This window comes from Salipiger sp. 1_MG-2023, assembly GCF_030547555.1.
Classification (GTDB): domain Bacteria; phylum Pseudomonadota; class Alphaproteobacteria; order Rhodobacterales; family Rhodobacteraceae; genus Salipiger.
The window spans coordinates 1-57,671 of record NZ_JAUOQN010000016.1; the positions used below are offsets into that span (position 1 = coordinate 1).

Below are 57,671 nucleotides of genomic sequence, written 5' to 3' on the forward strand. Positions count from 1 at the left end.
GGGGGGGGCCCCCCCCCCCTCGCCCACTTTCCTTGGGGCCTTTAAAAAAACCTTCCCCCCCCGCGTTGTTTTGGGGGGTGGGGGGGGGGGCGGGGCCCCCCCCCCCCCCCCCCCCCCCACCGCCCTAAGTCAAGGTTTCCCCCGCTGGGCGGTTGTTCCAAGTGATGCGCGCCCCTCCTCCGGGCGGCATCCGAAGCGCCGCGAGGATCTTTTCCGGTGTCGCGGGCAAAGATTTCATCCGGACACCGATGGCGTCATAGATGGCGTTCATGATCGCCGGACAGGTCGGCACCAGCGCCGGCTCTCCGATGCCCTTGGCGCGCAAGGGGCTGGTCGGGTCCTCGTCTTCGACGATGATGCAATTGATCTGCGGCACATCCAGCGCCGTCGGCAGGATGTACTTGGCAAAGCCATGGGTGGTCGGGTGGCCGCCCTCGCAGATGTGCTCCTCCATCAGCGCCTGCCCCAGCCCCTGCACCACGCCGCCCTCGATCTGGCCTTCGACACCGCGCGGGTTGATGCAGCGGCCCACGTCATGCGCGGCCCAGATGCCCAGCACCTGCACCTCGCCCGTCCATGTGTCGACCTCGACCTCGGCGACCTGCGTGCCGAAGACATAGGTCTGCCACGGGCTGCCCTTGCCATCCACCGGGTGCAGCCCGGTGCCATGGGCGGTAAAGCTCGCCGCCCCCACCGGCACCACGCCGCGCCCCTTGCAGATCGCCACCGCCTCGGACAGCGTCATGCGCAGGTTGCTGCCCTCGACCCAGATCTCGCCGTTGAAGGCGCGCAGGCTGTCTTCGGGGGTGTCCCAATGCTCGGCGATCTGTTCGAACAGCATCTTGCGCGCCTCGCGCGAAGCCAGCGCCACCGAATTGCCGATCATGTAGGTCTGCCGGGTGGCGCCCGCATGGGCCGCCTCGGGAGAGCGGGCGGTGTCGTTGTCGCCGATGGTGACATCCTCGGGGCGCGCGCCGGTTTCCTCGGCGGCGACCTGCGCCAGCACCGTCAGGATGCCCTCGCCAATCTCGGTAACGCCGGTGACCACCTTGATGGTGCCGCCGTCGTCGATCTCGGCCCAGGCCCCGGCCCGGTCGATGGTCGCGGTGCGGGCGATGCCGTACCAGCTTGCCGCCATGCCCCGCCCGCGCTTGCGCCGGGTGTCGGCGCTGGTCTGAGTGATCGCGTTCATTCTGCCGCCTCCGTCGATGCCTTGGTTGGATGATCGCCCTGCGACAGGTCCGCTGCCTCGGCGACGATGCGCGCGCCCAGCGTGCAGGGCTTGCGGGTATCCGCGCCGCCCAAGTCGCGCCGCGCCGCACCGCGCACGTTCGGCGCGCCGCTCTCCCAGCGGCTGGCGGTTTCGGCCGCATCCAGCACCATGTCGAGCGATGCGCGGTCAAGCCGATGCTGGGTGTGGGTGATCGAGCCCTTGCGGTACATGTTGATGCGCCGCAATTCGAACGGGTCCATGCCCAGCGCCTCGGCGGCCATGTCCATCATGCTTTCGGTGGCGAATTGCGCCTGCATGCCGCCAAAGGTGCGGAACGCGCCCGACGGCGTGTTGTTGGTATAGACCGCGCGGGTATCGACCTGAAGGTTGTGCACCTCGTAAGGCCCGCAGGACAGGATCGCCGCCTTGCGCATCACCCCTTCGGAGCTCATGCCATAGGCGCCCCCGTCCGAGAGCATGTCAAAGGTGATGGCAGTGATCTTGCCGGTCCGCTTCAGGCCCATCTTGTAGCTGACCTTGGACGGATGCCGCTTGGCCGAGGCGATCAGGCTTTCCTCGCGGGTGAAATTCAGCTGCACCGAGCGGCGGGTCCTGATCGCCGCAAGCGCCAGCATGCCCTGATAGATCATGTCTTCCTTGCCGCCAAAGCCGCCGCCCACCGCAGACATCACCATGCGCACCTTGTTGATCGGCAGGCCAAGGATATCGGCCAGCATGTGACGGTGATGGGTGATGTTCTGGCTGGGCGAATGCACCGTCACCACGTCGTCGTGATCGACAAAGGCCACCCCGGCCTCGGGTTCAAGATAGGCATGCTCCACCGATTGCGTGCTGAAGCTGTCCTCGATGATCAGGTCGGCCTCGGCAAAGCCCGCCTCGGGGTTGCCCTTGCGCAGCGGGATATGCTTGACGACATTGTCCGGCGCGTAGTCGTGGATCACTGGGGCGCCGGGGGCGATCGCGTCTTCGGGGGTGCCGATCACCGGCAGCGGCTCATATTCGACCTTGATCGCAGCGATGGCCCGGCGGGCGGTCAGCAGATCCTCGGCGGCAACGGCGGCAACCGCCTCGCCGACGTGGCGCACCTTGCCGCGCGCCATGATCGGCTGGTCATGCACAAACACGCCAAACCCATCCTTGCCAGGCACATCGGCGGCGGTGATGACGCATTCCACCCCCTCCATCGCCTCGGCGGCGGAGGTGTCGATCGACAGGATGCGGGCATGCGGATGCGGGCTGCGCAGCACCTGCATCTGCAGCATGTCGACCAGTTTCATGTCGGCGGCGTAGCGCAGGCGCCCCGTAACCTTGGCCGGGGCGTCGATGCGGCGCACGTTGTGGCCGATGAAGCTGTCGCCAAGCGGCTCGTCGGTATCAAGATCGCCCTCGGGGCGGCGCCCGGCGATCACGTCACGGGCGATTTCCACCGCTTCGAGGATCTTGGTGTAGCCGGTGCAGCGGCAGATGTTGCCACCCATGCGCTCCTTGATCTCGTCAATATCGGCCTCGGGGTTCAGCCGCAGGCAGTTGGTCGCCGCCATCACCATGCCGGGAATGCAATAGCCGCACTGGCTGGCGCCGGTCTTGTGAAACGCCTTTTGCACCGGGGTCAGCGGGCCCATCCCCGCCAGCCCTTCGATGGTTTCGATGCGCGCGCCCTCGGCACGGGCCGCCGGCACGAGGCAGGATTTCACCAGCTTGCCATCGACAAACACCGAACAGGTGCCGCATTCCCCGGCGCCGCAGCCTTCCTTGGTGCCGGTCAGGTTGAGATCGTCGCGCAGCAGATCAAGCAGGCGTTTATGGGTTGCGACGGTGCGGGCGACCTTGCGGCCGTTGACCTCGCAGGTGATCCTGGTCTCAGACATTGGCCATGTCCTCCATGGTTTGCAGCGGAGCCTTGGCCCCGGCATTGCTCAGCGCTTCCGACAGGGCGGCGCGCACGAAACTGACCACCACGTCGCGGCGGTAATCGCGGCGCGAGCGCGAGGCGACCTTTTCCGCCGCCAACCCGGCAGCGGCTTGCATCAGTTCTTCGGACAGCGGCTCGCCGCGCAGCATCCGTTCGGAATCGTCCAGCCGGATCGGCCCCGGACCGACGCCGCCAAGGGCAAGGCGCACGTCCTCGAACACCCGGCCGCTTTCATCGAGCTTGACCAGCGCCGCGCAGCAGGCGACCGAGATCACCAGCGAGCGCCGCTGGCCGACCTTCTGGAACGCCCCGCCATAGCCGTAGCAGGTATCAAGAAAGACCCGTGTCATGATTTCGCCCGGCGCGATCACGGTGCGGCCCGGCCCGGTGATGAAATCACGCACCGCCACCCGGCGCGACGTGATGGCATCGCCGTCAAGCTTGGAAAGCTCGACAAGCCCGTTCAGCGCCACCACCGGGGGCGTGCCATCGGCCACCGGCGAGGCGTTGACCAGATTGCCCGCAAGCGTGGCGGTTTCGCGGATCTGGTCATCGGCGAACCAGATCGACACATAGGGCATGCAGGGCAGCGCCCGGCGCAGCACCGGATCGGTCAGGAAATCCTGATAGACCGTCCCGGCGCCCAGCGCGACATGACCGTTGGCGAAGTCATAGCCGCGCAGCTCGGTGACCCCGGTCAGGTCGATAAGCGCGGGCAGATGGACATCTCCAAGGCGGCCATCCCGGGCGGCAGGCAAAAGGTCGGTCGCGCCGGAAACCAGCCGGCTTCCCTCGGGCGCATCCCGCCAGAGGCGCAGCGCCTCGGGCAGAGAGGTCGGACGGTGATAGGCATCGTAGGTCAGCATGGGACTGCACCTCTTCGATCAGTCGGCATCAGCGGCCCCGCGCGCCAAAGCCGTGGCGTCGGCTGCGGGTCGAAACAGGGGATCAGAGGCGCGGATGTCCCGCGCCCCCTGCGCGGTTACTCGGCGGCGACGCGCTGCGCCTCGGCGTGCTTGTTCTTGACCACCACCTTGATGGCGTCTTCGACACGGTCCTTGGCGTAGCGCAGCGCCTCGGGCAGATCTTCCATCTGGAAGGTATGGGTGTGGATCAGCGTGGCATCGAAGCGCTTCTGGCGCATGAAGGCCTCGGCGCGGTGGGTCGCGGTCTTGCCCTCGCCCCGGATGCCGTAGAGGTAGATGTTGTTGCGCACCAGATAGGCGATATCCACCTCGGGCGAGCTGCCCGGAAACGCCGCAAGACAGATGCGCCCGCCCCGGTTGACCATCTGCGCCGCCTCGTTCAGCGCCTGCGGCGCGCCCGAGCATTCAACCACGTAATCGACACCCTTGCCGCCGTTCAGCTCGCGGATCTTCTCGACAACGTTTTCTTCCTTGCGCACGTTCACCACGTGATCGGCGCCCAGCTGCTTGCCGATCTCAAGCCGATTGTCGCGGGTGCCGGTCAGGATCACCGGCTGCGCGCCCAGCGCCTTGGCCACCGCCGCCCCCAAAAGGCCGATCGGCCCCGGCCCGGTCACCACAACGCTTTCCCCGGCCACCAGCCCGCCAAGTTCGGTCAGACCGTACATCGCCGTGCCCGCGGTCACGACCAGCGTCGCCTCTTCGTCACTCATGCTGTCGTCGACATGCACCAGCGTGTTGACGCTGTTGATTGCGTATTCGGCAAAGCCGCCATCGGTGGTGAAGCCATTGGCGCGGTGGCCCTTGTCGACATCGCCGTAATTCTTGCCGTAATTGTGGCACGAGGTGTACATGCCCTCACGGCAACGCTTGCACTGGCCGCAACCGGCGTGGATTTCGACGGTGACGCGCTCGCCGATGGCATATTCATCGACGCCCGGCCCAAGGGCGACGACGGTGCCCATGTATTCGTGACCGGGGGTGAAATTCTTGTTGAACGGATCGCCGCCGTGGATCTGCGCGGGCGGGCCGTGGTGGATGATCTCAAGATCCGTGGCGCAGATCGCCACGGCGTCGATGCGCACCAGCACCTCGGCCTTGCCCGGGCTGGGCACCGGCTTGTCCGCCAGCGTCAGCTCGCCGGGATCGCCCAGCACCCAGGCCTTCATCGTCTCGGGGATCGGGTAATCCTTGTGGGTCGTCACCTTGCCCTGCATTGCCATGATAGTCTCCTCCTCTTTCTTCAGGTCCCGAACCGCGTCGCGGTTTCGATCTTGCGTGAAAAGTCGTTGCCAGCGGCGACCATCGCGCCGATGAGCATCTTGCGATACGGCTCGCTCGCCATCGCGGCGGGAATGGTGACCGAGATCGCCCCCACCACCGCGCCGGTGCCATCGCGCACGCTGGCGCCAATGCAGCAGATGCCGAGGCGGAATTCCTCGTCATCGACCGCGTATTTGTGACGCCGCACCAGCCGCAATTCCTCGATCAGCCCCGACAGGCTGGTCACCGTGCGCGGGGTGTAGCGCGTCAGCCCATGCGCCGAGATCACCCGCACCAGTTCGGTGTCGGGGATCCATGCAAGGATCGACTTGCCGGTCGCCGTGGCATGGGCGGCGGACATCTTTTCGATCTCGTCGGCCTCTTCGACCTCGCCGGTGGGGTCGGGAAAGCGCAGCTTGGTGATCAACGCGTTTTCCGACATCACCGCCATTTGCACCCCGTGCCCAAGGCGCTGCCCAAGCTCTTGCAACGGGCCTGCCAGCAGCACCGAGGGGTCGCGTTCGCCCTGTTCCAGCTCGTGCAGCTCGCGGATGCGCGCGCCGAGCACATAGCCCCGACTGCGCTTGTCGTTGCGCAGATAGCCCCGCGCCACCAGCGTCGCCGCAAGATGATGACAGGTCGAGCTGTTCAGCCCTGCCGCGCTCGCCAATTCCGAAAGGGTCAGCCCCGCCGGTTCCCGCGCCACCAGTTCCAGCAGCGTCAGCGCCCGTTCGACGGACTGGATTGTCCGCTGCGACGACTTTTCAGGCATGGCTTTCGCGTCTCCGGTCACGACAAAGTCGGCCGGATAGCGGCGGTCCGCTCGGGGTTTCATGTATGTGGCTCCTCTTGCGGGCACTGTCTCAGGCGGTCGTAAATTCGGCAAGAAAAACCGTCATCGTCGACTGCGTCCCGACATTGTGAAATTCGAGGGGAATTTTCTCAATGAATTCAGTTCTGCATCTGCAAAGGGCACTGGGCCGCATCGCTGCGTGCCAAGGCCACAGAGCCCGGGCGATGCACCGCGCGCGGCGGCGCTGCGGTCTCTGCCGGGCCGTGCCAAAGATCATCGGCAAAGAGCGTCGGCGAAACCCGCAGGACTCACCGGGTCAGATGGAGAGGAATTCCGTCTCGCCCGTGGCGGGGTGTGCCCTGATCGAGCGTGCCGGACGCGGTATTCAGCGGGCGAGCCGTGCGCGGCGCCCCCGCGCATAAAAACAAAAAACCCCGCCGCGGGGCGTGCCCGGGCGGGGTCTGAAGACGTGGCTCAGAGGCGTTACTCTGCCGCGACCGCCTGCTTGAGATGGGCCAGCAGGTTCTCGGGCGAGGATTCGCCGTAAGGATCGTCGGGGCAGTTGTCCATCAGGCCGGGCTCTTCGAACCATGCCTCGATCACGCCGTTGTCGACGATCGCCGCATAGCGCCACGAGCGCGGCCCAAAGCCGAGATTGTCCTTGTTGACCAGCATTCCCATCCGGCGGCTGAATTCGCCCGACCCGTCGGGGATCACCTTGACGTTTTTGATTCCCTGCGCCTTGGCCCACTGGTTCATCACAAAGCTGTCGTTCACCGACAGGCAATAGATCTCGTCGATGCCCTGCGCCTTGAACTCTTCGAAATTGTTCTCGAAGCCCGGCAGCTGGTAGGTCGAGCAGGTCGGAGTGAAGGCCCCCGGCAGCGAAAACAGGATGACGCGCTTGCCGGCGAAATAATCGGCGGTGGTCATGTCCTGCCAGCGGAACGGGTTCGGCCCTTCGATGCTGTCGTCGCGCACACGGGTGCGGAAGGTCACGTCGGGCAGCTTGACGTTCGTTTTCATGGTTTTCTCCTATTCGTGATGGCGCAAAACTAACGAAATTCTGCGGTGCAGCGGACAAACCTTTATGCATATCCGCTACCCGCCCGGCGCAAACCTGACGCGCGGGGCAGCGCGGGGCGATCCGTCGCTGTTGCCCGGCGCCTCATCCAGACCGGATCGGGTCTGAAGATCCTCGTCACGCGCATACCCGGTGCGGACGCGGCCCGCGCCGGGCAACCCGCTGGATGCAGGCCACGCACCGCTTTGCGATGCGGCAAATGGCTTGTGCGCTGCCCTCTGGCGCGCTATGCGGGCTCTGCTTTGGTTCCGGGTCAGTGATCCGGTGAAAAGGGAACGCGGTGACATTCCGCGACTGCCCCCGCAACTGTGAGCGGCGAGCGTCTCCGGACACATGCCACTGGGCCGACATGGCCCGGGAAGGCCCGGACAGCGCGACGACCCGCAAGTCAGGAGACCTGCCAGGGTGTTCACCCTCCCCACGCGCGGGGCGCGCCTGAGGGAACGGTCCTTCGTCCGTTCGTGGTGACGTGCAACCGTCGCGGAAACACTTCCACCGACACGACCAGATCAGGCCCCGCAGGACCGGTGCCGCAAAGGACAGGACCGATTGGATGAAACACGCCCTCGCCACCGTCTCGGCGCTTGCGCTGAGCGCCGCCGCCGCTCAGGCTCAAGACGACGCTGCCTATGAGCTGCCCAGCCTGACGCTTTACGCCAGCGAAACCCCGACCGAGCTGTCGCGCACCGGCAGCAGCGTCACCGTGCTGACGCAAGAGCAGATCGAGACCAGCCCCGAGACCAGCCTTGCCGACACGCTCGACCGGGTGCCCGGCGTCAACGTGGTGCGCAACGGCGCGCCCGGGGCAACCACGTCGCTGTCGATCCGCGGCCTGCCCAATCAATACGCGCCGGTGTTCATCAATGGCATCCGGGTCAGCGACGCCTCGTCGACGCAGGCGGCCTTCAACTTTGGCGGTATCCTGCCCGGCGGCGTCAGCCGCGCCGAGGTGGTGCGCGGGGCGCAATCGGCGCTGTACGGATCGGACGCCATTGCCGGCATCGTTGCCATCGATCTTGCCAAGGCCCCCGAAGAGGCCGGCGAGACCGGCGCGCTGTCGATGGAATACGGCGCCTTTGGCACCACCAACGCCGCCGCCTCTTATGGCGTTGCGGGCGAGAACTGGGGCCTTGCGGTGACGGCCTCGCGGCTGGCGACCGACGGCTTCAGCTCGATCGATCTTGACGCCGCCGATGACGAGGATGGTTACACCGCCAACCAATACGGCTTTGACGGCTATTTTCAGGCCACCCCCGATCTGCGCATTGGGCTGAGCGGCTTTGCCTATGACGGCGCGGGCGATTACGACAGTAACGACTGGACCGATCCGGGCAGCGGCAGCTTCGAGACCGACAGCTGGGCGCTGCGCGCCTATGCGCAGCTGCAGACCGGCACGGTGGCACATGAGCTGTCTTTCTCGCGCTATGACATCGAGCGCAGCTTCGACGCGGTGGGCTGGAGCGACGAATTCGGCTCGACTCGCGATGTCGCCGCCTACAGCGGCACGTGGGAGGCCAGCGCCGCAGCGACCCTGTCTTTCGGCCTTGAGCGTAGCATCGAGACGGCCGATTTCAGCGCCGCCACCTACGATGCGTTCTGGTCGCGCAACGGCACCGGCTACAGCGACGAAGAAACAGGCAACACCGCCGCCTATGCGGAACTGGCCTATGCCATCACCCCTGATGTCGATGCCACCGTGTCGGTGCGCCATGACGAGCAGTCCGAATTCGGCGGCGAATGGTCGGGCCGCGCCACCCTGTCGTGGCGTGCCACCAACGCGCTGACCCTGCGCGGCGCATGGGCCAAAGGCTATCGCGCACCGTCGATGTACGAGCTGTTCTCGCCTTCCTATGGCAACGAGGATCTGACGCCGGAAACCTCGCAGTCGGTCGAGCTTGGCGCGGATTACGCCTTTGCGGGCGGGGCGAGCATTGGCGCGACGGTGTTCCACACCAGCATCGACGATTTGATCGAATATGATTACGCCACCAGCCGCTATGGCCAGCTGTCGGGCACGTCCGTCTCGCGCGGGCTGGAACTGTCGGGCGCGGTGCCGTTGTCGGACCGTTTGTCGCTCACCGGCGGCTATACCTACACCGATGCGCGAGACGATGACGATGCGCCGCTGCAACGGGTGCCGCGCTACGATCTGACCATGGGGCTGGATGCGCAGATCACCGATGCGCTGAGCGCCGGGGTGAGCCTGACGCACAAGGCCGATTTCCCCGACACTTACGGCGCCGCAGACCCCGACAGCGTCGATGATTTCACCGTGGTCAATGCCCGCTTCGGCTATCAGATTGCCGACAACTGGGAAGCCTGGGCACGGGTGGAAAACCTGTTCGACGCGGATTACGAGGTCATTCCTGACTATCAGACCTCGGGCCGGGCATGGTATTTCGGCGTTCGTGCGTCGTTCTGATCTGATACCCCTCGCCGCCGCGCTGTTTTGCGCGGTGGCTGCCGCGGCAGATGTCGGGGCAGCACCCGCGCGCGTCGTCTCGCTGAACGTGTGTACCGACCAGCTGGCTTGGCTGATCGGCGCGCCGGGGCAGCTGGTCTCGGTCTCGCCGCTGGCGCATGATCCGCGCAGCGCCGCGCTGGCCGCAGAGATGGCCGATGTGCCGCGCAACGATGCCAGCGCCGAACAGGTGGCGCTGATGCAGCCCGATCTGGTGCTGGCGGGCAGCTATACCGCCCGCGCCACGGTGCAGATGCTGACCGGCCTCGGGTATCGGGTCGAAACCTTTCAGCCCACCCGCTCGCTGAGCGACATCCGCGAGAACATCACCCGCATGGGCGCGCTGCTGGGCCGCCCGGCCCGCGCCGCCGCGCTGGTCGGGGACTTCGATGCGCGGCTTGCGGCCCTGTCAGATGCGCCCGAAACCCGCGCGGTGGTCGCCTATTACCTGCCCTTCAACGAGACCGCCTCGGGCGAGGGGCTGACCGGAGACATCCTGCACGCCGCTGGCATGACCACCATCGCCGAGGCGCTGGATCTTGTCCCCGGCGAGACGCTGCCGCTGGAACGGCTGGTTCTGGCGCAGCCCGACATGATCCTTGTGGGCGCGCCCTATGACAGCCCGGCGCAGGCCACGGCGCTGCTGCAACACCCGGCGCTGAGAGCCACCGGCAAGCTGCACGAGATCGGCCCCAGCGCCGGCTGGATCTGCGGGCTGCCCTCGACGCTGGACACGGTGGCCGAGATGCGCGCGCTGCGCCGGTCCGCCCAATGAGGCCGCTGCCGCTTGCCGGAGCGCTGTGCGCGCTGGTGCTGGCGCTGCTGGCGGCGTCGCTGTCGCTGGGCTATGCGCCGATCCCGCTGCGCGCGCTGCTGGGCGCGGGCGATCCGCTGCATGTCATGGTGATGCAGCAGATCCGCCTGCCGCGCGCGGCGCTGGCGGCGCTGGTCGGCGCGGCGCTTGGGCTGTCGGGCGCGGCGATGCAGGGCTATCTGCGCAACCCGCTGGCCGAACCGGGGCTGATCGGTGTGTCCGGCTCGGCGGCGCTGGGGGCGGTGATCGCGCTGCAGACCGGGCTGGCGGCGGCGTTTTCGCTGGCGCTGCCGCTGATGGCACTGGTGTTCGCGGGCGGCGCGGTGGGGCTAATCCTGCTGCTGGCCGGGCCGCGCGGCGGCTCGCTGACGCTGATCCTTGCGGGCATCGCGGTGTCGGCGCTGGCGGGCGCATTGGTGTCGCTGGCGCTGAACCTGTCGTCCAACCCTTACGCCACCTTCGAGATCGTGTTCTGGATGATGGGCTCGGTCGCCGATCGGTCACTGGAACATCTGGCGCTGGCGGCGCCGCTGATCGCGCTTGGCGCCGCGTTGCTGCTGACCACCGGGCGCGGCCTTGATGCGCTGACCCTCGGCGAGGATGCGGCGCAGGCGCTTGGCATCTCGCTAGGGCGGCTGCGGCTGACGCTGCTGCTTGGCACGGCGGCGGCGGTGGGCGCGGCAACGGCGGTGGCCGGGGCGGTGGGCTTTGTCGGTCTGGTGGTGCCGCATCTGCTGCGCCCGCTGTGCAAGGCACGCCCCGCGCGGCTGCTCTGGGCCTCGGGGCTGGGCGGCGCGGCGATGGTGCTGGCCGCCGACCTTGCGGTGCGGCTGGTGTTGCCAGACCGCGATCTGAAGCTGGGCGTGGTGATGGCGATCCTTGGCGCGCCGCTGTTCCTGCATCTGATCTATCGCACCCGGAGGGGCGTCTGAGATGGCTTACCCGAAGGGGCGTTTGACATGACACACCCGGAGCCGCGCATGAGCGGCCCCCTGCTCGACCTCGCAAACCTCACCGTCCGGCGCGGCCAGCGCCCGGTGGTCGATGATGTGTCCCTGACCATATCCCCCGGCGAATGCGTCGGCCTGATCGGCCCCAACGGTGCGGGCAAGACCACGCTGATGCGCGCCGCGCTGGGGCTGATCGCGCATCAGGGCCGATCGAACCTTGCCGATATGCCCGCACGGACCCGTGCCCGCGCTGCCGCATGGCTGCCGCAGGCGCGGGAAATCGCATGGGGGCTTGATGTCGAAACCCTCGTGACCCTTGGCCGCCTGCCCCATGACAGCCGCGCCGGAAGCGCCTCGGCCCGCGCCGTCAGCGCCGCCTTGTCCCGCATGGGGCTGGGCAGCTTTCGCCAGCGCCGCGCCACCGAGCTGTCGGGCGGCGAGCAGGCCCGCGCGCTGATCGCCCGCGCGCTGGCGCAAGAAGCCCCGCTGTTGATCGCCGACGAGCCGACCGCCGGGCTCGACCCCGCCGCGCAGCTGTCCACCATGCAGGTGTTTGAGGATCTTACGGCGGATGGCCATGCCGTGCTGGTGTCGCTGCACGATCTGACGCTGGCGGCGCGCCATTGCACCCGGTTGCTGCTGCTCGATCAGGGCCGCCTTGTCGCCGACGGCCTGCCGACCGAGGTGCTGTGCCCGGAAAACCTTGCCCGCAGCTTTCATCTGAAGGCCGAGATCCTGCACACACCGCATGGCCCGCTGCTGCATCCGCTGGGCGTTCTGCCCTAAGCCCTGACCGCATCGGCCCGGATTTCAGGCGCATCCAAGCAAGCTGTCGCCCCGAGGCCGCGCCCCCGCTTGACCCTGCCCGCGCCTTCCCCGATACCAAGGCTGCAAAGGACAGCCCGCATGACCCATCCCCGTATCACCGACAGCCACTGTCACCTCGACTTCGCCGATTTCGACGAGGATCTCCCCGCGACAATCGCCCGCGCACGTGACGCTGGCGTGCATCGCATGGTGACGATCTGCACCAAGCTGGGCAACGAACCCAAGGTGCGCGCCATCGCCGAGGCCAATGAACCGGTGTTCTACGCCGCTGGCATCCACCCGATGAGCGCCGCCGAAGAGCCGCTGGTCACCGTCGATCAGCTGGTGGCCCTGTCGCAGCACCCCAAGTTTGTTGCCCTTGGCGAGACCGGACTGGATTACCACTACACCGCCGACAGCGCCGAGATCCAGAAGACCTCGCTGGGCGTTCACATCGAAGCGGCGCAGGAAACCGGCTTGCCGCTGATCATCCACGCCCGCGCCGCCGACGATGACATGGCGCGCATCCTGTCCGAAGCGTACCGGCAAAAGCCGTATGGCTGCGTGATGCACTGCTTTTCGTCCTCGGCCGAACTGGCGCGCGCGGCGCTGGACTGCGGCTTTTACCTGTCGATGTCCGGCATCGCCGCCTTTCCCAGATCGAAAGATCTGCGCGACATCTTCGCTGCCGCGCCGCTGGATCGCATCCTTGTGGAAACCGACAGCCCCTACCTCGCGCCGCCCCCGCACCGCGGCCGACGCAACGAGCCCGCCTATACCGCGCTGACCGCGCGTGTCGGGGCCGAGGCCTTTGGGTTGCCCTACGAGGAATTCGCCAAGGCCACCGAAGCCAATTTCGAACGGCTCTTCGCCAAGGCGGCGGCATGGCGGCCATGAGCAATCTGCGCATCACCATCCTTGGCTGCGGCTCGTCGGGCGGCGTGCCGCGCCTTGGCGGGCATTGGGGCGATTGCGACCCCGCCAACCCGAAAAACGCCCGCCGCCGCTGTTCGATCCTGATCGAACGGCTGGGGCCGGATGGCATCACCCGCGTTCTGATCGACACTTCGCCCGATCTTCGCAGCCAGCTGCTGGGCGCCGGGATTGGCGAGCTTGACGCCGTGGCCTTTACCCATGCCCATGCCGATCACACCCACGGGCTGGATGATCTGCGCCAGATCGTGTTCAACACCGGCACCCGCCTGCCGGTCTGGGCCGATGGCGACACCACGGATGCGCTGATCTCGCGCTTTGGCTATGCCTTCGTGCAGCCCTCGGGCAGCCCCTATCCGCCGATCCTCGAGCTGAACAGCATCGACGGGCCGTTCACCATCGACGGCAAGGGCGGCCCGCTGACGCTGCAGCCGTTCCGGGTCAATCATGGCAGCATCGACGCGCTAGGCTTTCGCATTGGCGGCGTGGCCTATCTGCCCGATGTCTACCGCATTCCCGATGAGGTCTGGCCGCTGCTGGAAAACCTCGATTGCTGGATCCTCGACGCGCTGCGCCGCAAGCCGCATCCGAGCCACGCCCATCTGGCGCTGTCGCTGGAATGGATCGCCCGCGTCGCCCCGCGCGAGGCGGTGCTGACCAATATGCACATCGACCTCGATCACGACGAGGTGGCGCGCGAAACCCCCGACCATATCCGCCCGGCTTATGACGGCATGGTCCTGAACCACACGATCTGAGTGGCCGGCGCTGGCCAACAGCGGCGCCCACACCACCCCTCAAGACCCTATCCCATCCACTCTTCCCGCCGGAGGCAGCGGCGTTTTACGCCGGGCGGGTCCATTCCGCAGGACGAGACCCATGCAAGCCCTCTTTGACATCATCCTCCCGGTCTTTCTGGTGATTGGCGCGGGCTATCTGGCCAGTTGGCGCGGATTGCTGACCGACAGCGCCGTCGATGGGCTGATGGGGTTTTCCCAGACCATCGCCATCCCCTGCCTGCTGTTCACCGCCATCTGGAAGCTTGACCTTGGCGCGCATTTCGAACCGTTGCTGCTGATCTCGTTCTACAGCGGCGCGCTGACCTGCTTTGCCCTCGGGGTTGCAGGCGCGCGGTTGTTCTTCGGGCGCGACTGGGAAGACGCGGTGGTCATCGGCTTTTGCTGCCTGTTCTCGAATTCGCTGCTGCTGGGCCTGCCGATCACCGAGCGCGCCTATGGCCCCGAGGCGCTGTCGGGCAATTATGCCATCATCGCGCTGCACTCGCCGATGCTTTACGCGCTGGGAATCACCGCGATGGAGATCGCCCGCGCCAGATCCAGCGGCACCGCGCTGCACCGCCTGCCGCTGACCATCGCCCGCGCCATGTTCCGCAATGCGCTGGTGATCGGCATTGCCATCGGCGTGGTGTTCAACCTTGGCGGCATCTCGCTGCCCGGCCCGGCGGTCGAGGCGCTGGACATGGTGATCCGCACCGCGCTGCCCTCGGCGCTGTTCGCGCTGGGGGGCGTGCTGTTCCGCTACCGTCCCGAAGGCGACATGCTGACGGTGCTGTTCGTCTGCGCGCTGTCGCTTGGCGTGCATCCGGCCATTGCCTTCGGCCTTGGCCATGCGTTCGATCTGTCGAGCGACAGCCTGCGCTCGGCAACCATCACCGCCGCCGCAGCCCCCGGGGTCAATGCCTATGTCTTTGCCAACCTCTACGGGCGGGCAAAGCGGGTTGCGGCGACTTCGGTTCTGATGGCGACGGGGCTGTGCATCGTCACCAGCTGGGTCTGGCTTCAGCTGCTGCCCTGAGCCGCCAAAATCGCGGGCTTTCCCCCGCGCCCTCGCTTCGCTATACGAAGCGCGTTTGACACGCCGAAAGGACAAGATGTTATGGCGAACGTGGTTGTCGTGGGCGCCCAATGGGGCGACGAAGGCAAAGGCAAGATCGTGGACTGGCTGTCGAGCCGGGCCGATGTAATCGCCCGCTTTCAGGGGGGCCACAACGCGGGCCATACGCTTGTCATCGACGGCAAGGTCTTCAAGCTGAACGCGCTGCCTTCGGGCGTGGTGCGCGGTGGCAAAATGTCGGTGATCGGCAATGGCGTGGTGCTAGACCCTTGGCACCTGATCAAGGAAATCGCGTCGATCCGCGAACAGGGCGTAGAGATCACCCCCGAGACGCTGATGGTCGCGGAAAACACCCCGCTGATCCTGCCGATCCACGGCGAGCTTGACCGCGCCCGCGAAGAGGCCGCCGCCAAGGGATCGAAGATCGGCACCACCGGTCGTGGCATCGGCCCGGCCTATGAGGACAAGGTCGGGCGCCGCTCGGTGCGGGTTGCCGATCTTGCCGACCGCGCCACGCTGGAATCGCGCGTCGACCGGGCGCTGACCCATCACGACGCCCTGCGCCGCGGCCTTGGCATGGAGCCGGTCGACCGCGAGGCGCTGATCGAGTCGCTGCTGGCCATCGCCCCCGAGGTGCTGCAATACGCCGGCCCGGTCTGGAAGGTGCTCAATGAAAAGCGCCGCGCCGGCAAGCGCATCCTGTTCGAAGGTGCGCAGGGCGCGCTGCTGGACATCGATTTTGGCACCTACCCGTTTGTCACCTCGTCGAACGTGATCGCGGGGCAAGCCGCCACCGGCACCGGCATCGGGCCGACCGCCATCGACTTCGTGCTTGGCATCGTCAAGGCCTACACCACCCGCGTCGGCGAAGGCCCCTTCCCGACCGAACTGGATGACGAGGACGGCAACCGCCTTGGCACCCGCGGACGCGAATTCGGCACCGTCACCGGGCGCAAGCGCCGCTGCGGCTGGTTCGACGCGGTGCTGGTGCGCCAGACCTGCGCGACCAGCGGCGTCAACGGCATCTCGCTGACCAAGCTCGACGTGCTCGACGGGTTCGAGACCATCCGCATCTGCACCGGCTACGAGATGGATGGCACCGTGCTCGATCACCTGCCCATCGCCACCGAACAGCAGTCCCGCTGCGTGCCGATCTACGAAGAGATGGAAGGCTGGTCGGAATCCACCGAAGGGGCGCGCTCGTGGAACGATCTGCCGGGCGCCGCGGTGAAATACGTGCGCCGCATCGAAGAGCTGATCGGCTGCCCGGTGGCGCTGCTGTCCACCTCGCCCGAGCGGGACGACACCATCCTCGTCACCGACCCGTTCGAAGACTGATGGCGCGGTTCTGATGGCCCTTAGCCACAAGACCCGCAAGCGCCTGTCGATCCTGCTGCTGGTGGTGTGGCTGCCGCTGTATATCGCGGTGGCCATCCGGGTCGTGGCACTGTTCGACCGCCCGCCGATCTGGGCCGAACTGCTGGTCTATGTCGGCCTTGGTTTTCTGTGGGCGATCCCCTTCAAGGTCATCTTCAAGGGGGTCGGCCGCGAAGACCCCGATGCTGCCAGCGACGACGATCGCCCCTGAGGGGCGCGGCGTGCTGACCTGAGGGTGAAACCCGGCTCAGGTCAGCGCGTCGGCCAGCCGCCCCTCGCGATCCGGGGCTCGCCGCGCTGCCGCACCCCTGTGCGACAGCCGCGCCAATCCGGCAACGACCGGGCCGGGCTGCCCCGGATCTCCTCCCAGCCCACTGCAAAACATCCATTCCAATGCGCAGCGGCAACCGGCGGCGTGACATGTCCTGCCTCTGGCTGGTCGGCAGACCTGCGGCGCAAAAGCCCGCTTCCTGCGCCGATAGACACAATTTGTGTCAGATTGACCGTTTCCCGGTCGACGCTCTGTTGACAGATCGCCCAAGACAGAGAAGCGTGGCGCAGGATGTCACCCTGTGATGGCACCCCAAGCAATTATTATCTCAAGGGATTTCCCAAATGTCTTATGCCAAGGCAGCAGACTTGCTGCGCGTTGCCGAACTGGCGATGTCGCGTTTCAATGGCATCGCGCTTCAGGATCTGACCGAGGAATTTGGCTGCGATCACCGCACCGCGCAGCGCATGATGCGCTCGTTCGAGGCGCTCTTCCCGCAGGTCGAGATCACCGAAGACGAGACCCGTCGCCGTCGCTGGCAGATGCCCCGCCACGATCCACGCTGGTTGCAGGCGCAAAGCATGGGCGACAGCGAACTGGTCGCGCTTAACATGGCGGTCAAGCGCGCCGAGCGCGACGGAGCCCCTGACGAAGCCCGCCGCCTGCGGGTCCTGCGCGACCGGCTGCTGGCGGCCATGCCCCCCAGCCATGCCCGCCGTACCGAGGCCGACGCCGAGGCGCTGCTCGAGGCGCAGGGCTTTGCCTCGCGCCCCGGCCCCCGCGTCAGCCCCGGCCTCGAGACGCTGGGGGTGCTGACCGAGGCGCTGCGCGCGCCGTTCACATTGGCGATCACCTATCTTGCGGCAGATGGCACCCCAAGCGAGCGCCTGTTGGAACCGCATGGCCTGCTGCTCGGCATCCGGCGCTATCTGGTGGCGCGGCCCGTGGCGGGGGACGGCAAGATGCGGCGGTTTCGGCTGGATCGCATCGCCTCGGCAAAGATCACCGGGCAAGGCTTTTCTCGCGACCCCGATTTTGATCTGGCGCGGTTTTCGGCGCAGGCGTTCGGCTCGTACCATTCCGAATCCGAATACGGCCCGGTCGAGTGGCGGTTCACCGCTGCTGCCGCGCCGGTGGCCCGGCAATTCATCTTTCACCCCGATCAGACCATGAGCGAAGACGACAGCGGCGCCCTGACCGTGCGCTTTGCTGCCTCCGGCCATGTCGAGATGGCGTGGCACCTGTATCAATGGGGCGATCAGGTCGAGGTCATATCCCCGCCCGCGCTGCGCGACATGGTCGCCGCCCATCGCCGGGGCGATTTCCCGACATTGCCGTAACATCCATGTGCTGTGTGAAGCGATTCGATGCGGCGCGCCTGCTGCGGTTCAGGCCTCAAGCGCCTTGCCCAGACGCGGCAGGCGTGCCTTTTTCAGCAGGGCGCGCATCGTCCAGTCTTCGCCAGACAGCCGCCGGGCTTCGGCCAGAACCGCATCGCAGGCGCTGCGCACCGCTTCGGGGCTGGCCTCATAGCAGCCGCGCAGGAAGCCATCGGCATCGACGCGGCTCACGCCCTCTTCTGCCAGAACGCCGCGCGGGAAATCCTTGGCGTTCTCGGTGACGATGATGTCGGCGCTGCCGTCGATCGCCGCCGCCAGCACATGCACATCCGACGGGTCGGGCAGCCACAGCCGCTGTTCCAGCGAGGGCTTGTAGCGCACCTCGGCGCGCGGCCATGCGCTGCGCAGCTGCGCGATCTCGCCGCGCGCCTGCACCTCGCCCAGCGGGCCGAGCTTGCGCGCGGCCAGCGCCCATTCTTCGAGAATGCGCGCCGACCAGAGCGGCTCGAACACGCCCTGCGCCGCAACCCCAAGGAGCACCTCGCGCATCACCGTGGGGTAGATGACGCAGGTGTCCAGCAGCACCTTCACAGGCGGAAGACCAGCGCCTTGAGATAGCCCGATTCCGCCAACTGCGGCATCAGCGGATGGTCCGGCCCGGCAAAACCGGTGTGCAGCAGTTGCGCATGCCGACCCGCGCGGCCGATGCCGCGCAGGCAGGCACCCGTAAAACTGCTGAGATCGGCGGCATGGCTGCACGAGCACAGCACCAGATAGCCGTCTTCCTCGACCAGCGGCGCGGCCAGTTTGGCCACCCGCTCATAAGCGCGCAGGCCGGCCTCGAGCGCCGGCTTTGCGGGCGCAAAGGCGGGCGGATCGCAAACCACAAGGCCGAAGCGGGCGTTTTCCTCGTTCAGCGCCGCCAGCGCGTCAAAGGCATCGCCCTGCCGCGTCTCGAAGCGATCAGTCGCGCCCATGCGGGCTGCGCCCTCGCTGGCCAGCGCCAGCGCCGGGGCCGAACCATCCACCGCCAGCGCGTGGGTTGCGCCATTGGCCAGCGCCGCCAGCGCAAAGCCGCCGACATGGCTGAACACGTCCAGCACCGTCTGCCCCTGCGCCAGCGAGGCGGCAAAGGCCTGATTGGCGCGCTGGTCAAAGAACAGCCCGGTCTTTTGCCCGCCGGTCAGATCGGCGAGATAAGTCGCCCCGTTCATCTCTACCGGCAGCGGCGCATCGGGCGCATCACCCAGCAGCACCGCGTTCACATCATCCAGCCCTTCGAGCTGACGCCCCCGCGATCCGGCGTTCTTGAGGATGGTGGTCACGCCGCTGACCTCGGCCAGCGCGGCGACAAGATCGTTCAGCAGCAATTCCGACCACGCGGCGTTGGGCTGCACCACGGCAACATCGCCGAAGCGGTCGATGATCACGCCCGGCAGGCCATCGGCCTCGGCATGGACCAGCCGGTAGAACGGCGCATCATACAGGCGGGCGCGCAGCGACAGCGCTTTTTGCAGCTTGGCGGTCAGCCAGGCGCGGTCGATGACCGCCTCGGTGTTGCGGTCCAGCATCCGCCCGGCGATCTTCGATCCGGGGGTGACCCCGACGAGGCCAAGCGGCGTGCGCTCGGCATCCTCGAGCAGCGCAACCGTGCCGGGGGCAAGCCCCTTGGTGCGCCGGTCGAGCACCAGCTCGTTGGAATAGACCCAAGGGAAGCCTCGGCGCAGGGCGCGGGCATTGGCTTTCGGCGTCAAGCGCACGGTGGGGAGCGATGTGTTCATCCCGCCCCTATATCGCGCTGCCCCCATCAAGGGAAAGCGCGATTTCACGACGCCAAAAACGGCAGGCCCTTGCTGCGCATCCAGCGGGCGTTGTGCAGATCTTTACTGTTACCGCTAACTGATATAGATCGTTTCCCATGCCAGTGCCCCCGTGAAGGGCCGACCAGCAAGGAGAGGACTCATGCCGCTCGACAGCACGATTGCCAAGGTCACCGACGCCATCGAGGCCCGGTCTGAAACCCGCCGCGCCACCTATCTCGACCGGATGCGCCGCGCCGCCGAGGAAGGCCCGCGCCGCGCCCACCTGACCTGCGGCAACCAAGCCCATGCCTATGCGGCGATGGGCGACGATCAAGGCCGTCTGGCCGAAGGGCTGTCGGCGAATCTCGGGATCGTCACCGCCTATAACGACATGCTGTCGGCGCATCAGCCGTTTGAGCGCTTTCCGCAGATCATCCGCGATGCCGCCCGCGCGGCGGGCAGCACGGCGCAGGTCGCGGGCGGCGTACCCGCCATGTGCGACGGGGTCACGCAAGGCCAGGTCGGCATGGAACTGTCGCTGTTTTCACGCGATGTGATCGCGCTGGCCACCGGCGTGTCGCTGTCGCACAACGTCTTCGATGCGGCGGTCTATCTTGGCGTGTGCGACAAGATCGTGCCCGGCCTCGTGATCGGTGCGGCGACCTTTGGCTATATCCCCGGCATCTTCCTGCCCGCCGGGCCGATGACCTCGGGCCTGCCCAATGACGAAAAGTCGAAGGTGCGTCAGCAATTCGCCACCGGCGAGGTCGGCCGCGACAAGCTGATGGAAGCCGAGATGAAAAGCTATCACGGCCCCGGCACCTGCACGTTCTATGGCACGGCCAACAGCAACCAGATGCTGATGGAGATCATGGGCCTGCACCTGCCCGGCGCCAGCTTCGTCAACCCCAATACCCCCCTGCGCGATGCGCTGACCGTGGCCGGCGCCAAGCGCGCGCTGGAGATCACCCGGCTGGGCAATGATTACCGCCCGGTCTGCGATATTCTGGATGCCAAGGCCTTCGTGAACGGCATCGTCGGGCTGATGGCCACGGGCGGGTCGACCAACCTTGTGCTGCACCTGCCCGCCATGGCCCGCGCCGCCGGGCTGGAGATCACGCTCGACGATTTCGATGCGATTTCCTCGGTGGTGCCGCTGATGGCCAAGGTCTATCCCAACGGGCTGGCCGACGTGAACCATTTCCACGCCGCCGGTGGCCTGCAATACCTGATTGCCGAGCTGCTGGATGCGGGCCTCGTGCACGAGGACGTCAAGACCGTGGCGGGCGACGGGCTGTCGCTTTACACGCAGGAACCCAAGCTGAAAGACGGCGTGGTGACGTTTGAACCGGCCTCGCGCGAGACGCAGAACGACAAGATCCTGCGCCCTGCCTCGGCCCCGTTCCAGAAGACCGGCGGGCTCAGCCAGATGCACGGCAACCTTGGCCATGGCATGATGAAGGTCTCTGCCGTCGCGCCCGAGCGCCACGTGGTCGAGGCCCCCTGCCGCATCTTCCACGACCAGGACGATGTGAAAACTGCGTTCAAGGCCGGGGAATTCACCACCGACACCATCGTCGTCGTGCGCTTTCAGGGCCCCAAGGCCAATGGCATGCCCGAGCTGCATTCGCTGACCCCGACGCTGGCGGTGCTTCAGGATCGCGGACTGAAGGTGGCGCTGGTGACGGATGGACGCATGTCGGGCGCATCGGGCAAGGTGCCAAGCGCCATCCATGTCTCGCCCGAAGCAGCCAGCGGCGGCCCGCTGGCGAAACTGCGCGATGGTGACATCGTGCGCGTCGATGCAACCGCGGGCACCCTGTCCTGCCTGACCGAAGGCTTTGAAGACCGCGACCCGGTGGTTGTTGACCTCACTGGCAATGGCCATGGCGTCGGGCGCGAATTGTTCGCCGCCTTCCGCGAAAACGTCGGCCTTGCGTCGAATGGTGCGGCGGTGGTCGTCTGAGCTTGCGCCAGCCCTGATTTCCGGCTCTGCTTCTCCGCAAGGAGAGCCGGAATGTCGTTTACCCTCAGACAATTGCAATATTTCGTGGCGGTTGCCGAGCGCGGCTCGGTCATTGGCGCGGCGCGGGCGTTGTCTGTGTCGCAGTCGGCGATCACCGAATCGCTCAAGAACCTCGAGGCGGATCTGGCCGTCACGCTGTTCGACCGCCACGCGCGCGGGCTGGACATCACCCAGAGCGGCCACCAGTTCCTGCGCCACGCCACCCGTATCCTGACCGAAGTACAAGGCGCGCGCCGCGCCTTTGAAACGACACAAGGCACCACCGGCAGGCTGAACATCGGGGTGACAAGCCTGATGGCCGGCTACGTCATGTCGGATTTGCTGGCGCGCTACCGGCGGATGAACCCGGCGGTGCAGGTGTCGGCGCAGGAAGACAGCGGCGAATACCTTGAACATCTGCTGATCGGCGGCGAGCTCGACGTGGCGGTGATGGTGATCTCCAACCTGCGCGACCGCATGGCGCTGCAATCGGAAATCCTTGATGTGTCGGCGTTCCGGCTGTGGTTGCCGCTGGAACATCCGCTTCTGGATCGCGAAGGCATCGGACTTGATGACGTGGCGCAGGAACCGCTGATCATGCTGTCGGTCGATGAGATGGAGGACGAGGCGGTCAAGCTGCTCAGCGCCTTTGGCCGCCGCCCGCAGATCGCCTTTCGCACCAGATCGGTCGAGGCGGTGCGCAGCCTTGTCGCCACCGGCGCTGGCGTGGCGCTGCTGCCCGATCTGGTCTATCGCCCGTGGTCGCTCGACGGCGACCGGATCGAGGCGCGCGACGTGTCGGGCTCGCTGCCCATCGTGCAGGTCGGTATGGTCTGGCGGCGCGGCCTGCCGCTGACACCGCCGGTGCAGGATTTCATCTCGCTGGCGCGTCTGGGGCAAGGCGCGCATCTGCGCAGTTAAGCTATCGGAATTTCCGAATACATCATTCGCAAGATTGAATTTGCGAACGCAGCGAGACCGGCACATGCTGCGATTAAGGAGACGGCGACACGCGCCCGCCAGAGGCGCGGCGCCGCCTCCCGGGCCGCATGGCCCTTACCAACAGCGCCATTTCCGGGCCACGCCGCCCCTGCCCTTTGCCCCCTTGGCAAAGCTGGCACCTTGCGGCCCGCCCCTGCGGGAGTATGAAGATGAACAGATTGCTCAGGACTCTGATGGGCACCACGGCGGCGATCTCGCTCGCCACCGCGTCGCTGGCCCAGATGAGCGAGATCGGGACAGGCGAAGGCGCCCTGTCGATCGTCGCATGGGCCGGTTACATCGAACGCGGCGAAACCGACGCCGCCTTCGACTGGGTCACCAAATTCGAAGAGGCGACCGGCTGCATGGTGTCGGTCAAGACCGCCAACACCTCGGATGAAATGGTCGCGCTGATGAACGAGGGCGGCTTCGACCTCGTGACGGCTTCGGGCGATGCGTCGCTGCGGATGATCGCGGGCAAACGTGTGCAGCCGATCAACACCGACCTGATTCCATCGTGGAGCAAGGTCGACGACCGGCTCAAGGACGCGCCATGGCACACCGTCGATGGCACCCATTACGGCACCCCCTACATGTGGGGGCCCAATGTGCTGATGTACAACACCGAGGTCTTCCCCGAGGCACCAACATCATGGTCGGTGGTGTTCGAGCCGATGGACCTGCCCGATGGCGCGCCTAACGAGGGCCGCGTGCAGGCCTATGACGGGCCGATCCACATTGCCGATGCGGCGCTTTACCTGATGACCCACCAGCCCGATCTGGGCATCAAAGATCCTTACGAGCTGACACAGGCGCAATATGACGCGGCGCTGGATCTGCTGCGTACCCAGCGCACGCTGGTGTCGCGCTACTGGCACGACGCGTTCATCCAGATCGACGATTTCAAGAACGAAGGCATGGCGGCGTCCGGGTCTTGGCCGTTTCAGGTGAACCTGTTGCAGGCCGATGGCGTGCCGGTGGCCTCGGTCATCCCGACCGAGGGCGCGACCGGCTGGGCCGACACCACCATGCTGCACGCCGAGGCCGAGCACCCGAACTGCGCCTATAAATGGATGGAACACACGCTGTCATCGAACCTGCAATCGGACCTGTCGGTCTGGTTCGGCGCGGTGCCCTCGGTGCCCTCGGCCTGTTCGGATGGCTCGGGAATGCAGACGCAAGAAGGCTGCGACGCCAACGGCCTGCCTGAATTCGAACGCATCAAGTTCTGGAAAACCCCGGTCGCGGCCTGCGCCTCGCAAGAGGAATGCGTGCCCTATTACCGCTGGGTGTCGGATTATATCGGCGTGATCGGCGGGCGCTAAGCCCCTTGCCCCCGTGCCACGCGCGGGGGCCTTGCACAGGGAACAGCCATGTCAGCGGTGTCGTTTGCATCGGTCTCGCGCCATTACGGCGCGGTGCGGGCCGTGGACCGGGTGGACCTTGCCATCCCCGAAGGTGAATTCTTTGCCATGCTCGGGCCTTCGGGGTCGGGCAAGACCACCTCCTTGCGCCTGATCGCCGGGTTTGAACGCCCGACCTCGGGCAGCATCCGCATCTTCGGCGAAGACGTCGGGGCGCTGCCGCCCTACAAGCGCGCGGTCAACACGGTGTTTCAGGATTACGCGCTGTTTCCGCATCTGAACGTGCTGGACAATGTCGCCTATGGGCTGATGATCAAGGGGCTGTCGCGGCGCGCCCGCCACGCGCAGGCCGAGGCGGCGCTGGAAATGGTGCGCCTTGGCGGTTACGGCGCGCGCAAGCCGTCCGAGTTGTCCGGCGGGCAGCGGCAGCGGGTCGCGCTGGCGAGGGCGCTGGTGATGAAACCCCAAGTGCTGCTGCTGGACGAGCCGCTGGGCGCGCTGGATCTGAAGCTGCGCGAGCAGATGCAGGACGAGCTGAAAAGCCTGCAACGCGAGCTGGGCATCACCTTTGTCTTTGTCACCCATGATCAGGGCGAGGCGCTGTCGATGGCCGATCGCGTCGCGGTGTTCAACGACGGGCGCATCATGCAGCTTGGCACCCCCGAAGACGTGTATTTCCGCCCTAAAACCCCGTTTGTAGCGGATTTTGTCGGCTCGAGCAACGTGCTGCCCGCCGAAATGGCGCACCCCTTCACCGGCGAGGCCCACCCCGCCGCGCTGCGCCCCGAACATCTTCAGCTTGGCGCGGGCCCGCTGCAGGGCAACGTCACCGGGATCAGCTTTCTTGGGCAATCGACCCGAGTCACGCTTGAAACCGGGGGCACGCGCCTCACCGCGCTGGTGCCGCAGCATCAGCCGCTGCCCGCTCAGGGCGAGACCGTCGCGCTTGGCTGGGCGCCGGGCGCATTGCACGTGATGAGGAGCGCATGAGCGCGCTGTCCGACAGGCTGTGGCGCCACCCGCGCCTGCTGTTGGCGCTGCTGCTGGGCCCGCCACTGCTGTGGCTTGGCATCATCTACGTCGGCTCGCTGGTGGCGCTGCTGCTGCAGAGCTTTTTCTCCATCGATCATTTCAGCGGCATGGTCACGCGCGAGCTGACGCTGGCCACCTATGCCGAGCTGCTGCGCCCCGCCAATATCGACATCATGATCCGCACCGCGGTGATGGCCGCCTGCGTCACGCTGGCGGCGGCGATCATCGCCTTTCCCATCGCGCTTTACGCCGCGCGCTATGCAAAAGGCCCGTGGCGGGCGCTGTTCTACCTCGGCATCATGATGCCGCTGTGGTCGAGCTATCTGGTCAAGGTCTATGCGTGGAAGCTGATCCTTGCCAAGGAAGGCATCCTGACGTGGATCTTTTCGGGGCTGCATCTTGGCTGGCTGCTGGACGGGTTTCTTGCCCTGCCGGTGGTGGGCGGCAATTCGCTGTCGGTCAGCCCGACCGGCACCTTTCTTGTCTTTGTCTATGTCTGGCTGCCCTACATGGTGCTGCCGATGCAGGCGGCGCTGGAGCGGGTGCCGACCTCGATGCTTGACGCATCGGGCGATCTGGGCGCGCATCCGGCGCAGACCTTTGCCCATGTGCTGCTGCCGCTGGCGCTGCCGGGGGTGGTGGCCGGGTCGATATTCACCTTCTCGCTGACGCTGGGCGATTACATCATCCCGCAGATCATCGGCAATTCGCGGCTGTTCATCGGTCAGGCCGTCTATCAGTTTCAGGGGGTTGCGGGGAACATCCCGCTGGCGGCGGCCTTTGCGGTGGTGCCCATCGTCATCATGGGGATCTACCTGACATTGGCCAAACGCATGGGAGCCTTCGATGCGCTCTGAATCCGCTCCCCGCTCGCTGAAACTGGCCGCCGGGCTTGGGCTGGCCTTCCTGCACCTGCCGATCCTGCTGATCTTCGTCTATGCCTTTACCAGCGAGGAAAAGAGCTTTGCCTGGCCGCCCCCCGGCCTGACGCTGAAATGGTTCGCGGTGACATGGGGGCGCGCCGATGTCTGGGCGGCGCTGGGGCTGTCGCTGAAGGTCGCCGCCATCAGCACGCTGCTCGCCATGCTGCTGGGAAGCCTCTGCGCGGCGGCGGTGGCGCGCACGCGGTTCTTCGGGCGCGAGACGATCTCCCTGCTGGTGATCCTGCCCATCGCCCTGCCCGGCGTCGTCACCGGCATCGCGCTGCGATCCGCCTTCAGCCTTGCCGACATCCCCTTCAGCACATGGACCATCGTTCTGGGCCACGCCACGTTCTGCGTGGTCATCGTGTATAACAACGCCGTGGCGCGGTTTCGCCGCATGCACGGCAGCCTGACCGAGGCGTCGATGGATCTTGGCGCCGACCTGTTCCAGACGCTGCGCTTTGTCATCCTGCCCAACATCGCCACGGCGCTGGTGGTGGGCGGCATGCTGGCCTTTGCGCTCAGCTTTGACGAGGTGATCGTGACCACCTTTACCGCAGGCCAGCAGCAGACATTGCCGATCTGGATGCTCGAAGAACTTGTCCGCCCGCGCGAACGCCCCGTCACCAACGTGGTCGCCATGGTGGTCTTTGTCGTGACGCTGCCGCCGATCCTTGGCGCGTGGTTGTTGACCCGCGGCACCGATACGGTTGCGGGTCACGGAAAATAAACAGGGAGCCAGAACAATGCTGACCAAACTGCTGATCGCAGGCGCGCAGGAAAACGGGCTTGGCGCACCGGAACAGGTGCTCAACCCGCGCACCGGGGAATTGCTCGTGCAGGTGCCCGAGGCAGATGAATCGCAGGTGATGCGCGCCGTCGCCGCCGCGCGCGCCGCGTTTCCGGGCTGGGCGCGGACTTCGCCCGCCGAGCGATCCGCCAAGCTGCTGGCCATCGCCGATGCGGTGGATGCCAGAGCCGAACAGCTTGCGAAGCTGGAGGCGCTCAACACCGGCAAGCCCTACCACGCGGCGCTTGGCGATGAATTGCCCGCCGTGGCCGATGTCTTCCGTTTCTTCGCCGGGGCGGTGCGCAACATGACCGGGCCGGTGGCGGGGGAATACATGCCCGGCCATACCTCGATGATCCGGCGCGATCCGATCGGCGTGGTGGCGTCGATCGCGCCGTGGAACTACCCGCTGATGATGATGGCGTGGAAACTGGCCCCGGCGCTGGCGGGTGGCAACACCGTGGTGATGAAGCCATCAGAGCAAACCCCGCTCACTGCGCTGCTGATGGCCGAGGTGCTGGCGGGCATCCTGCCCACCGGCGTGGTCAATGTCATCACCGGACAGGGCGGCAGCGTCGGCAACACGCTGATCAACCACCCCGATATCGACATGGTGTCGATCACCGGCGATGTGGCGACCGGCAAGAAGGTGCTGCAGGCGGCATCGAAAACCGTCAAGCGCACCCATCTGGAACTGGGCGGCAAGGCCCCCGTCATCGTGTTCGACGACGCCGATCTGGCCCGCGTGGTCGAGGGCATCCGCACCTTTGGCTATTACAACGCCGGGCAGGATTGCACCGCCGCCTGCCGGATCTATGCTGCCTCGGGGATTTATGAAAAGCTGGTGGCGGATCTGTCCTCGGCGGTCTCGAGCATCGTGTTCGACGATGCGGACGATTCGAAAAACGAGATCCCGCCGCTGATCTCGCAGCGCCAGCAGGGCCGCGTTGCCAGCTTCGTACAGCGCGCCACCGATCTGAGCCATATCGAGGTCACCGCTGGCGGCAGCGCCGGGGCCGGAAGCGGCTTCTATTACCAGCCCACGGTTATCGCGGGCGCGCTGCAAACCGACGAGATCGTGCAGCGCGAAGTGTTCGGCCCAGTGGTGTCGATCACGCGCTTTGATGCGCCCGAACAGGCGGTGCAATGGGCCAATGACAGCCAGTACGGGCTGGCCTCTTCGGTTTGGACCGGCAACATCGGGCGGGCGCTGGAAACGGCGGCGGCGCTGCAATACGGCTGCACATGGGTGAACACGCATTTCATGCTGGTCAACGAGATGCCGCATGGCGGGCTGAAACAATCGGGCTATGGCAAGGACATGTCGATGTACGCGCTGGAAGATTACAGTGTGCCGCGCCATGTGATGATCGCCCACTGAGGCCCCGTCTTTGAACACGACACAGCCTTCAGACACAACAAAGGCCCGCCAGACTGGCGGGCCATTTCGTTTGCAAAGCGGATGCCGTTACTTCGGCAGGCCGCGCCCTGTAAGGCGTTTGTCGAGACGATGATAGGGTGCGTTCTGCACAAACCGATCCAGACGGTCCTTGGACACGCGCACCGGCTGGACGCTTGCGCGCAGCAGATGGGCCATGTAACCGATGGACAGTGCGGCCGCAGCCACCGATCCGACGCTCAGGGCGATTTCGAATGAGGTCATTCAGGTCCTCCTTGTTGAGCTATATATAGCATCCCGCACACCGGATTACCAGATCAACGCCGCTCGGGGGCATGAGTTCCCTTCTCTGCGGCACAAATCGCCGCAAGGCGGCGGATCGCCTCGGCATCGGCGCGGGCGCTATCCTCGGCGCGCGACAGGCGCATCCGCGACAAGCTTGCCGCCACCCCCGAGCACAGCGCCGCCGTGCACATGATCCCGGCCGGCACCACGCCCACCGTACCCGCCAGCGCCAGCGCCGCCCCCGTGACGCAGGCGCCAAGGCTGATCGACTGGATCGGCGCAACGATCTTTTCCGCCGGGCGGGCGGCAGCGCGGGCTGCGGCCTCGCGGGTGGCGACCTCGCTTAGCAGCCAGTCATGCAGGGTCTCCGCCGTTTCAGCGTCGTTGAGCGCGCGCAGTGCCTGCCGCAGCGCCCGCGGCGCCATCGGGTCATGGGCAAGCGCGCCGATGGCGGCCTCGATCTCGGGCCATGGCACGGCTTCGCCCATGCCGTCCTGCGCGGCATGGCTCAGAAGCGCGGTGACAAGCGTGCGTTCGGCGCTCACAGGTCGATCAGCACCGATTTGGTGCGGCGGTTGCCGTGATAGGCCTCGCGGCCCAGATCCTTGCCAAGCCCCGAGGCTTTCCAACCGCCCGTCGGCAGGATGTGATCGCGGGTACGCCCATATCGATTGACCCAGACGGTGCCCGCCTCCAGCTTGCGGGTGATCCGCAGCGCCCGGCTGAGATCGCGGGTAAACAGCCCCGCGCACAGCCCGTACGTTGGATGAGAAGCAAGCTGCAACGCCTCGTCTTCGCTGGAAAATCTTTGGAATGTGGCAACCGGCCCAAAGATTTCCTCGGTGACGGCGGGATTGGCTTCGGTGACCTCGGAAATCAGCGTCGGGCGATAGAAAGAGCCCTCGCGGTCGAACGCGCTGCCACCGCAGAGCAGTTCGGCCCCCTGCGCCACAGCCGCCTGCACGATGCCGTCGATGCGGCGCAGCTGCTTGCCCGAGATGATCGGCGAGAACCCCGCCGTGTCGGCAAGCGTATCGGTGGGCACCACCGCCGCGAAACGCTCCAGCAGCTTGGCCGCCAGCGCATCGGCGATGCTGTCCTCGACAAGAATGCGCGAGCCGGCGACGCAGAACTGCCCGGCATTGGGCAGGATGCCGCGCACAAGGCAATCGGCGGTGTGATCGAGATCGCAATCAGCGAACACCACCTGCGGGCTCTTGCCACCAAGCTCGAGCGTCATCGGCTTGATGCCTGTTTTTGCGATGTTTTCCATGATTGCCGCCCCGGCGCGGGTCGAGCCGGTAAAGCTGACCTTGTCGATGCCCGGATGCCCGGTGATCGCCGCGCCGGTCACTGGCCCGTCGCCCATCACCACGTTGATCAACCCTTCGGGCAAACCCGCCTGCACCGACAGTTCTGCCACATACAACGTTGTCCAAGGCGTCATTTCCGATGGTTTGATCACCACCGCATTGCCTGCCGCCAGCGCCGCGCCCAGCTTCCACGCCGCCATGTTCAGCGGGAAATTCCAAGGCGTGATCGCCCCGATCACCCCATAGGGCGCATCGTCGATAAACCCGAAAGCGGCGTCCGAGGTTGGCACCAGTGTGCCTGCCTCCTTGTCGGCGAATTCGGCGAAAAAGCGGATCTGCTCGGCGCTGGTCATCACATCGCCGACGCGCGCTTCGGCTTGTGGGCGCGACGAACAGACCGCCTCCATCCGGGCGATGGTCTCGGCTTCAGCTTCGATCAGGTCGGCCCAGGCGTGCATGGCGCGCACCCGCGCCCGCGGCGCAAGCCCTGCCCAGCCCGAGGAGGTCAGCGCCGTGCGCGCCGCGCTGACGGCCTCATCGACCACCGAGGCATCGGCCAGCGGGATCGCCCCAAGTGCCGCCCCGGTCGACGGCGAGGTGACCTCGATCGCCTCGTTGCCTGAAACGTGGCGCCCCCCGATGTAGTGACCGGACGGCAGGGGAATATCGAAACTCATGGCGGCGCTCCTTCTGTTGCGCCGGACCCTAGCGCCGCCCTTCGAGCGATCCTAGCCCCCGGCTGCGGAAATTGCCTCGGCCATGATCTTCAGCCCAAGGTCGATCTCGGCGTCGGTCGCGGTCAGGGGCGGCGCGATGCGGAACACCGCGCCCATGGCGGGAAGTTTGACGATGTTCATGCTAAGCCCGCGCGCCATCGCCTCGGCGGCGATACGATCGCCCATGTCCAAATCCGGCACGCGGCTGGCCCGGTCGGTGACGATTTCGAGCCCCAGCAAAAGCCCGCGGCCGCGCACATCGCCGATGCAGTCGAATCGCTGCTGCAGCGACAACAGCCCGTCGCGAAGCCGGGCGCCCGCAACCGTGGCGCGCGCCGCCAGCCCGTCCCGTTCGATCACATCGAGCACCGTACACCCCACGGCGGCAGGCAGCGGATCGTTCACATGGGTGGTGAGGAAGATATAGCCCTTGTCATGCGCCGCCTGCTCCAGCGCGGTGCTGGTCAGCACGGCGGCCAGCGGCAGCCCCGCCCCCAGCGTTTTCGACAGCGTCAGGATATCGGGCACCACGCCATCGCGTTGAAAAGCGAACATATCGCCGGTGCGCGCCATGCCGGTCTGCGCCTCATCAAGGATCAGCAACATGCCGCGTTCCTCGCATTTGCGCTTGAGCGCGGCGAGATAGCCCAGCGGAAGCTCGATGATGCCACCGGACGACAGGATCGGCTCGGCGATGAAGGCCGCAAGGCTGCCGGTCGATTGCGCATCGACCATGGCGAAGCCGTCGTCAAGTTCGCTCTGCCAGTCGAGCGTGCCATCCGCATGGGTAAAGCGCGGGTGATAGGCATGCGGCGCGGGAATGGCGAAATTGCCAACGCTCGCCGGCCCGGCACCTTGCCGCGCGGCGCTGTAGGTCGCCCCGGCGGCGGCCCCGGTCATGCCATGCCAGCTGCGCGAAAAAGCGACGATCTCGTGTTTGCCGGTCACCACCTTGGCCAGCCGGATCGCGGCCTCGTTGGATTCACCGCCCGTCGACAGCAGCATCACCTTCTCCAACCCCGGAACCATGCTGCCCAGTCGCGTGCACAGATCGATCACCGGGCGCGACAGCATCCCCGAAAACAGATGATCCAGACGCCCCACCTGATCGCGCACACAGGCGACGATATCAGGGTGGGAATGGCCCAGCACCGCGCTCATCTGGCCCGAGGTGAAATCGAGGATGCGCGTGCCGTCTTCGGCCACCACGAAGGCGCCCTCGGCAGAGGCGATCACCTTGCTCTCGAACACCGGTCCATAGCGCATCACATGGGCTAGCGTGTCTTCGGTAATGGTTCTGTCGGCTTTGGTCATGTCTGCCTCCTGCTGGCGTTTGAGCGAAGTCTATGCCTTGCTGCGCAATAAGGATAATTCATACTTCAAAGCCCGGACTTGAGGATTTCTGATATGGCAACGCTGGATATCGCGCTGTTGAAAAGTTTCGTCGCCGTGGCGCGGGCCGGGTCGATCCGGGCGGCGGCAGACCGCGTGGGGCGCACGCAATCGGCGCTGAGCCTTCAGATGAAAAAGCTCGAAGACATCGCCGGTGCGCCTTTGCTGCATCGCACCGGGTCGGGGGTAACGCTGACCGTGGCGGGCGAGCGGCTGATCGGCGGGGCCGAGCGCATCCTTGCCGCCCATGACGAGACGCTGGCGCTGATGCGCCCGCGCGGGCTGCGCGGGGCGCTGTCCTTCGGCTGCCCCGAGGATTACCTGACCGCCTTTTTCCCCGCGCTGCTGCGCCGCTACGGCCAAGATCACCCCGATGTCGAGATCGAGATCGTCTGCGCCCCCACGGTCGAGCTGCGCCCGATGCTGGCGCGCCGCCGCATCGACCTTGCGCTGATATCAGTGCCGGGCGCGACCACAGGCGTGGACATCCTGCGCCACGAGCCGCTGGTCTGGATTGGCGCGCCGGCGCTGCTGGAGGCACAGCCGCTGCCGCTGGCGCTGGCCGGTCCCGAAACGGTGGATCACCGCATGGCGCGCGCGGTGCTTGATGCGGCGGGCCGGGCCTATCGCGTCACCCATGCCAGCAACGGTCTGGCCGGCCTGCTGGCCATTGCGCGCTCCGGCCTTGCGATCAGCGTGGTCACCGGCGCGGCAGTGCCTGCCGATCTGTGCGTGCTGAGCGACGGCCTGCCGCCGCTGCCACGCATCGGCATGACTTTGACCTGCGCCTCGCCCCGGCCCACGCCGGTGGTCCGGGCCTTTGGCGATTTCGTCGCGGCGGCGCTGCGCAGCAACTGAGGCCCGGCGGCGGCGATCCGCCTTCGCCAAGATTTCTCCCAAAGAGGATTGAACCGATTATGGTTTTCCGCAACCTGCAACCAAGGATTGCGCAGATCGGGGACTGCCGCACAAGCCCAAAGCCCGCACCAATGACCGGTCTGGCGCATGTCGTGCAGGCAGGTTTGTCGACCCAAAAAACAATTTATTCCCGATGGCGACACGACTTTAGAAAGGAAATCCAATGCCCGATTTTATCGGCACCGACGCCTCTGAAACCCTGAATGGCATCGACGGCACCGACCGCCTCACCGGGCTTGGCGGTGACGACACCATCGACGGACGCCCGCAAGAGGATATCTCGGTCTACCGCGGCAATTTCGCCGACTATACCGTCGAATTCCTCGACACCGGCGCGGTTCGCATCACCGACAGCGTCGCGAATCGCGACGGCACCGATCTGCTGACCTCGGTCGAATATGCCGAATTCACCGACATGCAGGTCGGGCTTCGCAGCGGGCAGGACATTGCCATCGTGGTCGACACCACTGGCAGCATGTACGATGATATTGCCGCGGTGAAGTCGAGTGCGCTCAATCTGCTCGATGCCATCTTCGCTCCTGAGAATGGGCTCTACGACAGCCGCATCGCCATCGTGGGCTTCAACGATCCCGGCACCAACGTGGTTCTGGAGTTCACTGACGACGCAGATCCCGAAGACCGCAAGATTGCGGCCATCGCCGCCATCAATTCCCTGCGCGCCAACGGCGGCGGCGATTTTCCCGAACTGACCTTCAAGGGGCTTCAACTGGCGCTTGATGGAAGCGCCGGTGACTGGCGGCCCGACGCAACCGCGTCGCGCATCTTTATCTTCGGTGACGCCAGCGCCAAAGACGAATCGCTGGAAGACGCGGTCTATGCATTGGCCGCCGATGTTCCGGCGCTGACCGGAGAATCGAATACGCCCCTACGCGTACAGATCAGCACCATTACTCTTGGCGGTAGCCGTGCGGCACTCGATGATTTCGCGCGCATCGCCAACGCCACGGGCGGCGAAGCGCTGACCGCCGCCAACGCCAGCGATCTGGTCGATGTTCTGCTGACCGCGATCGTTTCGGCGAGCGATGCCGATGATTTTCTGACCGGCACGGCGCGGCCGAACCTGCTGGATGGTCTGGGCGGCAACGACACCATTGATGGCCGCGAGGGCAACGACACCCTGCTTGGCCGTGATGGCGACGATCTGCTGATTTCCGGGCAAGACAACGATCGCATCTGGGGCGGCACTGGCAACGACACCATCGAGGCAGGCGCGGGCGGCGACACCGCCTCGGGCGGGCCTGGCGACGATCTAATCGACGGGCATCGCGACAACGATCTGCTGCGGGGCAACGACGGCAACGATACCGTGCGCGGCGGCATCGGCGACGACACCGTCCTTGGGGGGCGCGGCGACGATCTACTCTCTGGCAATCAGGGCAATGACACGGCCTATGGCGGCGACGGCAACGATGACATCCGCGGCTGGGGCGGCGACGATTCCCTGCTTGGCGGCGGCGGCGCCGACCTGATCGCGGCGAACGAGGGCGACGATACGGCCTATGGCGGCGCGGGCAGCGATACGATCAGCGGCGGCGATGGCAACGACCAGCTTGCGGGCAATCGCGATGCCGATGTCCTTTACGGCGAATTCGGCGCAGACCTTCTGCGTGGTGGAATCGGCGACGATCTGATCTTCGGCGGGCGACAGAACGACACCCTGCGCGGCAACGAGGGTGCCGATCTGCTGCGCGGCGGCAACGGCGATGACATGCTATACGGCGGCGATGGCAACGACGTGCTGATCGGCGGCACGGGCGCCGACAGCTTCTTCGGCGGCGATGGGGCCGATGCCGTATCCTACGCCGGGGTGGCGGTCTCGACAGGCGCCATGCACCTTGGCGTGCGGGCGAGCCTGCAAGATCCGTCGATGAACGCGGGGGGCGCAAGCGGTGACAGCTACGCCTCTGTCGAGATCTTGATCGGCTCGGGATTTGATGACCACCTGATCGGCAACGCCTTCGACAACCACCTGTTTGGCGGCGACTGGAACGACACCCTCGAAGGCGGTGACGGCGATGATCTGCTTCAGGGCGGCGATCAATACGACACCCTGCTCGGCGGCACGGGCGATGATACGCTGCAGGGCGGCTACGGCAGAGACACCCTGACCGGCGGCGCTGGGGCCGACGTTTTCTTCTTCGACAGGCTGGAAGCCGTAGACGTCATCACGGATTTCGAGCTCGGCACCGACCTGCTGCGAATCAGGGCATCGAGCTGGACAGGCGGCACACTGGATGAGGCCTCGCTTGCGGCGATGACCTCGACAGACGGCGACAGCCTGACCATCGGACTGTACGACGGCTCGATCGTGCTCGAGGGCATCACCTCGACCGATGCCCTGCTCGCCGACATCGAGCTGTTCTGATCAAAGCCCCGCCCGATGTGCAGCGGGACGGTGGGCGGGGCGATGTTCCGCAGGAACGAGCGCCGGTCCCGGCCGGGTACAGCACAAAAAAAGGCGGCGCCCCGCTGGGGCGCCGCCTTGGAAATCCGGTCGGTCCGAAAGACTCTTACGAGGCTTCCTTGATGAACTTGACCGCGTCACCGAAGGTCTGGATGGTTTCGGCGGCGTCGTCGGGGATCTCGATCCCGAACTCTTCCTCGAAGGCCATGACCAGCTCGACCGTGTCAAGGCTGTCCGCGCCCAGATCGTCGATGAACGAGGCGCTCTCGGTCACCTTGTCTTCTTCCACACCAAGGTGCTCGACAACGATCTTGCGAACGCGATCAGGAATATCGCTCATTTTCCGTCCTCACAATTTTCCGGGCTCTTGCCCATCTCTGCCCTCGCCCCACCGGGGTGGCGGCTCATGTCGCCCGTTGCCCGGGCGGCTCTTCCCGGTCGGTCCGGGTCAAACCTCGGGGGCGCGAGTCTTCGCACCCCCGAGGCCCTAATCCATGCGGGCCTATATCACACGCTTGTCAGATGGCAAATGCTTTCCGGCAGCATGAAGAAGGCCGTTCTCACAGCATTGCCATGCCGCCGTTTACGTGCAGCGTGCTGCCCGTGACATAAGCGGATTCAGGGCTGGAAAGGTACAGAACCGCTGCCGCGATCTCATCGGCAGAGCCCATGCGGCCGGCCGGAATCTGCCCCAGAATGCCGGCCTTCTGGTCATCGGACAGCTTGTCCGTCATCGCGGTTTCGATGAATCCGGGCGCGACGGCATTCACCGTGATTCCGCGCGATGCAACCTCGTAGGCCAGCGATTTCGACATGCCCACCATGCCCGCCTTGGAGGCGGCATAGTTGCCCTGCCCCGGATTCCCCGTGGCCCCGACGACCGACGAGATATTGACGATCCGGCCCCAGCGCGCCTTCATCATGCCCCGCAGCACACCCTTGCAGAGCTTGAAGGTCGCGGTCAGGTTCACATCGATGACCGACTGCCATTCGTCGTCCGACATCCGCATGAACAGGTTGTCGCGGGTGATCCCGGCGTTGTTCACGAGAATATCAACCGCGCCCATCGCCTCGGCCGCCTGTTTGGGCAGCGCCGCGACCGCCTCGGGGTCGGAAAGATTGCACGGCAGCACAAAGACCCGCTCGCCCAGCTCATCCGCCAGCGCCTGAAGCGGCGCCTCGCGGGTGCCAGACAGCGCCACCGTGGCCCCGGCCCCGTGCAGCGCCTTGGCGATTGCGCCGCCGATGCCGCCCGATGCGCCGGTGATCAGCGCGCATTTTCCTGTCAGATCGAACATTGCCCGTCCTCTTTATAGTGTCTCACTCAGCCGCGGTGTCCGCCGCGATGACCTTGGCGACCTCCTCGGGCGTGCCGATGTTCTGCACGGCAGCAGAGCGCTCGATGCGCCGCACCATGCCCGACAGCGCCTTGCCCGCGCCAATTTCCCAGAATTCGGTGACGCCCTGCCCAAGCATGTACTGGACCGACTCGCGCCAGCGCACCGATCCGGTGACCTGCTCGACCAGCAGCGCCCGGATTTCGTCCGGATCGCTGAGCGCCGCCGCGCGCACGTTGGCAACCAGCGGCACCGAGGGCGCCTTGATCTGCACAGCGGCCAGCGCCTCGGCCATGACCTCGGCTGCGGGCGCCATCAGGGCGCAATGGAACGGGGCGCTGACCGGCAGCATCACGGCCCGCTTGGCCCCCTTGGCCTTGGCGATCTCGACAGCGCGCTCGACCGCGTCCTTGCTGCCGGAAATCACCACCTGCCCCGGATCATTGTCATTGGCCGCGGCGCAGACACCGCCATCGGCGGCGGCCTCGGCGGCCACCTCGCGCGCGGTGGCAAGATCAAGCCCGAGCAGCGCCGCCATCGCGCCCATTCCGACCGGCACCGCGCTTTGCATGGCGCGGCCACGAATGCGCAACAGACGCGCCGCATCGGCAACGCTCAGCGCGCCGGCAGCGGTCAGCGCCGAATACTCGCCCAGCGAATGCCCGGCGACAAAGGCGGCAGAGTCGACCTGCACGCCCTCGGCCTCTAGCGCACGCAGCGCCGCCAGCGAGGTCGCCATCAGCGCGGGCTGGGCGTTTTCGGTCAGCGTCAGAGTTTCCGCGTCGCCCTCCCAGATCAGCGAGGACAGGCTCTGGTCAAGTGCCGCATCGACCTCGTCAAAGATCGCCTTGGCCGCCGGATAGGCCTCGGCCAGCGCGCGGCCCATGCCGATGGTCTGGGCGCCTTGGCCGGGAAAGATGAACGCTCGCGACATGGGGTCCTCCGTCTGCATCTGCGGTGCGGGCGCGCTGCGCCCCGTGTTGGACGCCTCCATTAACGGGGTTGCCATGGTTTCGCAACGCTCGCGCGATGCGCACGTCCGCTGTGCGCCGGGCCGCAATTGCCCATGCGCCGCCAAACGGGCACCTATCCTGTCACCTAGATGCCCCGCCCGCAGGAGCCAGACATGCCCCTTTCCAACACCGCCACCGCCTATGGCGGCATAGCCCGCTTGTTCCACTGGCTGATCGCCCTTGGGATCGCGCTCATGATCCCGCTTGGATGGGCCGCGCACCTGTGGCCGATGCAGGATGCCGCGGCGATCACCACCAAGACCACGCTGTTCTCGGCCCACAAGACGCTGGGTGTCGCCATCTTCTTCATTGCGTTGGCGCGCATCGGCTTTGCCCTGAGCCAACCGCGCCCGGTGCCCCTGCACCCGGAGCGGCGCGCTGAAACCCTGTTGGCCGAAGCCGTGCACTGGGCCCTCTACAGTGCGCTGGTGCTGGTGCCGCTGTCCGGCTGGATCGAACATGCGGCGACCGATGGCTTCGCGCCAATCTGGTGGCCGCTGGGCCAAGACCTGCCGCTGGTGCCCAATTCCCCCGCGCTGGCGGGAAGCTTTGCCGAGGTGCATTTCCTCGCGCAATGGCTGCTCGTCGCCGCACTTGCGCTGCACATCGCCGGGGCGCTGAAACACGCAGTGATCGACCGTGACGCCACCCTTGCACGCATGGCCAAGGGCATCCGCGCAGGCACCCCCCACCCCCACAAAGGCCACGCAACGCCCGCCCTTCTTGCCAGCGCAGCATGGCTCGCCCTGCTGAGCGGCGGCGCCGCGGCGGGCCTGTACGGCACCGCCCCCACCGCCGAGACGCCCAAGCTCGAAGCCGCCGTGTCAGACTGGCAGGTGCAGGCTGGATCGCTCTCGATCAGCGTGATGCAGATGGGCACTGAAATCACCGGCAGCTTTGCCGACTGGACCGCCGCCATCGCCTGGGCCGAAGCGGCCGCGCCCGGCCCCGAAGGGCACGTAACGGTGCAGATCGCTATCCCCTCGCTTGCCTTAGGCTCGGTCACGAAACAAGCGCTCGGGCCCGACTTCTTTGCCGCGACCGAGCATCCCACGGCCACATTCCAAGCCGACCTCATCCGCACGGATGATGGCCGCGAGGCAAAGGGAATGCTCGCGCTCAAAGGCGCTTCGATACCGCTGACCCTGCCCTTCGATCTGACCGTCGAGGGCGACACTGCAACGATGACCGGCCACGCCATGCTCGACCGTCGCGACTTTGCCATTGGCGACGGCATGAGTGACCCGTCGCAACTTGGATACGAGGTGCAGCTGCGCGTGACTTTGACCGCAACCCGCAGCGAGAACTGACCCGCGCCGCGCCAGACCGCGATGTCCGGCCAGCCTCCGGCGGGGATATTTGCAGCCAGAAGAAATCAGAGCGCCGCGCCCCTGTTTCTTCTGGCCCAAAATATCCCGGGGGGAGCGCAACGCGCGGAGGGCAGCGCCCCCTTCCGCCCTCAGCATCCCATCGACACGTCTGGTCCAGCGCGCGCGGCCATGATATCGCGCCCTCATGACCGAGATCACCCTGCGTCGTCCAGACGACTGGCACCTGCATCTGCGCGATGGCGAGATGCTCAGCGCCGTTGCCCCCGAAAGCGCCCGCCATTTTGGCCGTGCGATCATCATGCCCAATCTGGTGCCTCCCGTGGTCACCGGCGCCGAAGCGGCCGCGTACCGCGAGCGCATCCTTGCCGCGGTACCGGATGGCGTGGATTTCACGCCGCTGATGACGCTTTACCTGACCGAGGCGACCGACCCTGCGGATGTCGTTAAATCCAAGCAGGACGGTATCGTCACCGCGGTCAAGCTTTACCCGGCGGGTGCGACCACCAATTCGGCCTCCGGGGTGCGCGATTTCGACAAGGTGCGCCCGGTGCTCGAGGCGATGGCCGAAGCCGGCATTCCGCTCTGTGTCCATGGCGAGGTCGTGGATGCCGAGATCGACATCTTCGACCGCGAGGCGGTGTTCATCGACCGCGTGCTCGATCCGATCCGCCGCGCCACCCCCGGCCTCAAGGTGGTGATGGAGCACATCACCACCAAGGACGGTGTCGATTACGCACGCTCGGGAGGCGACACGCTTGGCGCGACGATCACCACGCATCACCTTGTGATCAACCGCAACCACATCCTCGTCGGTGGCATCAAGCCGCATTACTACTGCCTGCCCGTCGCCAAGCGCGAAAGCCATCGACTGGCGCTGCTCGAGGCCGCGACCTCGGGCGATGCGACCTTCTTCCTGGGCACCGACAGCGCTCCGCATAGTGACCCGGCCAAGGAAAGCGGCTGCGGCTGCGCTGGCTGCTTCACCGCGACCAACACCATGTCGATCCTCGCCGAGGTCTTCGAGGCCGCCGGCGCGCTAGACCGGCTTGAGGCGTTCACCTCTTTGAACGGACCCGCCTTCTACGGGCTGGCCCCGAACGACGCCCTCACGACCCTGCGCAAGGGCGCGCCGGTGAGCTATCCGGCAAAGATCGAGACCGGCGCCGGGCCGCTCACGGTCTTCGATCCGGGCTTCCCGCTGCATTGGCAGGTGCTCTGAGCGCCCCGGCCCTTCACCGACATCAGGCAAGACGCGCCCATCTGCCCGCAGGTGAGGCGCGTTTTCATGAGCGGCGTGCGCGCTCCCATCCGTTTCCTGCGCATCTGGTCGCGGCAGCGGCATTCCGGTCAGGGCAGGAATCGACGGCGCGGCCGAGTATGACGCCGCCCATGACACCCCGCTCTGGCGCCTGCGCCTGCGGCACAAGCTGGTGCATCACACACAGGCACAATCCGGCGCGGTGCAAAAGTGGGCGAGCCGACGCAGCGGCGGGCTGGAGGCCTATACCCGTGGCGGGCGCCATCTGCCGCAGCGCCGGCTCAGCGAGCCGATGCCGAACCGGATGGTCTAGGCGCAGACCAATTCGTACGGCTGAGCGCCCCGCGCGCCGGTTTTTTCCGATCAACGCCATGGTCCATGACCCGGCGCTCTTTCGCTTGGGCGTGGATATGGGCTAGAGGGGGCGAAACCTGCCGCTGGAGTTGTGCCCATGATCCCCTCGTCCTACCCCTCGCCCGAAGAGATGGCCCGCCTGACCGCACGGATGCTGTGGGAAATCGGCGCCGTGCATTTCATGGAGGGCGGAGAGCCGTTCAAGCTGGCCTCGGGCCTGCCCTCGCCGGTCTATATCGACTGCCGCAAGCCCAATTCGTTCCCCCGCGTGCGTTCGACCCTGATGGATTTCCTCACGGCGACCGTGATGCGCAATGCCGGCTTCGAAGCCTTCGACAACATCGCTGGCGGCGAAACGGCGGGCATTCCCTTTGCCGCCATGGTGGCCGAACGCATGGCCCTGCCGATGACCTATGTGCGCAAGAAGCCCAAGGGCTATGGCCGCAACGCCCGCATCGAAGGCGTGATGAGCGAAGGCCAGCGCGTGCTGCTGGTCGAGGATCTGACCACCGATGGCGGCTCCAAGCTGTCCTTTGTCGATGCCATCCGCGAAACCGGTGCCACCTGCGCTCATACCGCGGTGATCTTTTACTACGGCATCTTCCCCGAAACCACCAAGACCCTTGGCGATCACGGCGTCACGCTGCACCACCTGTGCACATGGCACGACGTTCTGGCCGAGGCCAAGGAGCGCGGCGGCTTCGACGCGGGCACGCTGGCGGCGGTCGAAGCCTTCCTTGCCGACCCGCGCAAGTGGCAGGCGGAAAACGGCGCATCCTAAACGGGCGGCGCGGGGCAACCCCCCGCGTCGAATCGCTGAACACCGCCCCAGATGTTGCGGGAATCGTGCAATCTGCTACGATATCCGGCGAGAGCTGCGCCACGATCCGGGCAATACCGGGCTTATGCGCCAGTTCTCCACAGAGATATACAGATTGGTCCCGCCCCGCGCTTCGGCTTATAGCAGCCGAACCGCTGGGGAGCGTACGGGGTACAATCGGGAACAGGCACAAGGCAGGGCAGAGCAATGAACGATCATAGCGTATTCAATGCGACCGGTGTCGAGATCGATCAGGCCGACACGATGCCGCATTCGATCGAGGCCGAGCAGCAGCTGCTGGGCGCGATCCTGACCAACAACGACGTCTACGACCGCGTCGCGGCGATTCTGACTGCGGCGCATTTCTACGAGCCGGTGCACGCGCGCATCTTTGAGATCGCCGCCGCGCGCATCGCCAAGAACAACCTCGCCTCGCCGGTGACGCTCAAGGCGTTCATGGAAAGCGACGAGGGGCTCAAGGAACTGGGCGGGCCGGCCTATCTGGTGCGCCTTGCCGGTGCGGCGGTGTCTAGCTTTGCGGTGCGCGATTACGCGCAGATGATCTATGATATGGCGGTGCGCCGCGACCTGATCCGGCTGGGGCGCGACATCGCCGACAAGGCCGCCAAGGTCGATGTCAAATCCGAGCCGCGCGAGCAGATCGTCGAGGCCGAACAGGCGCTCTACAAGATGGCCGAGCAGGGCAGCTCCGAGGGCGGCTTTCAATCCTTCCTGCGCGCGGTCACCGATGCCGTGCATGTCGCCAACGCCGCCTACCAGCGCGAGGGCGGGCTTGCGGGCATTTCCACCGGCCTTGCCGATATGGACAAAAAGCTGGGCGGCCTGCACCCGTCCGACCTGTTGATCCTTGCCGGGCGCCCGTCGATGGGCAAGACCTCGCTGGCCACCAACATCGCCTTCAACATCGCCAAGGCCTATCGGCGCGGGATCAAGACCGATGGTACCGAAGGCGCGCTCGACGGCGGCGTTGTCGGGTTCTTCAGCCTCGAAATGAGCGCCGAGCAGCTGGCGAGCCGGATCTTGGCCGAAGCGTCCGAGATCAGCTCGCACAAGATTCGTCAGGGCGACATGGACGAGCGCGAATTCCGCCGTTTCGTCGATGCCGCCAAGGAGCTCGAGGCCTGCCCGCTGTTCATCGACGACACCCCCGCCCTGCCGATTTCGCAGGTCGCGGCGCGGGCGCGGCGGCTGAAGCGGACGCATGGGCTTGACGTGGTGATCGTCGACTATCTGCAGCTTCTGCGCGGCACCGCCGACAACCGGGTGCAGGAGATCGGCGAGATCTCGATGGGCCTGAAAGCCATCGCCAAAGAGCTGAACATCCCGGTGATCGCCCTGTCGCAGCTGTCGCGTCAGGTCGAAAACCGCGAGGACAAGCGCCCGCAGCTGTCCGACCTGCGGGAATCGGGCTCGATCGAACAGGATGCCGACGTGGTGATGTTCGTGTTCCGCGAGGAATATTACACCGAACGCGAAAAGCCGTCGGATGACCGGCTCGACGAAATGGCGGCATGGCAGGAAAAGATGTCACGCCTGCACGGCAAGGCCGAGGTGATCATCGGCAAGCAGCGTCACGGCCCCATCGGCACGGTCGAGCTGTCCTTCGAAAGCCAGTTCACCCGGTTCGGCAACCTCGTGAAGCCGTGGCAGCAAAACGGCGACGACGCCGGGTACTGATCCGCCGATTCGAGGCAGGAGAGACCATAAGAAAAGGGTGGCCTATTCAGGGTAATCCCCCCCGATGTTAAGAGGATGCGGAAGTAGAATTTTCTCGGCGGGATGAACGAGGAAATTCCGATGAAGCAGACACGCTTCACAGAAGCCCAGATCATGCACTTCCCGGCAGGGCATTGCGCAGCAATGGCCCGAGAGGGGGCGTGCTGCGCCAGATGGAAGGCGGGGTTCCTGCTTCAGAGTTGTGCCGCGAGCACGCGATGAGCAGTGCCACGCTGTACAAATGGCGGGCGAAGTATGGCGGCATGCACTGCCCGGCAACACATGCAAAGCATGTGTGAGAGGGACGCCAGTCTCATCAGCGAGATGAAGGCGACGGCCGAGGAGAACCGCCGCCTGAAGCGCATGTACGCTGACGTCAGCATGCAGAACGACCTGCTGAAGGAGGCGCTCGGAAAAAAATAATCCGGCCACCCACTGCCCGGCAGGGCATTGCGCCGCAATGGCCCGAGAGGGGCAACGCCGAGAGTTGGCCGTGAAAGCGGGGGCGATGAAGGGCGTCAGCATTGCGCTGGCGTGCCGGGCATTTGATGTCAGTGAGACGTGCTATCGGTACAGCCCGAAGATGGACGGGGAGAACGAGCAAATCGCCGACCTGCTCCTCGGCTTGACGGCTGCAAGGAAGACTTGGGGCTTTGGCTTGTGTTTCCTGTATCTGCGCAACGTGCAGGGTCATAGGTGGAACCACAAGCGGGTCTACCGGATCTACCGCGAGCTGGAGCTGAACCTGCGCCCCTCTCGGGACATTGCGATGCAATGCCCTGCCGGGTGACCATCAAGCCGCGCAAGCGTCTGAAGCGGCAAAAGCCGGACGAACTGGCTGTGCCTGAGGCCCCGAATGAGGTCTGGTCGATGGACTTCATGGCCGACAGGCTGGGGGATGGACGGCAATTCCGGTTGCTGAACGTTTTGGATGACTTCAACCGCGAAGGACTGGGCATTGAGATCGACTTTTCACTGCCTGCGGAACGGGTCCTGCGCGCACTGAACCAGATCATCGAATGGCGCGGCGCACCCAGGACAATTCGAGTCGACAACGGCCCGGAATATATCAGCGGCACCCTCCCTCTCGGGATATTCCTGCGGAATACCCTGCCGGGCAGTGCATGGAATGGGCCGAGAACCGGGGCATTGCCTTGGCATACATCCAGCCCGGAAATCCTCAGCAGAACGCTTATGTCGAGCGCTACAACCGAACGGTCCGGCACGAATGGCTGGACTTATACATTTTCGAAAGCATTGAAGAGGTCCAGAAGATTGGCACCGAGTGGCTCTGGTCCTACAACCATGAACGCCCCAACATGGGCAACGGCGGGATGACACCTGCACAGAAACTGAAGATGGCCGCGTAAATTCTACGACCAAGCCCCCGCAAAAACGGGGGGATTATCGCTTCGCGGACAGCCCTTTCACACGATAGATCCGGTAGAGCTTCTGTGGGTCATGCTCATGCCCTTGCGTTACAGCAGCACGCCGATCCGGCCTCTCTCGGGACATTGCTGCGCGCAATACCGTGCCGGGCAGTGGGAGAGCCAAACCTGCGCCGCTTGGCGGCGATTTCCTGCATCTCCTTGGGGATCGCGGCACTGTCCCCCTCTCACACAGACTTCGCATGTGTTGTCGGGCAGCGGGACGGGCGTTCACGCCGAACTGTCTTGGGATCGACACCAACCAGCCGACACGCCCGGCGCTGCGAGATGTCATGATCCCACAGTGCCCGGAGCTCCGCATCTCGCCGCTTGGTCAATGTCGTCAGGGTCGGCCTTGTTCTCGAACAGATGGCAGGCTGGCGGCCACTATTCCCAGAAAGTCCTTCAGGACGATATTGTCGGGCATGGCGTCTGCCAGCAGGCGTTTGAGTTTGGTGTTCTCATCCTCAGACGCCTTCAGCATGGCCGCCTCGGAAACTTCCATCCCGCCATACTTGGCCTCCAGCATGAGAGCATCAACGTCGAGAGGCATCGCGAGCACATCAAGGAAGACACCAAGAAGCAGCTCACTTCGTGGGCCCGCCTCTTTATCAAGCCAACCGGTATCACCGACTTTCTCGAAATTACACAGGTGGAGGTCATGGCCAGATCGACGCGCCCGCCGGGCTTCTGCAAGACTGAAACCAGCGTCGGCCAGATGGATCTTGCCGTCGCCCTTGAGGTTGAGGAGGTTGGTCTTGACGCCGTCTTGCGCCTACCTCCGCCGGAATTCCTGCGCCACATGTTCGATCGAGGCAAAGATCAGCGGTCCCTCGATGCGGATGAAACGGATCTGGGGGCAATGCGGCAGGCGGTAGAGCTCGGCATTCATGAAGACACGGCGGCCATTGATATCAATTGGGGCCCCGACCGCCACAAGCGCACGGGCGCTTTTGTGCAGACAGGCCGAGAGCGTCGCGATGACCCCGACGAGAATGGCGAAATTCTCGGAAAACGCGACTGTCAGAAAGGTCGCGGCAAGGATGAAGGTCTCGGACCGACTTGTGCTGACGATGTGGCGAATTTCAGCGAAGTTGATCAGTTTGCCCGCGACATACAGGGTGATGGCGACCACCGCGGGCACCGGCACATGGCGTACGAAAGGTGCGAACAAAACCAGCAGGACCATCAGGAACAGGGCGGCGAAGATTGCCGACAGCGGCGATGTCGCCCCGCTTTGCGCATTCGGCCCGGAACCGGTGAAAGAGCCGGAGTCGGCATGGCATTGGAAAAAAGCTGACCGTCAGGTTCGACACCCCCTGCCCCACCATCTCCTGAGCTGAATCGTATACCTCCTCGCGCCGGATGGCGAAGAATTTGCCGATCGAGATCGCTTCGAGCAGGCCTCAGCCCCAGCGGCGGGCAAGAGCGCGGCTGCCGCCGTGAGCCCTACGACAACCCAATGCGAGATGACGGCGATCAGGTCGCCAAGCCCGGTAAGACCGGCCAAAAGCTGCAACAGTCTCACCAGAGCAGCGCAAGTGCCATAGCGATGTACTCGGCACTGCCGGGTACGGCGAGCCCGCTCAATGCGGCGAAAAGCACCGCGGAAATGGCTATGGTCGGCCCCGAGACCATGACGCGGGAGGCCCCCAGATCGCCGACACGATGGTGACGATGATCGCGGCGAACGGCCCGTATTCCGTCGGCAGCCCGGCGATGATCGCAAAAGCGACCCCCGGAGGCAGGACGATGGTCGCGTTGGTCAATCCGGCCAGCGCATCGGCCTTGAGCGATGCGGCGGTATTGTTGCGAAACCATGGCCGGATCGGCGACAGACGCTTCAGCAGCATGTTTGCCCGGTACATGGCCTTAGGACAGCTTGCCAGACCGCTTGTCCTGCGCTTCGGCGCGCTCCAGAACCTCTCGCAATTCGCTCTCGTTGCGATAGCCGATCAGGATGCCCACCTTGGCCTCGCCGATACTGGCGTCGCGCGACGCGATCTGCGCGTCCGAGATGGTGGTGCGCTGCGAGGTGCGCCGGGTCCAGTCGAAGAACAGCTGCCTGAGCCGGGCCAGTTCCTGCGCATGGTCCGGGTCGGCGCCCAGATCTGTCAGCTCGTCCGGGTCGGTTTGCAGATCGAACAGCATGGGCCGGAACCCTTCGGCAAAGATGTATTTCCACCGCCCGTCGAACAGCATGGTCAGCTTGGCATCCTTGACCTCGACCCCGAGCCGGCTGCGCACGTCGCGCATCGAATAGTCGTATTCCGACACCGCAACATCCCGCAAGCGGTCCACCTCGCCATGCAGAATTGGCAGCAGCGAGCGGCCTTCGATGATATGGGGCACCTGAACGCCGCCGAAATAATCAAGGATGGTGGGCACGACGTCGATGGCTTCGACCAGCGCCAGCGATTTCAGTCCTCGCGTCGCGTCGGCCTTTGGGCTGGGATCGACGATGATCAGGGGGATGCGGGCCGAGGGGTCGTGAAACAGCTCTTTCTCGCCCATCCAGTGATCGCCAAGATAATCGCCATGATCCGAGGTGAAGACGATCATCGTTTCATCCGCCAACCCCTGCTCTTCCACAAAGGCCATCAACCGCCCGATCTGATCATCAAGCTGTTTGATCAGCCCCATGTAGGCGGTCAGCACACGGGTGCGCGCGGTGTCATCGGTGAAGGCGCGCGAGACGCGCTCTTGCATGAAGGCGCCGTAGACCGGATGCGGATCTGCCTTTTCCGCCTCGCTGCGCACCGGATCAAGATGGGTCTCGGGGCCGTACATGTCGTGATAGGGCGGCGAGACGATATAGGGCCAGTGCGGCTTGATGTAGCTCAGGTGCAGGCACCAAGGCGTGTCGCCGGCCTCGCGGATGAAATCCATTGCGCGCCCGGTGATATAGGGGGTTTCGCTTTCCTCGTCAGGAGCGCGGGCAGGCTTGTCGGCGTTATCAAGGAACCAGCCGCTAAGAAGGTTGCCATCCTCGTCTTCGGCGCTGTTGGCAACGCTGTTCCACGGGTTTTCGTCCTGCCAGCCGCGCTGCTTCATGAAGCTGTCATAAGCCGGGTTGCGGGCGTATCGGGTGCCGTCGGGATGCAACCCGTCATCGCGTTCGAACGGTTCGAACCCGCATTCCGCGACCCGCACGCCGATCTCGCTGTCCGGCGCCAGACCAAGGCGGCGCATGCCCTCGACGTCGGCCGTCATGTGGGTCTTGCCGCACAGAGCGGTGCGCACGCCCAGCGGGCGCAGATGATCGCCCAGCGTCATCTCTCCGACCTTGAGCGGGATACCGTTCCAGGTCGAGCCATGCGAGCTGGCATAGCGCCCGGTGTAGAACGACATCCGCGACGGGCCGCAGATCGGCGACTGCACATAGGCCCGATCGAACAGCACGCCGCGTTCGGCCAGCCGGTCGATATGCGGCGTGTGCAGATGCGGGTGCCCGGTACAGGACAGGTAATCCCACCGAAGCTGGTCGCACATGATGAAGAGAACGTTCTTGGTCATAAGTCCGGGCACCTGAAGTCTGGGCGGGGACGCTATCGCCCCCGCCGGTTTTATTTACATACGTCCAACGTCGGGAATGGAAACGCCCAACTCTTCGAGCGCGCGCAAAGCCCCCGGATGCAACGGCATGTTAAGATCGACCACGGCCGCTTGCGGCGTGATCGCCCTGAGCCAAGGCGCGCTTTCGCCCATTTCCGCGACCCCGGCAAAGAAGGTTCTGGTCATCTCGTAGATCATCTGTTCGTCGGCGTTTTCGTTGGCGACGATGCCGACGGTGACGCGCAGGGTGGTCACATCGGTTTCGTTCTGCTGGTTGTCGCCATAGACCCCGGCAGGCAGGGTTCCAAGGCCGAACCCCGGACGGTTGGCCAGCGCCTTGACTCCCTCGCTGTCAAGCCGATCCTCGGGGATCCCCAGAAAGCGGATCGGGTTGGTCACGGCGATCTGCGTCAGAACCGGGCTCGGCGCGTTGGTCGGGTTGCAATAGACGTCGAGATTGCCATCCTGAAACGAGGCTGCGGCGGCATCCCAGCCCAGCTTGACCGCCTCGTAATCGGTGCCAGCCTCAAGCCCGGTCAGCTCATCAAAGAGCAGCTGCATCGTGGCGTAGGCCGCGCTCCCCGGCGGGCCAAGAAAGACCCGCTTGCCACGCACGTCCTCCAGCGTCTTGATGCCAGAATTCTCGTAGACTGCAATGTGATAGACCCCCATCGGGAAATTCAGCACCGTGCGCAGCTTTTTCGCCAGTTCGGGCGCTTTATCCATCTTTTCGAACATCGCGCGCTGGCTTGCCATCAGCGCATGCAAGGCGGGCGAGGACATGCAGAGCGCGGTCTTGCCCATCGCCACTTCCAGAACATGGCGCGTGGCGGCGCCGGTGGCGTTCAGCTGGATTTCGTAGTCGGGCAACTCGCGGTTGATGATATTCGCGAAGGTGGTCATCACGAGGTTCGGGCTGGTGCCCGGCCCCAGCGTCGACATGCGCAGCAATTCCTTGGCCATCGCAGCGTGCGGCAGCATCGCGACGCCTGTCGCTGCGGCTGCGCTGGCCAGCAATGCGCGGCGGTTGAGTGTGGTGGTTTTCATAGGGTGGCCCTCCTCGCCATCATGAAACTTGCTTTTGGGTGGTCAGCTCCAGCCGGTCGATGACCAGCAGACCGATGGACGCGGCTGCCGCGATCCATGAAACGACCGGCCCGAAGAAAATGAGCCCGGCGGCCAGGCCCAGCCCGACCGGCACCATGTAACCCTTGCCGCGACGCGGATAGCAGGCGCGCGAGATCAGGATGGTGGCAAGCAGCACGAACAGGATGTCTTGCGCCGACTGGATGATCGGGTAGCCGGTGCCCAGCAACAGCGCCGGTTTGTAGATGAAGGCAAACGGGATCACAAAGCCCGGCAATGCCAGCCGCGACGCCTCGAGCGCGGTGGCCATCGGGCGTGATCCGGCGATGGGTGCGGCGGCAAAGGCGGCCAGCGCCACAGGGGGTGTGATCGCTGACAAGACGCCGAAATACAGCACAAACATATTGGTGTGGACGATCGGCACCCCCAGTTTCTGCAGCGACGGGCCCATGACCAGAACGATGATGAGATAGGCCGGAACCGTCGGCATCCCCATGCCCAGAAGCAGGCAGGCAATGCCCATCAGGATCAGCGACACGAACAGCTGGTCTTCGGCAAGGCTCGACAGCAGCGAGGCAAAGCGCAGGCCGACACCGGTCAGGTTCAGAACGCCGATGACGATCCCGACGGCGCCCACGATCACCACAAGCTGCGCCGAGATCATCCCGGCGGAGCGGATGAACCGAAGCCACGCCTTGCCATCAAGCAAAAGGTCGGGCCGGATTGCAAACCCCATAACTGCGGCCAGCGCAACGCCAACGAACCCAGCATAGGCAGGCGATGCGCCCCCCACCATGGTGACCACGATCCCGGCAAGGGAGATCACGAAGATCGCCATCTGGACCAGCTCGCGCCAGTTGAACCGAACCTTGGGCTGAACCTCTTCGTCCAGATCCATGTTGCGCGCCGCGCTGGAAATGGCGACGAACAGCCCGCCGTAATACAGCAGCGCCGGCACCGCCGCGGCGGCACAGATCGTCAGATAAGCAACCCCGGTCACATCCGCCATGATGAAGGCCACAGCCCCCATGATCGGCGGGGTGATCTGGCCCCCGCTCGAGGCGGCGGATTCCACGGCGGCGGCAAAGCGCGGCGTAAACCCGCGTTTCTTGATCAACGGAATGGTGATCACCCCGGTGCCGACGACATTCGCCACCGCAGAGCCGGAGATCGTGCCGAACAGGCCACTTGCCACGGTCGCAGCCGCCGCCGGGCCCGAGCGCAGACGCCCCGTTGCGGCCAGCGCAAGGCGCACCAGAACAAGGTCGATGGCAAGCAGTTCGAGCAGCGCGCCGAACAGGATGAAAATCAGGATGGTCGACACCACCGTCGCCATCGGGCGCCCAAAGACCCCGTCAAACGAGAACCACAAGACGGTCATCAGCTCTTCGGCCGACATCCCCGCGTGCCTGAGAAACCCCGGCGCCAAATGCCCGAAAAGGCCATAGGCAAGCACGATTGCCGCCACCAGTGCCATGACCAGCCCGACCGAGCGGCGCGTCAGTTCGATGACGGCGATCAGGCCAAGCACTCCCATCCAGATGTCGGTCTGGCTCAGGAAGTAGAGCCCGGTTTCAATCTCTTCGGCGGCGCGGAAGTATTGATAGACGCTGAGGGCAAGCGCGACGGCCGTCAGTGCCAGCAGGGCGCGATCCCAAAGCCTCTCTGACTGTGCGATGCCCGAAAGGATGACCAGCATGCCTCCGATCAGCAGCATGCCGACCCGCAGGTAGGAGTCTGAAAAGACGCCGAAAAGCGAGACGTACAGGACCACCCCGATCACGACCAGCGACAAGGGCAAAACGGCATGATCCGCAATCGCGAACCTGTTCAGTTTAGACACGGCTTCCTCCCTTGCGCCCTGTTTCCAGTTCACTCCGATCTCCACTTCGGGGTGTAGGGCGCGAGAATCAGATTTATTGGACAAGGCAGTTTCTGTCGAATACAGGTTTCACCAGGTGGAATGGGAAATGACAAAACTCAACCGATCAATCGACCGCGGACTGAGCGTTCTTGAAGTGGTACATGCCTCGGGCACGATTTCGCTGGCGTTGCTCGCCGCGCGCACCGATCTGCCCAAGGCAACGCTGCTGCGGATCTGCGCCACGCTGGAATCGCGACGCTGGTTGCAACGCCGAAGCAGCAACGGCCACTACCAAATCGGCTCGGCTTTCCTGCCCGGAGACCGTATGGAAAACCGCATCGATCGCCTTCTGGCCGTCGCCAAGGACGAACTCGTTGCGTTGAACCGTGACACCGGCCTCGCCAGCGATCTGGCAGCAGGGATCGGTGGCGGGCGCGCAGAGATCGTCGACACCACCCGGCGGTTCAAGGAGAACGGCGTGTATCCTGATACCGTCGGCTTTCGTCCCTCGCCAACTCTCTCGGCTTTGGGCACGGCGTATCTGTGCGCCCTGTCAGGTCCCGAGCGGGCGAAGGCGCTGAAAGATCTCGCCAGTCGCTTGCCTCGCGAAGACGCCAAGGCCCTGCCGGGGCTGGCGCGCATCCTGAAGGGCATCGCCGAACGCGGCTATGCTATCCGGCCCGAAGGCCATTGGGGCCGAGCGGTGGATTACGGCGCGCTGCCCGCAGCCATCGCCGTCCCCATCGTGGCAGGCAAAGAGCCGATCGGCGCTGTCAATCTGGTGTGGAATGCCAGCGAACACTCGGTGGAAACGGTGGTCAGAGACCACTTGGCGCGGCTTCAATCAGCAGCGCACACAATCGGTCGGGATTATTGTGGGCAGGGCTGAATGACACCCTGAACGCGATCTCTTCGATGTCGATCCACCACCTTGGCCACGCCCGAGGATCGGTGACGATCGAGCAGGTTCTGGTGCCGATTTCCGGCAGTCCCTGAGTAGAGTATCGACCCGGCTGCCTCTGCTCAGGTCAGACCGCTGATCTGAATGCCTCGGCAGGCGTGCGCAAGGCACGCGCCTGATGAGGGCGGCGCTGGCCGTCGTGGCCTTGCGGGATTTCGACAGGTGCCAGCCCACCAACTCGGGGGTGTGGCAGTCGGTCACCAGAGCTGACGATCCTCGGCATAATCAGCGCCCGCGACAGGGGATCTGGACGATCAAGGTTTTCGACCAAGGGCGCAGCGCGCTGAAATCCAGCGCCAACCAATCAAACTGCGCCAACTTCGGCAGGCTTGCCCCCCTATCTGACGTATGCGGCACAGGGAGACCGGGCAACACCCCGAGGCTTCTCCCGCTCAGGGCTGAAACGTTCGACTGGATTGTTCGTGGTATCGCTCTGCGAGCAAGACCATATCGAAGTCAAACCACACCAAGAACGAACCGCACATTCGACGTGAGCGTTATGTGTGGACTAGGTCGTTGTGCGATTACGGCGAAAGCAGGTCTTCGGCATGAAGCCGGACTAACCTGAGGAATTTGAGAGGCGAATCCTTCATCGCCGGTGTGCAGCGATGCTCCGCTCATGTGGGAAAACTCATGTTTTCGGCCCAGGGGTTACGTCCGGCCCAAAAGTTGCGTGCGGCTTTTCAGGCATTTGGCTGTTTCGCGCCACGGTATCGGTCTTAGGGCCAAGCAAGAGAAAAACTCATACATGGCCGCGTTTTTGTCGTTTGTCGGGGGGCTTCCGGCTTTCTAGGCTCGATACATGCCCCGAGTGCCCGGCCCAGCCAGCCATGCGCCGGGGCCGGAGTTTCAGACCGGAAGGAGGCGCGGATCGTGCCGCAAGACACCCCCCAGAACAAGCCGATCCGTCTCGCTATTGCGGGGCTTGGCGCCATAGGTTTCGGCGTTGTCGCCGCGGTGCAATCGGGCCGTCTGCCCGGTTTTGAAATCGGCGCGGTGTCTGCCCGTGATCAGGCCGCAGCGCGCGCGCGCCTTGCCGAAATCGCCCCGGACGTGCCCGTGGTGGCCATCGACGAACTCGAGCCGCTTGCCGATATGGTGGTGGAATGCGCCCCCGCCGCGCTGTTCGAGCAGATCGTCGGCCCCTTTGTCTGCGCGGGGAAAAAGGCGGTCGTGCTGTCTGTGGGCGCCATTCTGGGGGCCGAACATCTGGTGACGCTGGCCGCCGACAATGGCGGGCAGATCATCGCCCCTTCGGGCGCACTGCTGGCGCTTGATGCCGTGACTGCCGCCGCCGAGGGCAACATCGAGTCGGTCAGGATGATCACCCGCAAGCCGGTGAGCGGCCTGCTTGGCGCGCCATATCTGGCTGAGCACGGCATCGATATCGCCGCCGCCACCGGCCCTATCCGGGTGTTCAGCGGCAGCGCCCGCGACGCGGCGCGCGGCTTTCCGGCAAATCTCAACGTTGGGGCGGCGCTGGCCCTGTCGGGGATCGGTCCCGACCGCACCACGATCGAGATCTGGGCCGACCCGGCGCTGAGCCGCAACACCCATACCATCGAGGTGGTGGCCGACAGCGCCAGCTTCTCGATGTCGATCGAAAACGTGCCCAGCGCGAACCCCAAGACCGGGCGCATCACCGCGCTGTCGGTGATCGCGACATTGCGCAAGATGACGGCCCCACTGCGCCTCGGCACCTGAGGACCGGCGGCAAGACGATCAAGAAAACCAAGCAAAGACTTGAGACTAACAGGGACCACAGACCATGACATTTCCTTCTTCGCTCACCTATCCCGCAGCAGCCCTAGCCAGCCTGTTCGCCCTTGGCGCCTCACCGTTGCTGGCGCAATCGGTCTCGATGACCGTCGAGGCCAGCGCCATTCCGGCCTTTGTCGCCGAGGATCGCGGCTTTTTCGGCGACCTTGACGTCGAGGTTTCCAAGGTCGGCTATGATCAGGTGCAGGCGCTGCTTGTTGCGGGCGACACCGACATCGCGTGGATGTCACCAATCGAGACCGTGCAGTTCGTCACCGAAGGGTCGGACTTTCGCTATTTTTCCACCGCTGGCGCGCAGAACATGTACAACGGCATCGTGGTGCGCGCCGATGAGGCAGAGCAATACCCCGACGTTCTGAGCCTCAAGGGCAAGACGCTTGGCATGCCGGGCTTTGGCACTGGCACTTGGGCGAGCTTTCGCGCCTTTACCCGCGCCTTTTACGACATCGAAGATCCGACCGAGTATTTCGACGTTGTGACCGCCTCGTCCGGCGCGCTTCTGGCGATGGTCGAACAGGGGCGCGTCGATGCCGCCCTGCTGTTTTCCGGCTCATCGGCTGCGGCGCGCGCCTTGCCGGAATTCAAGACCGTGTTCTCGTTCACCGAGGCGATGGAGGCCGCGACCGGCCAGCCGCTGGTGATCAACGGGGCGGTGGCCACGGGCACATGGCTCGACGAAAACCCGCAAACCGCCGCGACGATTGTCTCGGGGCTGGACGAGGCCACCGCATGGATCGTGGCCAACCCGCAAGCCTTTGCCTCGGGCGGCGAATACGAACAACTGGCGCAGGATGCCGGCTGGCTGGCCGGGCCGGAAACCGTGGATTCGGTGCTCGGCCTGATCGAACAGGGGCGCTGGTATCTCACATCCGAGGATTACACGCAGGACTGGATCGATGCGATCCTCGCCCTGCTTGAAGACGGCGCCTTTGTCGAGGAGCTGCCCGCGCAGGACGCAGCATTCCTTGCCCCCGGCGCCCTGACGGTTGCCGAGTGAGGTGGCCCGGATCACGCTGGCGTAAACCATGACCGAACTTACCCGATCCAGAAGGCTGATGCTGAATGCCGCGCCCGTTGCGGTCGGCATCGGCCTGTGGTGGGCGATCACGACATTCGTGCTCGTCCAGCCACGGCTTTTCCCACCCCCGCAGAACGTGCTGGGCGAGCTGGCGCGCATCCTGTCCAACGACGGGCCGCTGGGATCGACCTATGCCCATGCCGGTGCCACCCTGTCGCGTCTGCTTGTCGCTTGGGCGATTTCATTTGTCGTCGGAACCCTGCTTGGCGTGCTGGCGGGGCGCAAGCGGCTGGTTCTGGACTTCATGGCCAACCCGGTCTGGATCGCCATGTCGGTGCCCTCGGTGGTCTGGGTCTTCATCCTGCTGGTGCTGTTCGGCATCGACAATATCGTGCCGGTCTCGGCGCTTGTGCTGCTGCTGTCGGCGCCGGTGTTTCTGGGCACCGCCGAAGGGGTGCGGGCGATATCCAAAGACCTTCTGGAGATGTGCGACAGCTACCACGTCCGGGGCTGGCAGCGCCTGACCGACTTCTACCTGCCCGCCATTGCGTCTTACATGGTGGCCAACGCCCGCGTGTCCTTTGCCTATGGCATCCGCATCGTGCTGATCGCCGAAGTGATCGGCCTGCCCAACGGCGTGGGCATTCTTGTGGCCTACTGGTCCGACACGCTGTTCATGGCCCCGATCATCGCGTGGGGCATTATGCTCACCGCCGTGGGAATGGCCGTCGACCTGCTGATCTTTGGCCCGCTTCAGCGCCGGATCCGACAGGAAAGCGAGTTGTCCCGATGACGCTGCACAACCCAAGGCTTTGCCAGATGACCCCCAAGGTTTCCCTCGACAACATCGACCTGTCCTTCCCCGATGCCAGCCGTCCCGATGGGCGCAAGGTAATCTACGAAGATTTCTCGCTGCAAATCGAAAAGGGCAGCTTTACCGTGCTGCTGGGCCCCTCGGGCTGCGGCAAGTCCACGTTGCTGAATATCATCAACGGGTTGCTGAGCCCCGACAAGGCCGGTGGCATCGTCATCGACGGAACGGACCTGCGCGCCAAGCCGGATCTGTCGCGCCAGATGGCCTATGTCTTTCAGGGGCCGCGCCTGCTGCGCTGGAAGACCCTCGCCGAGAATGCAGAATTCGGTTTGCGCGGTCTTGGCGTTCAGCCCCGCGAGCGCTGGAAAGAGCTGATCGACAAGTATTTTCACGCGGTCGGCCTTGGGGATGCGCAGCACCTTTACCCGCATCAGGTCTCGGGCGGGATGCGCCAGCGCGCCTCGATCGTGCGGGCTTGGGTGAACGAGCCGCAGATCCTGCTGATGGACGAGCCGTTCAGCCATCTGGACGAGATCACCGCCGCCGAGATGCGCCGGTTGCTGACCAGCCTGTGGACCTCGGAAGAAGAGCGCCGCACCATTGTTTTCGTCACGCATGACATATCGGAGGCGGCGCAGCTTGCCACCGACATCATCATGCTGACCCCCGCCCCATCCACGATCTGCCTGCGCCGTAAGGTCGATCTGCCATGGCCGCGCCGGATGGACAGCGACGAGGTGATCGGCGTGGAAAAGCAACTGCGCCACGCCTTCGCGGAACGCGCCGGGATCGGGTTCTGAACCGCATGGCCCGTTTTGATACCCCCGCCGCGCTGGCGCAGATCGCCTCGATCGTCACCATTCTGGCGGTCTGGGCGCTTGCCGCCGTCATCGTCGATATGCGCGCCCTGCCCGGGCCTTGGCTGGTGTTTGGCACGCTGGGCGAGCTGATCTTCAGCGGCCGGGCGTTCGGACCGCTGGGCGAGACGCTGGGCCGCACCCTTGCCGGCTTTGGCCTCGGCATGGTGCTGGGCACTGGCTATGGCATCGCCGCGGCGCTGTCGCGCACCTTCCGCGAGCTGACGCTGTGGCTGTTGCAAATCTCGATCTTCACGCCGACGCTGATCCTTATCTTCCTGTTCCTGATCTCGTTCGGGCGGACCAACTTCACCGTGATCCTGCTGGTCGGGCTTGTGGTGATGCCGGTGGTCGGCACCTACGTTCGCGATGCGATGGGCGATTTCGAGGACGAGCTGACCGAGATGGCGGACTCGTTCAAGATCGGCCTGCGCGAGCGGGTGACGGGCATGTACCTGCCCTTTCTGGTACCGCCGCTGCTGGCCGCCGGGCGCGTCGCCTTCACCCTGTCGTGGAAGGTTGCCTTCCTGTCCGAGATCTTTGGCTTTCCCAACGGCATCGGCTGGCAGGTCAAGACAGGCTATGACATCTACAACATCCAGCTTCTGCTGGCGTGGCTGATGCTGTTCGTCTTCGTGCTGCTGATTGCCGAGCAGTTGATGAGGCTGGCACAACGCCGCTTTGTCAAATGGTAGGCCGCGCCCGGCCCGATCAAAGCCGCCCTGAATGACCTTGCCCCTGTTCCACCCGGTCTGCCACGTCGATGACTGCGGCGGCGTTGCCGGAAAAGCTGCTGTCCGGGCCGTATCGGCCGCCATGCTTGCCGGGGGCGGACCCCGTAGCGCCATTGCAGCGGCCCTGCCGGGGCATCGGATCTGCGCCCACGATGCAATCGACGCCGCCACGATCATCGAAGCGGCGCAGGGCCACTGAGTCACGCCACCTTGCCGCCAATGCTGCTTTCTTGGGCAACGCCCTGTCGGCTGCGCCCGGGACACCGCCCAAGACAGCGCGCATGTCTTGAGCCTGCCTGTCCGCGCCGCCTAGCCTGCGCCGATCATCGGCGGACCAAGGGGTTTTTCCATGCGGCGCAGAC

The 57,671-nt window shown here is 65.3% G+C and carries 50 protein-coding genes, 4 pseudogenes and 1 riboswitch (1 of these 55 running past the window's edge); of the genes and pseudogenes, 32 read left to right on the forward strand and 22 right to left on the reverse strand.

Going from position 1 to position 57,671, the window contains the following annotated elements; translation table 11 throughout:
* Positions 1-124: 124 nt before the first annotated feature.
* The 6 genes from Q4543_RS09765 to Q4543_RS09790 all read right to left on the reverse strand — a co-directional run bounded on the left by Q4543_RS09765 (position 125) and on the right by Q4543_RS09790 (position 7,154).
* Positions 125-1,192, reverse strand: a complete 1,068-nt coding sequence (locus tag Q4543_RS09765) for a xanthine dehydrogenase family protein molybdopterin-binding subunit (RefSeq protein WP_216002631.1) — start codon at positions 1,190-1,192, stop codon at positions 125-127.
* The gene (locus tag Q4543_RS09770; RefSeq protein WP_303437720.1) at positions 1,189-3,102 is read right to left on the reverse strand and encodes a molybdopterin cofactor-binding domain-containing protein; all 1,914 of its coding nucleotides are present in this window, start codon (positions 3,100-3,102) and stop codon (positions 1,189-1,191) included. Before Q4543_RS09770 ends, Q4543_RS09765 begins: the two co-directional genes overlap by 4 nt.
* Entirely contained in the window at positions 3,095-4,012 is a 918-nt protein-coding gene (locus Q4543_RS09775; protein ID WP_303437721.1) for a xanthine dehydrogenase family protein subunit M, read from the reverse strand. The genes Q4543_RS09770 and Q4543_RS09775 overlap by 8 nt, the downstream gene beginning before the upstream one ends.
* Before the next feature lie 116 nt (positions 4,013-4,128).
* Positions 4,129-5,295: a zinc-binding dehydrogenase gene (locus tag Q4543_RS09780; RefSeq protein ID WP_252737396.1), complete on the reverse strand. Its 1,167-nt coding sequence runs from the start codon at positions 5,293-5,295 to the stop codon at positions 4,129-4,131.
* A gap of 20 nt (positions 5,296-5,315) precedes the next feature.
* Positions 5,316-6,170, reverse strand: a complete 855-nt coding sequence (locus Q4543_RS09785) for an IclR family transcriptional regulator (RefSeq protein WP_216002628.1) — start codon at positions 6,168-6,170, stop codon at positions 5,316-5,318.
* Between the two features lie 441 nt (positions 6,171-6,611).
* A complete protein-coding gene (locus tag Q4543_RS09790) occupies positions 6,612-7,154 on the reverse strand; it encodes a peroxiredoxin (RefSeq protein ID WP_216002627.1) in 543 nt (180 codons plus the stop codon).
* Positions 7,155-7,438: 284 nt separating this feature from the next.
* Positions 7,439-7,632: riboswitch (cobalamin riboswitch) on the forward strand.
* A gap of 133 nt (positions 7,633-7,765) precedes the next feature.
* Here Q4543_RS09790 and Q4543_RS09795 point away from each other — a divergent pair.
* From Q4543_RS09795 to Q4543_RS09840, 10 genes are all read left to right on the forward strand, one after another.
* Positions 7,766-9,634: a TonB-dependent siderophore receptor gene (locus tag Q4543_RS09795; RefSeq protein WP_303437726.1), complete on the forward strand. Its 1,869-nt coding sequence runs from the start codon at positions 7,766-7,768 to the stop codon at positions 9,632-9,634.
* Positions 9,621-10,448 carry an ABC transporter substrate-binding protein gene (locus tag Q4543_RS09800; protein WP_303437727.1) on the forward strand — a complete coding sequence of 276 codons (828 nt, stop codon included), beginning with the start codon at positions 9,621-9,623 and terminating at the stop codon, positions 10,446-10,448. The genes Q4543_RS09795 and Q4543_RS09800 overlap by 14 nt, the downstream gene beginning before the upstream one ends.
* Positions 10,445-11,419 carry an iron ABC transporter permease gene (locus Q4543_RS09805; RefSeq protein WP_303437729.1) on the forward strand — a complete coding sequence of 325 codons (975 nt, stop codon included), beginning with the start codon at positions 10,445-10,447 and terminating at the stop codon, positions 11,417-11,419. Before Q4543_RS09800 ends, Q4543_RS09805 begins: the two co-directional genes overlap by 4 nt.
* A gap of 48 nt (positions 11,420-11,467) precedes the next feature.
* Positions 11,468-12,223, forward strand: coding sequence for an ABC transporter ATP-binding protein (locus Q4543_RS09810; protein ID WP_303437731.1), 756 nt, complete (start codon positions 11,468-11,470; stop codon positions 12,221-12,223).
* Positions 12,224-12,343: 120 nt separating this feature from the next.
* Complete coding sequence (locus Q4543_RS09815) at positions 12,344-13,141, forward strand: TatD family hydrolase (protein WP_303437733.1); 798 nt, start codon at positions 12,344-12,346, stop codon at positions 13,139-13,141.
* Entirely contained in the window at positions 13,138-13,935 is a 798-nt protein-coding gene (locus tag Q4543_RS09820) for an MBL fold metallo-hydrolase (RefSeq protein ID WP_303437735.1), read from the forward strand. Before Q4543_RS09815 ends, Q4543_RS09820 begins: the two co-directional genes overlap by 4 nt.
* Positions 13,936-14,056: 121 nt before the next feature.
* A complete protein-coding gene (locus Q4543_RS09825; RefSeq protein WP_303437737.1) occupies positions 14,057-14,992 on the forward strand; it encodes an AEC family transporter in 936 nt (311 codons plus the stop codon).
* 81 nt (positions 14,993-15,073) lie between these two features.
* Positions 15,074-16,369, forward strand: coding sequence for an adenylosuccinate synthase (locus tag Q4543_RS09830; protein ID WP_216002620.1), 1,296 nt, complete (start codon positions 15,074-15,076; stop codon positions 16,367-16,369).
* 13 nt (positions 16,370-16,382) lie between these two features.
* Positions 16,383-16,619 (forward strand): DUF2842 domain-containing protein, encoded by a 237-nt coding sequence (locus Q4543_RS09835; RefSeq protein WP_303437740.1) that lies wholly within the window; start codon positions 16,383-16,385, stop codon positions 16,617-16,619.
* 404 nt (positions 16,620-17,023) lie between these two features.
* A complete protein-coding gene (locus tag Q4543_RS09840; protein ID WP_303437742.1) occupies positions 17,024-18,019 on the forward strand; it encodes a YafY family protein in 996 nt (331 codons plus the stop codon).
* Between the two features lie 48 nt (positions 18,020-18,067).
* On the opposite strand, the gene Q4543_RS09845 is transcribed toward Q4543_RS09840, so the two are convergent.
* Positions 18,068-18,610, reverse strand: coding sequence for an RSP_2648 family PIN domain-containing protein (locus tag Q4543_RS09845; RefSeq protein WP_216002617.1), 543 nt, complete (start codon positions 18,608-18,610; stop codon positions 18,068-18,070).
* Positions 18,607-19,800: an RSP_2647 family RNA methyltransferase gene (locus Q4543_RS09850; protein ID WP_303437744.1), complete on the reverse strand. Its 1,194-nt coding sequence runs from the start codon at positions 19,798-19,800 to the stop codon at positions 18,607-18,609. Before Q4543_RS09850 ends, Q4543_RS09845 begins: the two co-directional genes overlap by 4 nt.
* Before the next feature lie 181 nt (positions 19,801-19,981).
* On the opposite strand from Q4543_RS09850, the gene edd reads away from it, so the two are divergent.
* The 7 genes from edd (at position 19,982) to Q4543_RS09885 (ending at position 28,297) form a co-directional block, all read left to right on the forward strand.
* On the forward strand, positions 19,982-21,787 hold the full coding sequence (gene edd / locus Q4543_RS09855; RefSeq protein ID WP_303437747.1) for a phosphogluconate dehydratase: 1,806 nt from the start codon (positions 19,982-19,984) through the stop codon (positions 21,785-21,787).
* A gap of 51 nt (positions 21,788-21,838) precedes the next feature.
* On the forward strand, positions 21,839-22,747 hold the full coding sequence (locus Q4543_RS09860) for a LysR family transcriptional regulator (RefSeq protein WP_216002614.1): 909 nt from the start codon (positions 21,839-21,841) through the stop codon (positions 22,745-22,747).
* 230 nt (positions 22,748-22,977) lie between these two features.
* The gene (locus Q4543_RS09865; RefSeq protein WP_303437750.1) at positions 22,978-24,132 is read left to right on the forward strand and encodes an ABC transporter substrate-binding protein; all 1,155 of its coding nucleotides are present in this window, start codon (positions 22,978-22,980) and stop codon (positions 24,130-24,132) included.
* A 48-nt stretch (positions 24,133-24,180) separates the two neighbouring features.
* The gene (locus Q4543_RS09870) at positions 24,181-25,161 is read left to right on the forward strand and encodes an ABC transporter ATP-binding protein (RefSeq protein ID WP_303437753.1); all 981 of its coding nucleotides are present in this window, start codon (positions 24,181-24,183) and stop codon (positions 25,159-25,161) included.
* A complete protein-coding gene (locus tag Q4543_RS09875; protein ID WP_303437755.1) occupies positions 25,158-26,060 on the forward strand; it encodes an ABC transporter permease in 903 nt (300 codons plus the stop codon). The genes Q4543_RS09870 and Q4543_RS09875 overlap by 4 nt, the downstream gene beginning before the upstream one ends.
* A complete protein-coding gene (locus Q4543_RS09880) occupies positions 26,050-26,856 on the forward strand; it encodes an ABC transporter permease (RefSeq protein WP_216002610.1) in 807 nt (268 codons plus the stop codon). Before Q4543_RS09875 ends, Q4543_RS09880 begins: the two co-directional genes overlap by 11 nt.
* Before the next feature lie 16 nt (positions 26,857-26,872).
* A complete protein-coding gene (locus tag Q4543_RS09885) occupies positions 26,873-28,297 on the forward strand; it encodes a gamma-aminobutyraldehyde dehydrogenase (RefSeq protein WP_303437757.1) in 1,425 nt (474 codons plus the stop codon).
* A gap of 87 nt (positions 28,298-28,384) precedes the next feature.
* On the opposite strand, the gene Q4543_RS09890 is transcribed toward Q4543_RS09885, so the two are convergent.
* Genes Q4543_RS09890 through Q4543_RS09905 form a run of 4 tightly spaced genes read right to left on the reverse strand, consistent with a single transcriptional unit; the run spans position 28,385 to position 31,943 of the window.
* A complete protein-coding gene (locus Q4543_RS09890) occupies positions 28,385-28,579 on the reverse strand; it encodes a hypothetical protein (RefSeq protein ID WP_216002608.1) in 195 nt (64 codons plus the stop codon).
* A 53-nt stretch (positions 28,580-28,632) separates the two neighbouring features.
* Positions 28,633-29,145, reverse strand: coding sequence for a hypothetical protein (locus tag Q4543_RS09895; RefSeq protein ID WP_303437761.1), 513 nt, complete (start codon positions 29,143-29,145; stop codon positions 28,633-28,635).
* Positions 29,142-30,590 (reverse strand): aldehyde dehydrogenase, encoded by a 1,449-nt coding sequence (locus Q4543_RS09900; protein WP_303437763.1) that lies wholly within the window; start codon positions 30,588-30,590, stop codon positions 29,142-29,144. Before Q4543_RS09900 ends, Q4543_RS09895 begins: the two co-directional genes overlap by 4 nt.
* Before the next feature lie 51 nt (positions 30,591-30,641).
* On the reverse strand, positions 30,642-31,943 hold the full coding sequence (locus Q4543_RS09905) for an aspartate aminotransferase family protein (RefSeq protein ID WP_303437765.1): 1,302 nt from the start codon (positions 31,941-31,943) through the stop codon (positions 30,642-30,644).
* Positions 31,944-32,036: 93 nt separating this feature from the next.
* Between Q4543_RS09905 and Q4543_RS09910 the strand changes: the two genes are divergently transcribed.
* The gene (locus Q4543_RS09910) at positions 32,037-32,879 is read left to right on the forward strand and encodes a LysR family transcriptional regulator (RefSeq protein ID WP_303437768.1); all 843 of its coding nucleotides are present in this window, start codon (positions 32,037-32,039) and stop codon (positions 32,877-32,879) included.
* A gap of 223 nt (positions 32,880-33,102) precedes the next feature.
* Complete coding sequence (locus Q4543_RS09915) at positions 33,103-35,325, forward strand: VWA domain-containing protein (protein ID WP_303437770.1); 2,223 nt, start codon at positions 33,103-33,105, stop codon at positions 35,323-35,325.
* A gap of 145 nt (positions 35,326-35,470) precedes the next feature.
* Here the strand turns inward: Q4543_RS09915 and Q4543_RS09920 are convergent, their stop codons facing one another.
* The 3 genes from Q4543_RS09920 to fabD form a co-directional block, all read right to left on the reverse strand.
* Positions 35,471-35,704, reverse strand: a complete 234-nt coding sequence (locus Q4543_RS09920) for an acyl carrier protein (RefSeq protein WP_007800270.1) — start codon at positions 35,702-35,704, stop codon at positions 35,471-35,473.
* A 220-nt stretch (positions 35,705-35,924) separates the two neighbouring features.
* The gene (fabG, locus tag Q4543_RS09925; RefSeq protein ID WP_303437788.1) at positions 35,925-36,662 is read right to left on the reverse strand and encodes a 3-oxoacyl-ACP reductase FabG; all 738 of its coding nucleotides are present in this window, start codon (positions 36,660-36,662) and stop codon (positions 35,925-35,927) included.
* A 22-nt stretch (positions 36,663-36,684) separates the two neighbouring features.
* Positions 36,685-37,635: an ACP S-malonyltransferase gene (fabD, locus tag Q4543_RS09930; RefSeq protein ID WP_303437789.1), complete on the reverse strand. Its 951-nt coding sequence runs from the start codon at positions 37,633-37,635 to the stop codon at positions 36,685-36,687.
* A 192-nt stretch (positions 37,636-37,827) separates the two neighbouring features.
* Between fabD and Q4543_RS09935 the strand changes: the two genes are divergently transcribed.
* The 5 genes and pseudogenes from Q4543_RS09935 (at position 37,828) to Q4543_RS09955 (ending at position 44,584) form a co-directional block, all read left to right on the forward strand.
* Positions 37,828-39,024 (forward strand): cytochrome b/b6 domain-containing protein, encoded by a 1,197-nt coding sequence (locus tag Q4543_RS09935; protein WP_303437792.1) that lies wholly within the window; start codon positions 37,828-37,830, stop codon positions 39,022-39,024.
* A 205-nt stretch (positions 39,025-39,229) separates the two neighbouring features.
* Positions 39,230-40,264, forward strand: coding sequence for a dihydroorotase (gene pyrC / locus Q4543_RS09940; RefSeq protein WP_303437795.1), 1,035 nt, complete (start codon positions 39,230-39,232; stop codon positions 40,262-40,264).
* Between the two features lie 490 nt (positions 40,265-40,754).
* Entirely contained in the window at positions 40,755-41,438 is a 684-nt protein-coding gene (locus tag Q4543_RS09945) for an orotate phosphoribosyltransferase (protein ID WP_303437796.1), read from the forward strand.
* 246 nt (positions 41,439-41,684) lie between these two features.
* Positions 41,685-43,175, forward strand: coding sequence for a replicative DNA helicase (locus Q4543_RS09950; RefSeq protein WP_216002597.1), 1,491 nt, complete (start codon positions 41,685-41,687; stop codon positions 43,173-43,175).
* 120 nt (positions 43,176-43,295) lie between these two features.
* A pseudogene (locus Q4543_RS09955) lies at positions 43,296-44,584 on the forward strand (IS3 family transposase).
* Positions 44,585-44,621: 37 nt separating this feature from the next.
* On the opposite strand, the pseudogene Q4543_RS09960 reads toward Q4543_RS09955, so the two are convergent.
* The 7 genes and pseudogenes from Q4543_RS09960 to Q4543_RS09985 all read right to left on the reverse strand — a co-directional run.
* A pseudogene (locus Q4543_RS09960) lies at positions 44,622-45,293 on the reverse strand (hypothetical protein); the annotation flags it as partial.
* A 123-nt stretch (positions 45,294-45,416) separates the two neighbouring features.
* A pseudogene (locus Q4543_RS24615) lies at positions 45,417-45,866 on the reverse strand (SulP family inorganic anion transporter); the annotation flags it as partial.
* A gap of 118 nt (positions 45,867-45,984) precedes the next feature.
* Positions 45,985-46,044: pseudogene (locus Q4543_RS24620) on the reverse strand (hypothetical protein); the annotation flags it as partial.
* Positions 46,045-46,257: 213 nt separating this feature from the next.
* Positions 46,258-46,494 carry a SulP family inorganic anion transporter gene (locus tag Q4543_RS09970; protein WP_303437803.1) on the reverse strand — a complete coding sequence of 79 codons (237 nt, stop codon included), beginning with the start codon at positions 46,492-46,494 and terminating at the stop codon, positions 46,258-46,260.
* Positions 46,495-46,513: 19 nt separating this feature from the next.
* Complete coding sequence (locus Q4543_RS09975; protein WP_303437807.1) at positions 46,514-48,157, reverse strand: alkaline phosphatase family protein; 1,644 nt, start codon at positions 48,155-48,157, stop codon at positions 46,514-46,516.
* Positions 48,158-48,211: 54 nt separating this feature from the next.
* Complete coding sequence (locus Q4543_RS09980; protein WP_303437808.1) at positions 48,212-49,243, reverse strand: TAXI family TRAP transporter solute-binding subunit; 1,032 nt, start codon at positions 49,241-49,243, stop codon at positions 48,212-48,214.
* Between the two features lie 19 nt (positions 49,244-49,262).
* On the reverse strand, positions 49,263-51,125 hold the full coding sequence (locus tag Q4543_RS09985; protein ID WP_303437811.1) for a TRAP transporter fused permease subunit: 1,863 nt from the start codon (positions 51,123-51,125) through the stop codon (positions 49,263-49,265).
* A 127-nt stretch (positions 51,126-51,252) separates the two neighbouring features.
* On the opposite strand from Q4543_RS09985, the gene Q4543_RS09990 reads away from it, so the two are divergent.
* The 8 genes from Q4543_RS09990 to Q4543_RS10025 form a co-directional block, all read left to right on the forward strand.
* Positions 51,253-52,035 carry an IclR family transcriptional regulator gene (locus Q4543_RS09990; protein WP_303437814.1) on the forward strand — a complete coding sequence of 261 codons (783 nt, stop codon included), beginning with the start codon at positions 51,253-51,255 and terminating at the stop codon, positions 52,033-52,035.
* Positions 52,036-52,980: 945 nt separating this feature from the next.
* The gene (locus Q4543_RS09995) at positions 52,981-53,811 is read left to right on the forward strand and encodes an aspartate dehydrogenase (protein WP_303437817.1); all 831 of its coding nucleotides are present in this window, start codon (positions 52,981-52,983) and stop codon (positions 53,809-53,811) included.
* Between the two features lie 64 nt (positions 53,812-53,875).
* Positions 53,876-54,883 (forward strand): ABC transporter substrate-binding protein, encoded by a 1,008-nt coding sequence (locus Q4543_RS10000; protein ID WP_303437818.1) that lies wholly within the window; start codon positions 53,876-53,878, stop codon positions 54,881-54,883.
* Positions 54,884-54,911: 28 nt separating this feature from the next.
* Complete coding sequence (locus tag Q4543_RS10005) at positions 54,912-55,697, forward strand: ABC transporter permease (protein WP_303437820.1); 786 nt, start codon at positions 54,912-54,914, stop codon at positions 55,695-55,697.
* Positions 55,698-55,723: 26 nt separating this feature from the next.
* On the forward strand, positions 55,724-56,518 hold the full coding sequence (locus Q4543_RS10010; protein ID WP_303437823.1) for an ABC transporter ATP-binding protein: 795 nt from the start codon (positions 55,724-55,726) through the stop codon (positions 56,516-56,518).
* A 5-nt stretch (positions 56,519-56,523) separates the two neighbouring features.
* Positions 56,524-57,270 (forward strand): ABC transporter permease, encoded by a 747-nt coding sequence (locus tag Q4543_RS10015; protein ID WP_303437824.1) that lies wholly within the window; start codon positions 56,524-56,526, stop codon positions 57,268-57,270.
* 31 nt (positions 57,271-57,301) lie between these two features.
* On the forward strand, positions 57,302-57,508 hold the full coding sequence (locus Q4543_RS10020) for a hypothetical protein (protein WP_303437826.1): 207 nt from the start codon (positions 57,302-57,304) through the stop codon (positions 57,506-57,508).
* A gap of 150 nt (positions 57,509-57,658) precedes the next feature.
* Positions 57,659-57,671, forward strand: the beginning of a protein-coding gene (locus tag Q4543_RS10025; RefSeq protein ID WP_303437828.1) for a LysR substrate-binding domain-containing protein. Its footprint extends 968 nt past the window's final position; only the first 13 of its 981 coding nucleotides appear in the window; it begins with the start codon at positions 57,659-57,661; its stop codon lies off the right edge, out of view.

Coding starts and splice junctions, on each gene's coding strand:
- Q4543_RS09765 (WP_216002631.1), bottom strand. CDS start 1,192: ATGAACGCGATCACTCAGACCAGCGCCGACACCCGGCGCAAGCGCGGG.
- Q4543_RS09770 (WP_303437720.1), bottom strand. CDS start 3,102: ATGTCTGAGACCAGGATCACCTGCGAGGTCAACGGCCGCAAGGTCGCC.
- Q4543_RS09775 (WP_303437721.1), bottom strand. CDS start 4,012: ATGCTGACCTACGATGCCTATCACCGTCCGACCTCTCTGCCCGAGGCG.
- Q4543_RS09780 (WP_252737396.1), bottom strand. CDS start 5,295: ATGGCAATGCAGGGCAAGGTGACGACCCACAAGGATTACCCGATCCCC.
- Q4543_RS09785 (WP_216002628.1), bottom strand. CDS start 6,170: ATGAAACCCCGAGCGGACCGCCGCTATCCGGCCGACTTTGTCGTGACC.
- Q4543_RS09790 (WP_216002627.1), bottom strand. CDS start 7,154: ATGAAAACGAACGTCAAGCTGCCCGACGTGACCTTCCGCACCCGTGTG.
- Q4543_RS09795 (WP_303437726.1), top strand. CDS start 7,766: ATGAAACACGCCCTCGCCACCGTCTCGGCGCTTGCGCTGAGCGCCGCC.
- Q4543_RS09805 (WP_303437729.1), top strand. CDS start 10,445: ATGAGGCCGCTGCCGCTTGCCGGAGCGCTGTGCGCGCTGGTGCTGGCG.
- Q4543_RS09810 (WP_303437731.1), top strand. CDS start 11,468: ATGAGCGGCCCCCTGCTCGACCTCGCAAACCTCACCGTCCGGCGCGGC.
- Q4543_RS09815 (WP_303437733.1), top strand. CDS start 12,344: ATGACCCATCCCCGTATCACCGACAGCCACTGTCACCTCGACTTCGCC.
- Q4543_RS09820 (WP_303437735.1), top strand. CDS start 13,138: ATGAGCAATCTGCGCATCACCATCCTTGGCTGCGGCTCGTCGGGCGGC.
- Q4543_RS09825 (WP_303437737.1), top strand. CDS start 14,057: ATGCAAGCCCTCTTTGACATCATCCTCCCGGTCTTTCTGGTGATTGGC.
- Q4543_RS09830 (WP_216002620.1), top strand. CDS start 15,074: ATGGCGAACGTGGTTGTCGTGGGCGCCCAATGGGGCGACGAAGGCAAA.
- Q4543_RS09835 (WP_303437740.1), top strand. CDS start 16,383: ATGGCCCTTAGCCACAAGACCCGCAAGCGCCTGTCGATCCTGCTGCTG.
- Q4543_RS09840 (WP_303437742.1), top strand. CDS start 17,024: ATGTCTTATGCCAAGGCAGCAGACTTGCTGCGCGTTGCCGAACTGGCG.
- Q4543_RS09850 (WP_303437744.1), bottom strand. CDS start 19,800: ATGAACACATCGCTCCCCACCGTGCGCTTGACGCCGAAAGCCAATGCC.
- edd (WP_303437747.1), top strand. CDS start 19,982: ATGCCGCTCGACAGCACGATTGCCAAGGTCACCGACGCCATCGAGGCC.
- Q4543_RS09860 (WP_216002614.1), top strand. CDS start 21,839: ATGTCGTTTACCCTCAGACAATTGCAATATTTCGTGGCGGTTGCCGAG.
- Q4543_RS09865 (WP_303437750.1), top strand. CDS start 22,978: ATGAACAGATTGCTCAGGACTCTGATGGGCACCACGGCGGCGATCTCG.
- Q4543_RS09870 (WP_303437753.1), top strand. CDS start 24,181: ATGTCAGCGGTGTCGTTTGCATCGGTCTCGCGCCATTACGGCGCGGTG.
- Q4543_RS09875 (WP_303437755.1), top strand. CDS start 25,158: ATGAGCGCGCTGTCCGACAGGCTGTGGCGCCACCCGCGCCTGCTGTTG.
- Q4543_RS09880 (WP_216002610.1), top strand. CDS start 26,050: ATGCGCTCTGAATCCGCTCCCCGCTCGCTGAAACTGGCCGCCGGGCTT.
- Q4543_RS09885 (WP_303437757.1), top strand. CDS start 26,873: ATGCTGACCAAACTGCTGATCGCAGGCGCGCAGGAAAACGGGCTTGGC.
- Q4543_RS09890 (WP_216002608.1), bottom strand. CDS start 28,579: ATGACCTCATTCGAAATCGCCCTGAGCGTCGGATCGGTGGCTGCGGCC.
- Q4543_RS09900 (WP_303437763.1), bottom strand. CDS start 30,590: ATGAGTTTCGATATTCCCCTGCCGTCCGGTCACTACATCGGGGGGCGC.
- Q4543_RS09905 (WP_303437765.1), bottom strand. CDS start 31,943: ATGACCAAAGCCGACAGAACCATTACCGAAGACACGCTAGCCCATGTG.
- Q4543_RS09910 (WP_303437768.1), top strand. CDS start 32,037: ATGGCAACGCTGGATATCGCGCTGTTGAAAAGTTTCGTCGCCGTGGCG.
- Q4543_RS09915 (WP_303437770.1), top strand. CDS start 33,103: ATGCCCGATTTTATCGGCACCGACGCCTCTGAAACCCTGAATGGCATC.
- Q4543_RS09920 (WP_007800270.1), bottom strand. CDS start 35,704: ATGAGCGATATTCCTGATCGCGTTCGCAAGATCGTTGTCGAGCACCTT.
- fabG (WP_303437788.1), bottom strand. CDS start 36,662: ATGTTCGATCTGACAGGAAAATGCGCGCTGATCACCGGCGCATCGGGC.
- fabD (WP_303437789.1), bottom strand. CDS start 37,635: ATGTCGCGAGCGTTCATCTTTCCCGGCCAAGGCGCCCAGACCATCGGC.
- Q4543_RS09935 (WP_303437792.1), top strand. CDS start 37,828: ATGCCCCTTTCCAACACCGCCACCGCCTATGGCGGCATAGCCCGCTTG.
- pyrC (WP_303437795.1), top strand. CDS start 39,230: ATGACCGAGATCACCCTGCGTCGTCCAGACGACTGGCACCTGCATCTG.
- Q4543_RS09945 (WP_303437796.1), top strand. CDS start 40,755: ATGATCCCCTCGTCCTACCCCTCGCCCGAAGAGATGGCCCGCCTGACC.
- Q4543_RS09950 (WP_216002597.1), top strand. CDS start 41,685: ATGAACGATCATAGCGTATTCAATGCGACCGGTGTCGAGATCGATCAG.
- Q4543_RS09970 (WP_303437803.1), bottom strand. CDS start 46,494: ATGCTGCTGAAGCGTCTGTCGCCGATCCGGCCATGGTTTCGCAACAAT.
- Q4543_RS09975 (WP_303437807.1), bottom strand. CDS start 48,157: ATGACCAAGAACGTTCTCTTCATCATGTGCGACCAGCTTCGGTGGGAT.
- Q4543_RS09980 (WP_303437808.1), bottom strand. CDS start 49,243: ATGAAAACCACCACACTCAACCGCCGCGCATTGCTGGCCAGCGCAGCC.
- Q4543_RS09990 (WP_303437814.1), top strand. CDS start 51,253: ATGACAAAACTCAACCGATCAATCGACCGCGGACTGAGCGTTCTTGAA.
- Q4543_RS10000 (WP_303437818.1), top strand. CDS start 53,876: ATGACATTTCCTTCTTCGCTCACCTATCCCGCAGCAGCCCTAGCCAGC.
- Q4543_RS10005 (WP_303437820.1), top strand. CDS start 54,912: ATGACCGAACTTACCCGATCCAGAAGGCTGATGCTGAATGCCGCGCCC.
- Q4543_RS10010 (WP_303437823.1), top strand. CDS start 55,724: ATGACCCCCAAGGTTTCCCTCGACAACATCGACCTGTCCTTCCCCGAT.
- Q4543_RS10015 (WP_303437824.1), top strand. CDS start 56,524: ATGGCCCGTTTTGATACCCCCGCCGCGCTGGCGCAGATCGCCTCGATC.
- Q4543_RS10020 (WP_303437826.1), top strand. CDS start 57,302: ATGACCTTGCCCCTGTTCCACCCGGTCTGCCACGTCGATGACTGCGGC.